The organism is Chitinimonas naiadis (assembly GCF_054780835.1).
In genome coordinates this window covers 57672-110227 of the sequence record NZ_BAAGVO010000004.1, presented here as the reverse complement: position 1 = coordinate 110227, position 52556 = coordinate 57672, and the positions used below count along the sequence as shown (strand labels likewise).

The 52556-nt window shown below is 60.2% G+C and carries 73 protein-coding genes (2 of these 73 cut by a window edge); 27 read left to right on the top strand and 46 right to left on the bottom strand.

The features are described from left to right. A protein-coding gene (locus ACYVHK_RS06485) for an aminodeoxychorismate/anthranilate synthase component II (protein WP_460528833.1) crosses the window boundary here: on the bottom strand, window positions 1-225 show its beginning. It extends 345 nt beyond the left edge of the window; 225 of the gene's 570 nt are visible here — the first part of the coding sequence; it begins with the start codon at window positions 223-225; the stop codon falls past the left edge of the window. Between the two features lie 292 nt (window positions 226-517). Here ACYVHK_RS06485 and ACYVHK_RS06480 point away from each other — a divergent pair, with 292 nt between their 5' ends. Genes ACYVHK_RS06480 through ACYVHK_RS06465 form a run of 4 tightly spaced genes read left to right on the top strand, consistent with a single transcriptional unit; the run spans window position 518 to window position 3496 of the window. Then, window positions 518-1330: a DUF2971 domain-containing protein gene (locus ACYVHK_RS06480; RefSeq protein WP_460528831.1), complete on the top strand. Its 813-nt coding sequence runs from the start codon at window positions 518-520 to the stop codon at window positions 1328-1330. Between the two features lie 41 nt (window positions 1331-1371). Then, window positions 1372-1884, top strand: a complete 513-nt coding sequence (locus tag ACYVHK_RS06475) for a LexA family protein (protein WP_460528829.1) — start codon at window positions 1372-1374, stop codon at window positions 1882-1884. Then, window positions 1839-3215, top strand: coding sequence for a Y-family DNA polymerase (locus tag ACYVHK_RS06470; RefSeq protein WP_460534022.1), 1377 nt, complete (start codon window positions 1839-1841; stop codon window positions 3213-3215). Before ACYVHK_RS06475 ends, ACYVHK_RS06470 begins: the two co-directional genes overlap by 46 nt. Window positions 3216-3265: 50 nt before the next feature. Continuing rightward, complete coding sequence (locus ACYVHK_RS06465; protein WP_460528827.1) at window positions 3266-3496, top strand: hypothetical protein; 231 nt, start codon at window positions 3266-3268, stop codon at window positions 3494-3496. Window positions 3497-3499: 3 nt separating this feature from the next. Here the strand turns inward: ACYVHK_RS06465 and ACYVHK_RS06460 are convergent, their stop codons facing one another. From ACYVHK_RS06460 to ACYVHK_RS06395, 14 genes are all read right to left on the bottom strand, one after another. Next, complete coding sequence (locus ACYVHK_RS06460; protein WP_460528825.1) at window positions 3500-4063, bottom strand: hypothetical protein; 564 nt, start codon at window positions 4061-4063, stop codon at window positions 3500-3502. Beyond that, window positions 4063-4530: a lysozyme gene (locus tag ACYVHK_RS06455; protein ID WP_460528823.1), complete on the bottom strand. Its 468-nt coding sequence runs from the start codon at window positions 4528-4530 to the stop codon at window positions 4063-4065. Before ACYVHK_RS06455 ends, ACYVHK_RS06460 begins: the two co-directional genes overlap by 1 nt. Beyond that, entirely contained in the window at window positions 4530-4772 is a 243-nt protein-coding gene (locus ACYVHK_RS06450; protein WP_460528821.1) for a hypothetical protein, read from the bottom strand. The genes ACYVHK_RS06455 and ACYVHK_RS06450 overlap by 1 nt, the downstream gene beginning before the upstream one ends. A 79-nt stretch (window positions 4773-4851) precedes the next feature. Beyond that, window positions 4852-5136: a hypothetical protein gene (locus tag ACYVHK_RS06445; RefSeq protein WP_460528819.1), complete on the bottom strand. Its 285-nt coding sequence runs from the start codon at window positions 5134-5136 to the stop codon at window positions 4852-4854. Between the two features lie 9 nt (window positions 5137-5145). Beyond that, on the bottom strand, window positions 5146-5745 hold the full coding sequence (locus tag ACYVHK_RS06440; RefSeq protein ID WP_460528817.1) for a DUF4376 domain-containing protein: 600 nt from the start codon (window positions 5743-5745) through the stop codon (window positions 5146-5148). Window positions 5746-5754: 9 nt separating this feature from the next. Beyond that, the gene (locus ACYVHK_RS06435) at window positions 5755-6690 is read right to left on the bottom strand and encodes a DUF7483 domain-containing protein (protein WP_460528815.1); all 936 of its coding nucleotides are present in this window, start codon (window positions 6688-6690) and stop codon (window positions 5755-5757) included. A 14-nt stretch (window positions 6691-6704) separates the two neighbouring features. Next, complete coding sequence (locus ACYVHK_RS06430; RefSeq protein ID WP_460528813.1) at window positions 6705-7844, bottom strand: hypothetical protein; 1140 nt, start codon at window positions 7842-7844, stop codon at window positions 6705-6707. Between the two features lie 20 nt (window positions 7845-7864). Further along, on the bottom strand, window positions 7865-8530 hold the full coding sequence (locus tag ACYVHK_RS06425) for a hypothetical protein (RefSeq protein ID WP_460528812.1): 666 nt from the start codon (window positions 8528-8530) through the stop codon (window positions 7865-7867). A gap of 9 nt (window positions 8531-8539) precedes the next feature. Next, on the bottom strand, window positions 8540-9664 hold the full coding sequence (locus tag ACYVHK_RS06420) for a baseplate J/gp47 family protein (protein WP_460528810.1): 1125 nt from the start codon (window positions 9662-9664) through the stop codon (window positions 8540-8542). A 2-nt stretch (window positions 9665-9666) separates the two neighbouring features. Next, window positions 9667-10041: a hypothetical protein gene (locus ACYVHK_RS06415; RefSeq protein ID WP_460528808.1), complete on the bottom strand. Its 375-nt coding sequence runs from the start codon at window positions 10039-10041 to the stop codon at window positions 9667-9669. 8 nt (window positions 10042-10049) lie between these two features. Further along, window positions 10050-10793, bottom strand: a complete 744-nt coding sequence (locus ACYVHK_RS06410) for a phage baseplate assembly protein V (RefSeq protein WP_460528806.1) — start codon at window positions 10791-10793, stop codon at window positions 10050-10052. After that, on the bottom strand, window positions 10790-11905 hold the full coding sequence (locus ACYVHK_RS06405) for a phage late control D family protein (RefSeq protein WP_460528804.1): 1116 nt from the start codon (window positions 11903-11905) through the stop codon (window positions 10790-10792). Before ACYVHK_RS06405 ends, ACYVHK_RS06410 begins: the two co-directional genes overlap by 4 nt. A 7-nt stretch (window positions 11906-11912) precedes the next feature. Beyond that, on the bottom strand, window positions 11913-12848 hold the full coding sequence (locus ACYVHK_RS06400; RefSeq protein WP_460528802.1) for a hypothetical protein: 936 nt from the start codon (window positions 12846-12848) through the stop codon (window positions 11913-11915). Between the two features lie 8 nt (window positions 12849-12856). Beyond that, complete coding sequence (locus tag ACYVHK_RS06395) at window positions 12857-14815, bottom strand: hypothetical protein (RefSeq protein ID WP_460528800.1); 1959 nt, start codon at window positions 14813-14815, stop codon at window positions 12857-12859. Between ACYVHK_RS06395 and ACYVHK_RS06390 the strand changes: the two genes are divergently transcribed. Continuing rightward, complete coding sequence (locus tag ACYVHK_RS06390) at window positions 14814-15071, top strand: hypothetical protein (RefSeq protein WP_460528798.1); 258 nt, start codon at window positions 14814-14816, stop codon at window positions 15069-15071. The genes ACYVHK_RS06395 and ACYVHK_RS06390 overlap by 2 nt on opposite strands. Here the strand turns inward: ACYVHK_RS06390 and ACYVHK_RS06385 are convergent. From ACYVHK_RS06385 to ACYVHK_RS06260, 26 genes are all read right to left on the bottom strand, one after another. After that, entirely contained in the window at window positions 15068-15556 is a 489-nt protein-coding gene (locus tag ACYVHK_RS06385) for a phage virion morphogenesis protein (RefSeq protein WP_460528796.1), read from the bottom strand. The two genes, ACYVHK_RS06390 and ACYVHK_RS06385, sit on opposite strands and share 4 nt — an antisense overlap. Before the next feature lie 169 nt (window positions 15557-15725). After that, complete coding sequence (locus ACYVHK_RS06380; protein ID WP_460528794.1) at window positions 15726-16112, bottom strand: hypothetical protein; 387 nt, start codon at window positions 16110-16112, stop codon at window positions 15726-15728. A 3-nt stretch (window positions 16113-16115) separates the two neighbouring features. After that, the gene (locus ACYVHK_RS06375) at window positions 16116-16544 is read right to left on the bottom strand and encodes a hypothetical protein (protein ID WP_460528792.1); all 429 of its coding nucleotides are present in this window, start codon (window positions 16542-16544) and stop codon (window positions 16116-16118) included. Window positions 16545-16608: 64 nt separating this feature from the next. Further along, window positions 16609-18141 (bottom strand): hypothetical protein, encoded by a 1533-nt coding sequence (locus tag ACYVHK_RS06370; RefSeq protein WP_460528790.1) that lies wholly within the window; start codon window positions 18139-18141, stop codon window positions 16609-16611. A 66-nt stretch (window positions 18142-18207) separates the two neighbouring features. Beyond that, entirely contained in the window at window positions 18208-18363 is a 156-nt protein-coding gene (locus tag ACYVHK_RS06365) for a hypothetical protein (RefSeq protein WP_460528788.1), read from the bottom strand. Between the two features lie 8 nt (window positions 18364-18371). Beyond that, entirely contained in the window at window positions 18372-19205 is an 834-nt protein-coding gene (locus ACYVHK_RS06360) for a hypothetical protein (RefSeq protein WP_460528786.1), read from the bottom strand. Next, on the bottom strand, window positions 19205-19867 hold the full coding sequence (locus tag ACYVHK_RS06355; protein ID WP_460528784.1) for a hypothetical protein: 663 nt from the start codon (window positions 19865-19867) through the stop codon (window positions 19205-19207). The genes ACYVHK_RS06360 and ACYVHK_RS06355 overlap by 1 nt, the downstream gene beginning before the upstream one ends. Window position 19868: 1 nt before the next feature. Next, window positions 19869-20252, bottom strand: coding sequence for a hypothetical protein (locus tag ACYVHK_RS06350; RefSeq protein ID WP_460528782.1), 384 nt, complete (start codon window positions 20250-20252; stop codon window positions 19869-19871). Continuing rightward, window positions 20253-20606, bottom strand: a complete 354-nt coding sequence (locus ACYVHK_RS06345; RefSeq protein WP_460528780.1) for a hypothetical protein — start codon at window positions 20604-20606, stop codon at window positions 20253-20255. Window positions 20607-20666: 60 nt separating this feature from the next. After that, window positions 20667-22025: a hypothetical protein gene (locus tag ACYVHK_RS06340; protein WP_460528778.1), complete on the bottom strand. Its 1359-nt coding sequence runs from the start codon at window positions 22023-22025 to the stop codon at window positions 20667-20669. A gap of 81 nt (window positions 22026-22106) precedes the next feature. Beyond that, window positions 22107-22676 (bottom strand): phage scaffolding protein, encoded by a 570-nt coding sequence (locus ACYVHK_RS06335; protein WP_460528776.1) that lies wholly within the window; start codon window positions 22674-22676, stop codon window positions 22107-22109. After that, on the bottom strand, window positions 22673-22972 hold the full coding sequence (locus ACYVHK_RS06330; RefSeq protein WP_460528774.1) for a hypothetical protein: 300 nt from the start codon (window positions 22970-22972) through the stop codon (window positions 22673-22675). Before ACYVHK_RS06330 ends, ACYVHK_RS06335 begins: the two co-directional genes overlap by 4 nt. 42 nt (window positions 22973-23014) lie before the next feature. Then, a complete protein-coding gene (locus tag ACYVHK_RS06325; RefSeq protein ID WP_460528772.1) occupies window positions 23015-24487 on the bottom strand; it encodes a phage portal protein in 1473 nt (490 codons plus the stop codon). Window positions 24488-24490: 3 nt separating this feature from the next. Beyond that, a complete protein-coding gene (locus tag ACYVHK_RS06320; protein ID WP_460528770.1) occupies window positions 24491-25774 on the bottom strand; it encodes a phage terminase large subunit family protein in 1284 nt (427 codons plus the stop codon). Continuing rightward, window positions 25764-26321 (bottom strand): HGGxSTG domain-containing protein, encoded by a 558-nt coding sequence (locus ACYVHK_RS06315; protein ID WP_460528768.1) that lies wholly within the window; start codon window positions 26319-26321, stop codon window positions 25764-25766. Before ACYVHK_RS06315 ends, ACYVHK_RS06320 begins: the two co-directional genes overlap by 11 nt. Window positions 26322-26605: 284 nt before the next feature. Next, entirely contained in the window at window positions 26606-27040 is a 435-nt protein-coding gene (locus ACYVHK_RS06310) for a hypothetical protein (RefSeq protein WP_460528766.1), read from the bottom strand. A gap of 173 nt (window positions 27041-27213) precedes the next feature. Then, window positions 27214-27801 (bottom strand): hypothetical protein, encoded by a 588-nt coding sequence (locus ACYVHK_RS06305; RefSeq protein ID WP_460528764.1) that lies wholly within the window; start codon window positions 27799-27801, stop codon window positions 27214-27216. 8 nt (window positions 27802-27809) lie between these two features. Then, a complete protein-coding gene (locus ACYVHK_RS06300) occupies window positions 27810-28178 on the bottom strand; it encodes a hypothetical protein (protein WP_460528762.1) in 369 nt (122 codons plus the stop codon). Next, complete coding sequence (locus tag ACYVHK_RS06295; protein ID WP_460528760.1) at window positions 28175-28639, bottom strand: RusA family crossover junction endodeoxyribonuclease; 465 nt, start codon at window positions 28637-28639, stop codon at window positions 28175-28177. Before ACYVHK_RS06295 ends, ACYVHK_RS06300 begins: the two co-directional genes overlap by 4 nt. Continuing rightward, window positions 28636-28860, bottom strand: coding sequence for a hypothetical protein (locus tag ACYVHK_RS06290; RefSeq protein ID WP_460528758.1), 225 nt, complete (start codon window positions 28858-28860; stop codon window positions 28636-28638). Before ACYVHK_RS06290 ends, ACYVHK_RS06295 begins: the two co-directional genes overlap by 4 nt. Further along, entirely contained in the window at window positions 28857-29519 is a 663-nt protein-coding gene (locus ACYVHK_RS06285; protein WP_460528756.1) for a DUF6475 domain-containing protein, read from the bottom strand. Before ACYVHK_RS06285 ends, ACYVHK_RS06290 begins: the two co-directional genes overlap by 4 nt. After that, window positions 29506-30510, bottom strand: coding sequence for a DUF1376 domain-containing protein (locus ACYVHK_RS06280; RefSeq protein ID WP_460528754.1), 1005 nt, complete (start codon window positions 30508-30510; stop codon window positions 29506-29508). The genes ACYVHK_RS06285 and ACYVHK_RS06280 overlap by 14 nt, the downstream gene beginning before the upstream one ends. Beyond that, window positions 30507-31832, bottom strand: coding sequence for a DNA cytosine methyltransferase (locus ACYVHK_RS06275; protein ID WP_460528752.1), 1326 nt, complete (start codon window positions 31830-31832; stop codon window positions 30507-30509). The genes ACYVHK_RS06280 and ACYVHK_RS06275 overlap by 4 nt, the downstream gene beginning before the upstream one ends. After that, a complete protein-coding gene (locus ACYVHK_RS06270) occupies window positions 31832-32041 on the bottom strand; it encodes a hypothetical protein (protein WP_460528750.1) in 210 nt (69 codons plus the stop codon). Before ACYVHK_RS06270 ends, ACYVHK_RS06275 begins: the two co-directional genes overlap by 1 nt. Then, entirely contained in the window at window positions 32038-32268 is a 231-nt protein-coding gene (locus ACYVHK_RS06265; protein ID WP_460528748.1) for a hypothetical protein, read from the bottom strand. The genes ACYVHK_RS06270 and ACYVHK_RS06265 overlap by 4 nt, the downstream gene beginning before the upstream one ends. 45 nt (window positions 32269-32313) lie before the next feature. Beyond that, window positions 32314-32589 (bottom strand): hypothetical protein, encoded by a 276-nt coding sequence (locus tag ACYVHK_RS06260; protein ID WP_460528746.1) that lies wholly within the window; start codon window positions 32587-32589, stop codon window positions 32314-32316. Here ACYVHK_RS06260 and ACYVHK_RS06255 point away from each other — a divergent pair. Beyond that, complete coding sequence (locus ACYVHK_RS06255; RefSeq protein WP_460528744.1) at window positions 32588-33319, top strand: hypothetical protein; 732 nt, start codon at window positions 32588-32590, stop codon at window positions 33317-33319. The genes ACYVHK_RS06260 and ACYVHK_RS06255 overlap by 2 nt on opposite strands. Here the strand turns inward: ACYVHK_RS06255 and ACYVHK_RS06250 are convergent. After that, complete coding sequence (locus tag ACYVHK_RS06250) at window positions 33300-33674, bottom strand: helix-turn-helix domain-containing protein (RefSeq protein ID WP_460528742.1); 375 nt, start codon at window positions 33672-33674, stop codon at window positions 33300-33302. The two genes, ACYVHK_RS06255 and ACYVHK_RS06250, sit on opposite strands and share 20 nt — an antisense overlap. 109 nt (window positions 33675-33783) lie before the next feature. Here ACYVHK_RS06250 and ACYVHK_RS06245 point away from each other — a divergent pair, with 109 nt between their 5' ends. Together ACYVHK_RS06245 and ACYVHK_RS06240 are read left to right on the top strand one after the other, a co-directional pair. Next, complete coding sequence (locus ACYVHK_RS06245; RefSeq protein WP_460528740.1) at window positions 33784-34620, top strand: hypothetical protein; 837 nt, start codon at window positions 33784-33786, stop codon at window positions 34618-34620. Beyond that, window positions 34607-35104 carry a hypothetical protein gene (locus tag ACYVHK_RS06240; protein ID WP_460528738.1) on the top strand — a complete coding sequence of 166 codons (498 nt, stop codon included), beginning with the start codon at window positions 34607-34609 and terminating at the stop codon, window positions 35102-35104. Before ACYVHK_RS06245 ends, ACYVHK_RS06240 begins: the two co-directional genes overlap by 14 nt. Window positions 35105-35148: 44 nt before the next feature. On the opposite strand, the gene ACYVHK_RS06235 is transcribed toward ACYVHK_RS06240, so the two are convergent. Next, window positions 35149-35505, bottom strand: a complete 357-nt coding sequence (locus ACYVHK_RS06235; protein WP_460528736.1) for a hypothetical protein — start codon at window positions 35503-35505, stop codon at window positions 35149-35151. Window positions 35506-35751: 246 nt separating this feature from the next. Next, window positions 35752-36249: a hypothetical protein gene (locus ACYVHK_RS06230; protein WP_460528734.1), complete on the bottom strand. Its 498-nt coding sequence runs from the start codon at window positions 36247-36249 to the stop codon at window positions 35752-35754. Between the two features lie 160 nt (window positions 36250-36409). Here ACYVHK_RS06230 and ACYVHK_RS06225 point away from each other — a divergent pair, with 160 nt between their 5' ends. From ACYVHK_RS06225 to ACYVHK_RS06165, 13 genes are all read left to right on the top strand, one after another. Further along, entirely contained in the window at window positions 36410-36772 is a 363-nt protein-coding gene (locus tag ACYVHK_RS06225; RefSeq protein ID WP_460528732.1) for a hypothetical protein, read from the top strand. 272 nt (window positions 36773-37044) lie between these two features. Then, window positions 37045-37467, top strand: a complete 423-nt coding sequence (locus ACYVHK_RS06220; protein WP_460528730.1) for a hypothetical protein — start codon at window positions 37045-37047, stop codon at window positions 37465-37467. Further along, complete coding sequence (locus ACYVHK_RS06215; RefSeq protein ID WP_460528728.1) at window positions 37467-37637, top strand: hypothetical protein; 171 nt, start codon at window positions 37467-37469, stop codon at window positions 37635-37637. Before ACYVHK_RS06220 ends, ACYVHK_RS06215 begins: the two co-directional genes overlap by 1 nt. After that, window positions 37634-38464, top strand: a complete 831-nt coding sequence (locus ACYVHK_RS06210) for a RecB family exonuclease (RefSeq protein WP_460528726.1) — start codon at window positions 37634-37636, stop codon at window positions 38462-38464. Before ACYVHK_RS06215 ends, ACYVHK_RS06210 begins: the two co-directional genes overlap by 4 nt. Window positions 38465-38471: 7 nt before the next feature. Then, complete coding sequence (locus tag ACYVHK_RS06205) at window positions 38472-39416, top strand: recombinase family protein (RefSeq protein WP_460528724.1); 945 nt, start codon at window positions 38472-38474, stop codon at window positions 39414-39416. A 3-nt stretch (window positions 39417-39419) separates the two neighbouring features. Continuing rightward, entirely contained in the window at window positions 39420-39629 is a 210-nt protein-coding gene (locus tag ACYVHK_RS06200) for a hypothetical protein (protein WP_460528722.1), read from the top strand. A 9-nt stretch (window positions 39630-39638) separates the two neighbouring features. Beyond that, window positions 39639-40430, top strand: coding sequence for a DNA translocase FtsK (locus tag ACYVHK_RS06195; protein WP_460528720.1), 792 nt, complete (start codon window positions 39639-39641; stop codon window positions 40428-40430). A 156-nt stretch (window positions 40431-40586) separates the two neighbouring features. Then, window positions 40587-42371, top strand: a complete 1785-nt coding sequence (locus tag ACYVHK_RS06190) for an AAA family ATPase (protein ID WP_460528718.1) — start codon at window positions 40587-40589, stop codon at window positions 42369-42371. Further along, the gene (locus ACYVHK_RS06185) at window positions 42368-42775 is read left to right on the top strand and encodes a hypothetical protein (RefSeq protein WP_460528716.1); all 408 of its coding nucleotides are present in this window, start codon (window positions 42368-42370) and stop codon (window positions 42773-42775) included. The genes ACYVHK_RS06190 and ACYVHK_RS06185 overlap by 4 nt, the downstream gene beginning before the upstream one ends. Then, the gene (locus ACYVHK_RS06180) at window positions 42772-43056 is read left to right on the top strand and encodes a hypothetical protein (protein WP_460528714.1); all 285 of its coding nucleotides are present in this window, start codon (window positions 42772-42774) and stop codon (window positions 43054-43056) included. The genes ACYVHK_RS06185 and ACYVHK_RS06180 overlap by 4 nt, the downstream gene beginning before the upstream one ends. After that, window positions 43053-43337 (top strand): hypothetical protein, encoded by a 285-nt coding sequence (locus ACYVHK_RS06175; RefSeq protein WP_460528712.1) that lies wholly within the window; start codon window positions 43053-43055, stop codon window positions 43335-43337. Before ACYVHK_RS06180 ends, ACYVHK_RS06175 begins: the two co-directional genes overlap by 4 nt. Continuing rightward, window positions 43334-43699: a hypothetical protein gene (locus tag ACYVHK_RS06170; protein WP_460528710.1), complete on the top strand. Its 366-nt coding sequence runs from the start codon at window positions 43334-43336 to the stop codon at window positions 43697-43699. The genes ACYVHK_RS06175 and ACYVHK_RS06170 overlap by 4 nt, the downstream gene beginning before the upstream one ends. Window positions 43700-43701: 2 nt before the next feature. Further along, on the top strand, window positions 43702-43929 hold the full coding sequence (locus tag ACYVHK_RS06165) for a helix-turn-helix transcriptional regulator (RefSeq protein ID WP_460528708.1): 228 nt from the start codon (window positions 43702-43704) through the stop codon (window positions 43927-43929). On the opposite strand, the gene ACYVHK_RS06160 is transcribed toward ACYVHK_RS06165, so the two are convergent. Next, complete coding sequence (locus tag ACYVHK_RS06160; RefSeq protein ID WP_460528706.1) at window positions 43880-45112, bottom strand: tyrosine-type recombinase/integrase; 1233 nt, start codon at window positions 45110-45112, stop codon at window positions 43880-43882. The two genes, ACYVHK_RS06165 and ACYVHK_RS06160, sit on opposite strands and share 50 nt — an antisense overlap. A gap of 280 nt (window positions 45113-45392) precedes the next feature. On the opposite strand from ACYVHK_RS06160, the gene ACYVHK_RS06155 reads away from it, so the two are divergent. Then, window positions 45393-45614 (top strand): hypothetical protein, encoded by a 222-nt coding sequence (locus ACYVHK_RS06155; protein ID WP_460528704.1) that lies wholly within the window; start codon window positions 45393-45395, stop codon window positions 45612-45614. Here ACYVHK_RS06155 and ACYVHK_RS06150 read toward each other — a convergent pair. Beyond that, window positions 45607-47334 (bottom strand): methyl-accepting chemotaxis protein, encoded by a 1728-nt coding sequence (locus tag ACYVHK_RS06150; RefSeq protein WP_460528702.1) that lies wholly within the window; start codon window positions 47332-47334, stop codon window positions 45607-45609. The two genes, ACYVHK_RS06155 and ACYVHK_RS06150, sit on opposite strands and share 8 nt — an antisense overlap. Window positions 47335-47603: 269 nt before the next feature. On the opposite strand from ACYVHK_RS06150, the gene ACYVHK_RS06145 reads away from it, so the two are divergent. From ACYVHK_RS06145 to ACYVHK_RS06125, 5 genes are all read left to right on the top strand, one after another. Beyond that, window positions 47604-48068: a chemotaxis protein CheW gene (locus ACYVHK_RS06145; RefSeq protein WP_460528700.1), complete on the top strand. Its 465-nt coding sequence runs from the start codon at window positions 47604-47606 to the stop codon at window positions 48066-48068. Further along, the gene (locus tag ACYVHK_RS06140) at window positions 48055-49452 is read left to right on the top strand and encodes a CheR family methyltransferase (RefSeq protein WP_460528698.1); all 1398 of its coding nucleotides are present in this window, start codon (window positions 48055-48057) and stop codon (window positions 49450-49452) included. The genes ACYVHK_RS06145 and ACYVHK_RS06140 overlap by 14 nt, the downstream gene beginning before the upstream one ends. After that, on the top strand, window positions 49449-50072 hold the full coding sequence (locus ACYVHK_RS06135; RefSeq protein WP_460528697.1) for a chemotaxis protein CheW: 624 nt from the start codon (window positions 49449-49451) through the stop codon (window positions 50070-50072). The genes ACYVHK_RS06140 and ACYVHK_RS06135 overlap by 4 nt, the downstream gene beginning before the upstream one ends. 8 nt (window positions 50073-50080) lie before the next feature. Continuing rightward, window positions 50081-51859, top strand: coding sequence for a methyl-accepting chemotaxis protein (locus ACYVHK_RS06130; RefSeq protein WP_460528696.1), 1779 nt, complete (start codon window positions 50081-50083; stop codon window positions 51857-51859). A 76-nt stretch (window positions 51860-51935) separates the two neighbouring features. Next, on the top strand, window positions 51936-52556 hold the 5' portion of the coding sequence (locus tag ACYVHK_RS06125; protein ID WP_460528694.1) for a hybrid sensor histidine kinase/response regulator. It continues 1722 nt past the right edge of the window; the window shows 621 of its 2343 coding nt (coding positions 1-621); its start codon is at window positions 51936-51938; its stop codon lies off the right edge, out of view.

The window sequence follows — 52556 nt, the reverse complement described above, 5'->3', positions numbered from 1 at the left end:
AATCGGAATTTCACCGGCAAAGCGCTTGATCGCCTCCACCGAGATACCTGCCTCGGAAGGAGAGCATGGTCCTGGGGAGACCACCAGATACTTCGGCTGCTTGGCGGCGATTTCGTCCAGGGTGATTTCGTCGTTGCGATACACCTCGACCTCTTGCCCAAGCTCCCCGAAATACTGGACGAGGTTGTAGGTAAAGGAGTCGTAATTATCGATCATCAGCAGCATACAAAGCCTAACTCATTGATTTAAAGCCATCCTCGGCGGTCAGGCTCTATTTGATACCCCCATTTGTACCCCCTTTTTTCATCGCTGGGCGATTAGAGGGGGGGGGGTGAGGGCTGGGATTGGGACCATTATGCATATCAGGGCGGAGTGAGTCGAGACTGGCCGCCAGCCTTGCACGTTGTTTGTTACCCTTCACTGACGACGGGAGCATGCCTTGTTCGTTTCAACCTGACTATCTGCAGACTGGAATATGGATCTGCCATTCACTAATCATTAGAAACCAGGGGGCGCAGTGCTTTACAAATATCGCAAGTTCGACTTGAACGGAATTGGAATTTTAATTAACAAGGAAATATTTTGCGCAAGGCCTTCCACACTCAACGATCCTGCCGATTCAACCCATAACATAAAACAGATAATTGATGACTATATCGATTCAATAACTGACCCACACCGATCGGAAGTGGCCGAATATTTAAGACTCCCTTTACCTGCCGGTAAACTCAATTCCGGCGAATTGAACATATATGAAATGTTCCACAATGTTCACGATGCAACTGGAATATTTTCAGCTTCGAGAGTCGTTGATAATGCTGTGATGTGGTCGCACTATGCTGACAACCACTCAGGATTCTGTATCGGCTTCGTAGAGGAGGAGCTACTTGCCATCTGTAATGATCATGATCATAGCGGAGTAATGGGATTCGACGACGTTAATTACAAAGAACAGCCTGACTTCGCCTCTGTTGTTGATAAATATATCGATTCTGTAGATAAGAATAAAAGTCCTGAAGGATTGAAATCCAGGGTCCTATTAGGAGACTTTATTCCTTTTGTAGAAAACCTAACTACAGAATTTTACTCAACAAAGGATACTAGCTGGTCCTATGAGCAAGAGTGGCGAATGGTAACCGGTGTATCAAAAGCTGTTAGCTTCGCTCCTAAAGCAATATCTGAAATTGTGATCGGTAGCAAAACTGCCCCGTTTAACATCAAACTTATAAAGAATCTCTTAAATCAACCTCAATGGAGTCATGTAACTCTTAAGCGAGCTAACTTTATGCCCGGGACCACCAAGATGGCGATCAAGGATCTTTCCGACTAGCGAGTGGTGAACGTTCGTTCTCTTTTGGCTAGAATCCGGCCATGGACACGAACACCACCACCCCTCAAGCCTGGATCGAAAAGGCGTGGCGTGACGCTGCAAACGCGCCACCGCCGCCTGATCTGGGCATCGTTTCGCGCTTCGATGCCTCCGCCCCGCGGGTACGCCTGCCGTTCTATGGCTGCTCGATACCCGCTGGCTTTCCCAGCCCTGCAGATGATCACCTCCGGCAAGTCCTGAGCCTGGATGAGCACTGCATCCGGCGGCCGGCGGCTACATTTCTGGCCGAGGTCACCGGCGATTCCATGCGCGATGCCAACATCCATGCTGGCGACGTGGTCGTCATCGATCGATCCATAACGCCCAGCCACGGCAAGATCGTGGTTGCCGTCCTCGATGGTGGTCACACCATCAAGCGGTTGTGGATGAAGAATGGGCGGGTGTTCCTCGTACCATCAAACCGAGCCTTCCAGCCCATCGAAATCACAGAAGGGCAGGAACTGCAGATATGGGGGGTGGTCGCGTGGATCTTGCACAACGGCCAAGCCGCATAGCCCTGATCGACGGGAACAGCTTCTATGTCAGCTGCGAACGGGTATTCCAGCCCAAGCTTGAGGGGCTGCCTGTGGTCGTGCTGTCGAACAACGACGGCTGCGTCGTCGCGCGCAGCGCAGAGGCAAAGGCGGCCGGCGTGCCCATGGGCGCCCCCTGGCACCAGCTGAAGGACCTGGCAAAAAAGCATGGCGTCATCGGTTTCAGCAGCAACTACGCGCTATATGGGGATATGTCGCGGCGGATGATGGAAGTCATTGGCCAATTCAGCCCAGACCAAGAGATCTACAGCATCGATGAATCGTTTCTTGACCTGACGGCGTTCCAGCACCTGGATCTGGTCGACTATGGCCACCAGATTCGCCGGCGCGTTCGGCAGTGGGTCGGCATCCCGGTTTGTGTCGGTATCGGTCCAAACAAGACCCTGGCCAAGCTGGCAAATGCCATTGCGAAGAAGCGGCCGGGGTTTGAGGGGGTATGCGACCTGTGTGCGGTACCACCTGCCGAGGTGGATCAGATATTCAGCGAGATGGAAACCGGCGACGTGTGGGGCGTGGGCCGGAAGATAGCCAAGCGGCTGGCCGCCATGAACATCAATACCGTGGCCGACCTGAGAGCAGCTGATCCAGCGTCGATACGAAAGGCCTTCTCGATGGTGACCGAGCGGACGGTGCGGGAGCTGCGCGGGGAGCAATGCCAGGACCTGGAAGATATCGCCCCGGACAAGCAGCAGATCATGTGCTCGCGGTCGTTCGGCACGCTGCTGTGCGAGAAATGGTTGATCGAGGAGGCCGTGAGCAACTACGTCGCCAGGGCGGCAGAGAAGCTGCGGCGCCAGAAGTCGCTGACGGGGTGCTTGTACATCTTCCTGCACACCAACCGTTTCAGGGAGCAGGACCGGCAGTATTACGGCAGCCTTACCATCCCGCTATCCGACCACACGGACGATACGGCTGTGCTAACGCAGGCCGCGCTGCTGGGCCTCAAGCGGATCTTTCGAGAGGGTTTCCTGTTCATGAAGGCAGGGGTGATGCTCATGGATCTGGTACCGCAGAGCCAGCGCCAGGCTAACCTGTTCGAAGATACCGCCCACTTGGCCAAGCGCTCGAAGCTGATGGCTACGATTGACGCCATCAACGGGGAGTACGGCAGGGGATCGATCCGGCTGGCGTGCGCCGGGGTGAACGCGGCCTGGGAAATGCGGCAAAGCCGGAAGTCACCGAACTACACCACGAGCTGGGCTGAGTTGCTGAAGGTCGGTACGGTCGAGAAGGCCGGCGGGGTAAAATGGCAACGTTCACGCCCTTCAACCCTCCCGCTATTACCGAAATGACGACTCAGAAAATCAAGTGCGTAATCGACGCTGCCAGTGCTCTGCGTAGCATGACCTCGCTGCTGCCGGTCACCAACCTCATCAATGAAATCAACCATTGGTCAGCTGCGCGCGGGGAGCCTCGACTGGTCGGAGAGCCAGTGGTTGGAACAGAAACCGAGTTCGAAGCAGTCTTCACACTTGATATCGATCACAGTATGGATATCGATGAATTGGCGTTGTGGCTGCGACAGTACTCGGTCAGCACCTACGACGTGACAGAAGAAGAGGCTATGGCCTGATGTTTACCAGGCGTAGCCGACACTGAGCCACACCTCGGCCCGCTTTCCTGTGGGCTTGAGCACCATTCCCCCCAGCCGCACCGGCCCTACGTCCCGGGCAACCACGGCGCCATACCCGCCGCCAGGCTGATACGCCACCCCAGCAGACCATCGTCGGGGCTCAGGTGGCAGCGTTGCCGCCTCGATGGGGATATCCACAGCGTCCAGCACCTGGCCGTTGCTCGAACTGAAGACCATCCGCCGACCGCCGTCCTGCTGCCGCACCAGGCTGTAGTCGATGACCAGGGGTTCGCCCGCTGGCGCTTCGGGCTTGGCCTTCACGGTGACGTGGCCGCGCCGCTCCTCCTTCGATCCCTTGGGCAGCAGATGCGGCGGCGGCTCTGACTTTTCCTTCGGCAGCTCAGTGGCCGCCACCAGGGAGTCGTCGGCCTGGCGCTCGGCCGGGCGGGACTGCAACACCTCTTGCACGACCCCTGGCGAGGGGTACGCCATCTTCCAGATGGACAAGCCAGCGAAGCCGATAATGAAGCCGATCAGCAGCCACCACAGCGAAGATCCGCGTTCCATCATGCTTTCCCCTCACAGATAGCGCGCTCCTTGGCGCGACGAGTTACCAAGCCGGGCAGTTCCTTCCCGCCGGCGTAGACCCAGCGCGACAGCTCGGCACACGCGCCCGGCATATCCCCGGCGCGCGCCTTCTTGGCCATCGTGGAGCTACAGAACTTCGAGCCGCCGACGTTGAATACAAAATCGGTGAACGCGGCCCGGGGCGCCATCGGCAGACCAGGCACGCAGCGATCTACTTCGGCCAGCGCCTTGGCCAGGTCTTCATACAAGAGCGCTTTGCACTCGTCATGGGTGGCGACCCGACCGGCTACAACGTCCGGCCCTGTGTGGCCGTAGCAAAGGGTAGGAATGCCGATAGGGTCGACGTAGGTCTTCAGCACCTCACCCTCGGATTGCATCGTGAGCGAGGCGATAGACGTGATAACGGCAGCCGCAGCTGCCGTCAGTATCTTGTGTTTGAGTTCCATTATTTGTGCCCTGTTTTGACCTGCAACCAGACGGTGTAGACGGCGCCGAACAGCATGACAAAGGGGGTTACCCACTTCGCAGCGACACCCAGCCAGCCCAGCACCTTGAAACCGCCCCGCATTGCATCGAGGATTTCTTTCACCTGGGTTGTCGTGCCGTCGATCGCGTTGATCGATCCCTTGATTGCCGCGATCTCGTCCTCAATGTGTTTCTGCCACGGGTCTTTCTCTCGACGGTCCATTTCGTCGTCCCCATTGATTTGCATTCAACGCCCTTATGCGTGGTGGTGAGATTGGCCGCGATACAGGCGGCCATGGAAGTCAGACGCCGGCTGATTTGGCGCAGTGGTCCTTCTCGATGCGATCGAGCAACCGGCAGAGCAGGCACCCCCAGCGCCGACCCTGAAGCCGGGCACGGTTGGCCCTGCTGCTTATGGTTTCGTCTTCGCTACCGCCCGTTGCCGCGTTGGCGGTCTGGTCGAAGGCGATCGCCAGCCGCCACGCCCTGGGCGAGCCGGCCAGGATGGCGAAGAACATCCACGCGGAAGCAAAAACGCCTGCAACAAGGCAGGCGCACCAGATCAGGTAGAGGCTGATAGTTCTCATGAGCGCCCCTTACTGGCTCGCCGGCCAGCCGCTGGCGACCGTAAAGGCGGCAGCGTCGGCAACGGTCTTGAATGCCGTGATGGCGTCGCACTTGGCTTTCTCTGCCGAAAAGCAGGCCTGGACAAAGGCGCCTACGCTTTTGGCAATGGCTGTTACCTGTGCCTGGGTCAGCGACACCCACACACCCCCGTCAGCCTTCCAGCTCACCGTGGCGGCAGGATCGATATCGGCGTAGACCTTGGCGCATGCCAGCGTGGCTTGGCTTTCACGGTCGGTCTTGATGGTGGCGCCGTTTACCAGGATGCCGCCCGTTTCGAGGTTGAAACGGTACTCCGCCACTTTCTGCCGCAGCTGGGCCTGTATGTCGGCAAGGGGCGGGGTGCCGACCGACCATGTACGCAGTACGCTGACAGCCGTGATCACATCCGCATGGCCCGAGTAATACTGAAACGGCCCGAGGGGCGGCTTGGTCTCGATGACTGGTACGAAACCGAACTTGGCCCGATCGGACTCGGACAGGCCGGGGAAGCCGCTCACATTGGCGAAGGCGTCCGGGATCTGGACGAACTCTTGCGCGATGGCGCCGGCCTGAATGACCGCATAGGACATAGACGCTCCTTATCTAATTGCGTGGTAGTAGTAGGTAACGCCCGTGGCGTTGAAGGCTGCGGATGCAGAGACGAGCTGAAAGCCGGTGGCGTTGAGTGTCACGTTGTCCGCGCTGGTCTCCGCCGTGGCGGTGTCCATGGCAATCACGGCGTCATTGCCTGGCGAGGCGATGCCACGAGTCGTATCGACGACTTGCCAGGGGTTTGTGCCGCCCTGCAGCAGGATGAATCGGGGTTGCCAGCCAATATTGATCGTGGGGCCCGAAGCGCTGCCGTTGCCGACATAGCTACCGCTGAAGCTCTGGCCGGTCGGGCTGGTGTCATGCGCGAACAGGTAGGCGACGCAAGTACCGCCGCTCTGGTTGAGGTTCAACTGGCTGCCGACCGTGAAGGTGGTCGCGCTCGCCGCAAACGAACCTGCCGAGCTGGTCCAGGCGTCGATCACAAAGCCGTTGTAGGAGTTATTCCCCGCGTCCTTGTGATAGATGATCCAGTTCGGCCCGTTGGGTGAGCCTGTGCCCTTCAGAATCACCAGGCCGGGCGCAACCCCAAGGCTATGGTTGAACTGCTGGGAGGCACCGTTATTGCCGGCAAACGTCACCACGTCGAAACAGTTCGCCTGGCGCATGAACTGCCAAGCTACATACGACCCGCCGGCAGAGTTCATTTCAGCGGCGCCGGCCATGGAAAAGCCTGTCGCGGTCAGCGTGGTGCCGCCGGAAACGAACACCTGAGCAGTGGGCGAACTGGTGAGCAAGGCATTGCCAGCGCCGCGGGCCGAGTCAACGGCATAGGTGCCCGCAGCTGCATCACGCCGACGCGTGAGCACCAGGCCACCGGCGGCAAGGTTCAGGTTGCTGGTGATGGCCAGCGTTGCACCATTGCCGGTGTAGGTATTCGACGCATAGAAGGCAGCGCCCGCCGACTTGCCGGCGGCAACTCTCATTCGATCAGCCAGCATTACGCCCCCTTGCGGACTTGGAAGCCGTCCCAATTCACGCCATCCAGAGTGGTGAAGGTGTAGATATCGCGGGCGTTGGCTGCCGTGGACGAGGCGGGCGCGCTGCCACCCCATGACACGGTTCCCGGCCAGGTGATCGCGCGGCTACCGGTGGCGTCTTGCTTCACATGCAGGGTGAACGAGGTAGCCCGCCCAGCAGGCGCGCCGGTAAAGCTGAATGTCGTGTTCTGCGGCAGGGTGTAGGTGAAGTTGTTCGCCGCTGCTGTGTTGATCGCCTGACTGGCCGTCGCGTTGCCGCCCACCACGACCGATTCGGTGTAGCCGGCCAGGATGTTCGACAGGGTGTCGGCAGCGGTCAGCCCGGCAGACTGCCAGAAGGCTGGCGAACTCTCCGGAGCGTTGCCGATGGTGGCGGCCTGAGCCACATACACCCGGCCATTGCGCACCGCCACAGCGCCGCCCGGGTAGATCGACGACGCATTCCAGAGCGTGGTCGGTGGCACGACGAAGGGAGCCAGGCCATAAGGTGCAATGTTCGCTGCTGTGATCGAGGCGGCGCCGTTGGCGACGGTCACCACCCAGGCACCAACATAGCCCCCATCCGGTGCCGGGGTGGTTTGGGCACCGGTCACCGCAGCAACGCCGGCCTTGATCTGCACCACGGCTAGGCACTGGCGCACGGTGGCTTGTGCCACGCCGGTATTGTTCGGGCCGTTCCAGGCACTGGTCGGGTTGCTGGCGTTGTAATACGGCAGGGTGACGGGTAGCCCATCCACTTCCTGGAATGCCACCTCAACCAGATAGTTGATGCTCTGGCCGGCGGTAGCCGGTGCCGGGCAAGCCAGCTGCACCGCATCGGACAGAATGCCTTGCTTCATGACGTTGTGCCCGGTGTCCGAGGCCAGCGACGAGAAGGCGGTGGGGTCTACCTGCTGCAGGCTGTAAATCTCGCCGATCCCTACCGAGACGTTCATGGTGGCCGGCGCGGTGGGGCCGCAGGCGAAACCGTTGATCACGGTATTGGTGCTTCCGAACTCGGCAGCAGCCAGGCGCCCAAGGGCGATCATTGCGAAGCGGGTCTGGTTCAGTTGGTCGGTTTCGAGGGGGATTTGACCCGGATAGACCATAAAACGATTCATGGGGCGGTGTTCCTTGGTGGCTAGTTGCTGATACGGGTCCAAACGATGGTTCCGGCGGGCTTCACCGCGTCGATAGCGGCGTAGATATCGGAATCAGGAATCTGGGTGATGCTTTGCGCGATCGAGGCATAGGCGGCACGCGAAGGGCTGCTGTAACCCCCGGATGGGATGCCGTAGCCGGCAATCAGCGGGATACCGCTGCCGTATGGGCGATAGGCCACGACCAGGGCCTGATACGGCATCTGCAGCGAGCCGTAAGCCCCTGCGACGCCATAGCCCGAGTTCGGCACGCTGTACGCGCCGGTATCTGCCGGGCAGCGTGGCTCGTAGATCAGCGGCGGCCGCCCGGTAAGGTCTGTCAGGGTGCGAACAATGGCCGTTCGCGTCGCCTTGTCCCTGAACAGGTTGGAAATGATGCGGTTTCGGTAGCTGCTATCGGTCTGGTCCGGCTTTCGTATCAGACCATTGCCGAAGAAGTCCGCGGCGATGATGTCTAGATTCTCTTCGTTCGCCGTCTTAAGCCGGGCCTGTTGCCGGATGTAGTCCAGCAGGGAGTAGCAGAACGCCAGAGCGCTGGCCAAGCCGGTAAGCAGGGCCGTGACAATGGGGTTGGTATCGCCGAACCAGTTGGTGGGCAGCACAGCACGAAGCCGCGCCAGCATGTCTTGCTGGTCGCCAGTTGCCATAGAACCGCCTTAGTTGATGGTGATCGCGCCAGCGCGCAGAGATTGGACCGGGTTGGCCGCGATATCGGCCGTAGCGCCGTTGAGCAGCAGCGCGGAGACGTTGGCAACGCCTGGGCTGGCGTCGTAGGCGATCTGCACCAGCCGGGTGTAGGTCAGGCCCGCATTGATGCCCAAGCCGTTGATGTAGGCCGCGATAGCCGCCTGGATGGCAGCGGCAACGGTTGGCTTGCTGTATCCGGACAGCACCGTCAGGGTCAGCGAAACCGGTAGCGGTACCGCAATGGTGGAGTACACGTTGTAACTGACCGTGAAAGGCCTTACCGCCTCAACTGCACCGGTAATGGCAGCAATCAGCGTGCCGGAAGGGCTGCCGGTTCCGTCATCGACGACCACATAGAAATAGCCGAGCTGGGCGGCCCCGCCATAGGTCTGGTTTTCCACCAGCGTGTAAGTGATGCCGGCCTGCACCTGGGTGACGGCGAACCCGATCGCGCTCTTGGTGGCACGCGCCAGGCTGGCTACCCACTGCACGAAGCGGGCGCGCACTGCGATATCGCTTTCGGGGTTGGTACCGGTCACGAATGCCGATTGGTTCGTCACTGTGTCGATGCCGGGTATCACGCTGCCCAGGGTGTTGATCTGGTTCGCTACCACGTTGTAAATCGACCCTATGGCTACAGCCTGCACCAGCACCCCCACAGAACCGGTACCCGCCGGCACCAGATAGGCGCCCTGAGCGATGCTGTAAGCTGGGTTCGTCGAATCGGCCAGAACCAGATACTGCAGGCTGCCGTCTCCGGTCTGTACCAGCACGCCGACCGGGATGGTGGCCTGCGCGGTGGCGGTGAAGCGGGAAAAGGTGACGACACCCGAAGCGGCAGCGCCTGGCAGGCGGGAGAATCCATAGTCAGCCAGCCAGCTATCGAGGTCGGTGCCCGAGCTGGTAGACGCCCGGGTGATCGCCAGTACGCGCAGCAGCAGGGATTCCAGCCAGACCACTTGCGCGGCCATAGCCTCGACGACCGCCCGCAGTATCGACCCCAGGGACAGGTCGACGAGTTGCGACGCCGCGCCCTGGATGGCGGCCACCGTATTGCTGACGATGGTCGCGAAAGGCTTCGTATTGAGCGCCATATTTACCTGTTCACGTTGAAATTGAGCATGGCGGGCTGGCCGCTGGGCTTATCGGTGTAGCGGATTGAGACCTGAAGGCCGTTCGGGATCGCCACTACGCCCACGTCGGGCGGCGGTGTGGCGGCCACGGTTTCTTCGGCCTGCATTTGTGTCCGGATCTGTTCCTGTATCGCCGGAATGTCGGCCAACTGGCCTATCCAGAGGCCCAGGCCGGCGCCGTAGTCAGGGTGAAACGGGTAGTCGCCGGGGTTGGTCAGTAGCCGGCGCAGGATCCGCTGCTTGCCTCGGGCAATGCCGGTACAGGGCTGCAGATCACCGGTCACGCTGGCGCTGATATCGCTGCCCAGGTAGTGGTCGATATCGGTCAGGTTGGGCATGTGGTCTCCTAGCCTGGGATGCTGGAATTGGTTTGTACGTCGAACACGTAGTGGACATGGCCCTTCAGGCTGATCGAATCGGCCTTCACGTCGCCGCCGTTGACCTGGATCGATCCCGCGAAAGTAGAGGCTTGGCCGCTCGGGAGCGTGCCGGTTACCTGCATACCCGCCTGGCCGGTGATGGTCTTGGTCACCAGCAACGTCCCGTCAATCTTCACCGGGCCGGTGTGGTTCCACTGCGCCGCCGAGCTGGTGAGGTTCCCGCTGACTGACAGGCTGGCATTGCCACCGACCGAAACGCTTGCGTTCTGAGCGATCGAGGCTGTCAGATTCCGGCCAACGGTCGCCTGCAGGTCGCGGCTGGTCACTACCTGTACATCCCCGTTGTTCAGGAACTTGAGCAGCGAGCCAGACTTGTGAACCAGCCAGAACTCACCGGATGGGCAGGGCAGCGGCCGGCAGCTGTCGTTGAACCAGCGGGATGGCGTGTAGCCTGATTCAACGTCGTCTTCGAGAAATTCCACCTCGACGATGTCGCCGATCGAGGGTGGCGCGAACATGCCCCAGCCGTTACCCACCCAGCCGGAGTTAACCGGCAGCCACCCCGTTTCAACTTCTTCAGGCAGTAGCAGCACCTTGACCGCGTAATTGCCCGGGTCGTAGCTGGTCACCCTGCCGGCGCGAGAGGGCGTTGCATTGCCCAGCGCCTGGGCGTGTCCCTTCATCGCATTTACAAGGTCTTGCGCGCTCATGTGGCCTCGTTGGCTGGGTTGTGGTTTTTGGCCCGCACTTCCATCCGATAGCCCTCATCCAGCGACAAACGCCGGGTGACACTCTCGGGGAAATAGACCTGATCGAATTGGGAGCCGGTACCGGTCACCTTGATGACCTGGCGCGGGGTCAGCAGGTCGTCCCCCGGCAGCGAAGCGGTAAGCTTTACTTCGTGCTGTGTGATATCCCGGTGCATCTTCTGGGCGAGCTGCAGCAGCTGTTCCGGGGTCTTGTTCGGAACTGACCGGACGTACTGCTGTGCGCTGGGAGCTGACTTGCCCGGCCTCGCGCTGGTATCCCCCGGCTTGGGCCAAGAGACGGTGATCGGCTTCCCGGTGGCGAGGTTGTGGCTATGCAGCGTTACCTGCACCCCCTTGGCCAGCGTGAGATTGCGGCTGAAGCGCATATCGATCGCGTTCAGGGTGGGCGAGGCCCTGCTGTCGGTCGGCGCCTCCCACTCAAGCACATAGGGCTCGGTGCTTTCGGGTGGTTCAGGCTCGAAATGCAGTTCTTTGCCCGCGACGTAGACGTCGAAAAACTCATGACGGGCCAGGGTACTGAGCAATTCCCACTCGCTCTTCCGGTCGTGCTGCCGGACCTGATCAATCTTGTAATACTTCCCCGCCTTGCCTTTGGTCGCGGTCACTACCGGGGTAAGGCCGTGCCGCTTGGCGATCGCCGTGGCGATCTGGCTCGCCGTCTGGTTTACCCATTTTTCGGTCGTCTGGCTGTCGATCAGTACCGCCGTGTAATCCCGGCCGCAAAGCTCGACCACGCCCGCGACCGGATCAAACACCAGGTCATCCACCCGCCCGAGAATCAGGCTCTTCAGTTCGGCCGGGTTGAAGTCATCCGGATCCGCAGGGAAGCCGGCCAGTAGCTCGACGTCGATCTGAACCTGTGAAGCGAACCAGTCCGCGCCACGTTCCTTGGGCAGATTGCTGATTACAAACAGCACCCGGAACGTATCGGCCTCGGCAAAGGCGTTGTTGTCGACCTCTAAGCTGATCCAGCCCTCAATCCGCTGCCCATTCAGCAGAACGGCGCCACGTGGGCGCCGTCCTATTCCTTCGGTAGGTATGGTGTTGAGCATGTGGCCTTTACGTTTGGATGACCCCGCCGTTGGTGTCTGGCTGGGGCGGTACCGTGATCACCTTCGCGCCCGTCAGCACCGGATCGGTCAGGTTGTTGGCGCGTGCAATGCCTGTCCAGGCCATCGGGTCGCCGTACTTGTCGGCCGCGATCTTCATCAGATTGCCGCCGGCAGTAGCGACAGGCTCCCCGGCCGACGAAGACGAGCCCACGTTGTTTGCCATGCGGCCTGTCACCGCCTGCAACTGCAGTAGGGCCGGCAACTTGCTGTAGACGTTGGTCTGGTTGATGATTTTCCCGACCGCTTGCGCCGCCGGGTTGTTGGGGAACAAGCCGCCCACGGTGGCGATGTTGTTGGCCGTATTCGCTACCGAGGCAATCAGGGTGGTGACCTGGCCCCGTACCTCGTTCAGCGGCTGCAATACGCTCTGTATCTGAGCGGTTGTCGCCTTGGCGAAGTCGCTGACGGACGATATGGCCGCCTTCAGCGTGCCCAGCTTTCCGGTTATGCCGGGGTCGGCTACTTCCTCCGCAAGCTCCTCGGCCTCGTCCATGTCCTCGTCAATGGCCTGATTCACACTGGCGGCTTTCGCCGATGCTGCCGGCGGGAGCGGTAGCACGGTGATGCTGTACGGGATCTTGTAGAAGGTCTGGAAGCGATACGTGAAGGTCTGGACGATGACCTTCGCGCCGATCCTGCCGGCATCCAGCGCCACGACCTGGCCGGCCTCGCACATTGCCGCCAGCTGCTTGGCCCGGTCAAATGCGTCCTTGCCCAACAGCCAGCCGGTCCACTCAATGGGTTTGAGCTGCGTTCCCATGGCATCCACCACGCGACCGCCGCCGACCAGGTCATGGACGACCAGCTTTTGCTCGCGGGCAATAGCCAGCTCTTCCGGTATTTCCAGATCCGTGAAGGTGAACGCCCCGAGCTTGAATTTCATGTCTGGCTTCAATGTCCACCTCCGTAGCCGGCAGCCAGCAGGCCGCGGCTGGTATCAAAGCCGGTACCGCCGACAGGGCGGGAAGCCTCGCGGGCTTGGTATCGGCTGACGATATCGCCAATCTTGCGGCCGTCCAGATTGACCGTGGTTTGCACATTCAGCGGCCGCTCGGCAGGCCTCGGCGCTACTGTCGAACCGGCCACCAGGGTGGGGGTAGCCGCTCCAAGCGGAGACTGCAGGCCTGCGGACTGCGCCCGGGCGATAAGGCTCGTCGAATTCACGCGCTTGGGCTTGAAGTCAGAGCCCAATGCATCCATTCGGGCCTTATCGACGGCAGATAGCGACGCGAGGCGTGCTGCCGTTGTGGCATTGGGCCTCACGCCTACACCACCATCCTTGTACGAGTCGATTTCCTTCTGAGTCATCGGCCGGAAGGCATAGGCAGCAGCGGCCAGCGTACCCAGAGCGAGGACGGCAATACCGATCGGGCTGGCGAGGGCGCCAATCGCAGTGCCCAAGCCAGGCAATGCAGCCTTGCCGAGATCCGCAACCAATCCCACGGCGGCGGTCGCTCTTGTTGCTCCAATCAGGTTGATGGCAAGGCCGAGACCCCGCAGCCCGGCTACCGCGATGTTGATTGCGCCACCGATGGCCATTGCTCCCGAAAGGGCGATGAACCCGCCCACAAGCCATTTCGTGGCGGTGCGGTTGCGGTCTATCCATTCGGTGGCCGATTTCACCATCGGGATGAGGTGTTCCAGGCCTTTGACAGCGAGTGGCAGCACGGTTTGACCCAATGCCAGCATCAGGTTGTTGTACTTGGCATGCAGGTCGATTTCCTTGCCCGCCAGCGTGCCCTTGGCCCGGTTATGCAGCTGGTCGATACCGTCCGCATACTTGTTGGCAGCAGCCTGCTTACTGATGGTCTCGCGCTGCTGGTAGATACGACCCATCAGGGACGAACCCGTCCGGTTGCTGAGGATCAGCCCCAGCTCACGGATGATGTTCTCTTCGCCGGCGATGCCTTTTTTCTTGAAGGCGGGCAACAGTACCTTTTCCAGCAGGGCCAGTTCACCTTCTCGCTCGAGGATGTCCGAACCCACGAACGCGCCAGCCTTGGCCTTCTTGATCTGGCCCAGCTTGTTGAACTGGACCATGTCCTTATTCAGCAGGCCCAGGCGATACAGTTCCTGCTGCGCGGTCAGCGTCCCGCGGGCTTGCACCAGGTTCTGGTAGATGGACATGGCGCCGGTACCGTAGCGCTGGCCGCCGAATTCCTGAATCAGGGGCTCGGAGCCCAGATAGAACTTTTCGTTCTCGCGCCGGCTGAGCGCAACGCCACCGGTTTTCAGGGCAGACAGCAGCTGGCCGGCATCAACGCGGTTCCGGCTGCCGGTGATGACCTGCTGCACGAAGTTGGCCTGGGTCTGGAATTCCTTCTCGTTGGCGAGACCGCCCCGGAACTCGATCACCTTGAGCATATCCATGAACTTGCGTTCATTGGCGCCGCCACTTTCTGCACCGAATACCGCCTCGTTTGCGAACTTCATCTTGGACAGCAGGGGCGCGGCCATCTCGGCGTGGTGCAGATCCTTGAACACCGCCATGGCATCGGAGACCAGCGCCATGTTCTCGGTCGTGCTGGTGCCAATGGTTTTCATGGCGCGAGCGTAGAGCTCGGCCTGGCCGTCGATATGCGCACCGAAGCCCAGCGAATTGAACCGGGTCACCTCGTTTTGCATCTTCTTGGCCTCGTCGAGCGGGCCTTTCACTGCAGCCAGCCCGGCAACGCCGATGCCCAACATGATGGTGCCTTTGGCCGCTTGTGCCTGGATCGCGTGGATGCGCTTCTGCAAGGCGCTGGCGCTGGCCTCGGTCTTCAGAAAATCCTTTGACAGTGCCAGAAGGCCCATACTAGCCTGATTAACCAGGCTGATTTTTACCGCGACCTTGTAGGCTTCGAACATGGCACTTCCTTTGAAAACGCGCATTCATGAGTGGCTGGCTGACCGGATAAGCTGGGTTCAGTACCCAGGCATTCAGGTCGTGCCCGCGCGCCAGCGGCAGCCATCTACAAGGGGGCTGCGGTTTGCTCACAGCATGTCGCCATGGGCACGTATTGAGCTGCTGACGATTTCGCTATTCGCGCTTGTTGTGGGGCTGGTGGTACTGACAGTGCTCGGGGCAATTGCCTATGCGGTGCTGAGCGCCGCGTTCAGCTAGCTGGTGATGTTGTAACCAAGCAGCGGGTGTATCGGGTCACCCCCGACCAGGCCGGAAACAATGGCCTTCCCCAGCTTCTCCTCGATCCTGTCCTTGTTCTTGAACGCTGCCGGCCCAATGAATGGCCGGGGCGGTATGCGATCGGTCCCGAACTCCTGGGCCGCAGCGACTTCCGATTTCGACCCCACTACCGCTTCCAGGCCGTGAACCTCGCTCTGGATGGATTCCCGCAAGTCACCCTCGCGCAGCAATGGCGCGTCGGACGGGTAGCCGAGACGGGCTTTCTCCGCCTCGGTTGAGTCCGCCAGTTCCGACCAGGCAGGAAAGGGGCCGGCCGATTGCTGGTACTCGCCTATGGCTGCCTTGGCATCCTTCGCGATTTCAGCTGCGGCCGACTTCAGGGCATGGTGCGCAGCAAGGCCCATACGAACCTCGGCGCGCACCAGCTCAAGCGCCATTTCGCCCAGGCTCGCCAGCTCTTTCACGTTTCATCCTTCACATAGTCCATCTTCTGCCAGTCAAACCGGCTGCCTTCCATCTCGCTGAAGATGATCGCCCACGCCGCCCGGGTGACGTCGTCAACGGAAAACGCGACGTCAAAGGGAACGCCATGCTTTACCAGCCACAGCGCCTCTCGGATCGGGGTGGACGTGGCTAGTTTTTTAGTGCGGCCTTGTCTGCTTCGATGTTTGTCTTGCGGAAGTGCTCCTGCACCCCCTCATGGACCGCAGCGACGCCCTCGTCGCCGAGTCGAGAAATCAAGGCCTCAAGCTGGGCTTTGGTGATCGGCGCCGGTTCGTCCTCGCCGTTGATGGCCGAGATATACAACAGCGGCACAACCAGGTTCATATAGACAAGGTTCGACGCGGTATCGCCGAGCATTTCAATCTGGCGGAACTGCGCCAAGATGCCTGGCTTGCGCAGGGTGATGCTTCGGCCGTTGGCGTCCGGTACTGTGACTGACGCCATCGCCTTGGCGACCACCTGCTGGCTCGGGGGCGTAGCCTCATCCAGCATTTCCAGCTTCACGTTTTCGCTCATGGCTTACACCTTCTCTCGGCGGGCGGCTACAAAGCCCAATTTCTGTTTCACCGTCTTGTCACCCTCCCACTTTCCCTTATCGGTCAGCTTCAGCAGCACCTGCTTGTAGCGGTACTGGTTTACTGAGCCGTCAGGGTCGGTGATGGTCTCGGTGATAGTGCAGGGCTGCTCGTTGATGCCGGCGTAGTAGCTGGCTTCGAGCTGCGCGAAATAGTTGTCGATGACCGAATCCATCCGCTCAACCTCGAAACTGCCTTCCCAGCCATCAGGGAAACGGGCATGGCGGGTGACGCCGTCCAGTCCCTTCACCTTGATATCGCCATAGTTCGGCTTCGAATCGAAACCGGTGATCAGGCTCAGCCGCAACGGGCCGGAAGGGGTCGAGATATCAAGCGCAAGGTCGCGCCCGACCGAAAAACCATTGACTGGCATGGGGTATCTCCGGAAATGAAAAAACCCGCCACATGGGCGGGTTCTGGGTTGCTCTCAGTGACTATCAGGTGTTGGGCGATGCGCCTTGACGCAGGATCTGGACCGACTGACCACCCTCGACGTTGACCAGCAGCTTCTCGACGATGGCGAAATACTTCACCTTGCAGTCAATCTGCATGTAGCCAAGCGCCACGCGGCTATCGGGGTTGTTGGCCTTGTTGCTGACCACCGAATAGGCGGGGCCGCCGTTCGGGTCGCCGATCATGCCTTGCTGTTCCATGTTCCCGAAGAAGCTGGAAACCGTGGCGGCGGCCTCGCGGCGAGTGTCCGCGCTGTGCAAGCGACCGACGTACTGGCCCATACCGGCGTTCAGTGTGTAGGCGATGTAGTTGGTCATCCGGGTGTAGTTGTCGCCCTGGATTACCGCGTTCGAGCTGGTGTTGTGGCCGAACCGTGCCGAGAAGAAGTTGCCACCAGGTGAAGGATTGGCGATCAGGTCGATACCGGCCTGGCCTAGCGCCTGCAGCTCGGCGCCGCTGTAGGTCTGGTTGGCGGACGTCTTCTGAGTGCCCACGATGCCGTAGAGCGGCTTATTCAGGCTCGATTGCTCGGGCGAGAGGTTGGCCAGGCGGCCGGCAATGAAGCCTTGGGGCGAAATCAGACGAATGACGCCGTTCACCGTGTCCTGGAAGTAGACCCAATCGCCAAACAGCAGCTTGGCCGAATAGCTGTCGATACCAGCGGTCGCCTTGACGGTAGCGGCGTTGCTGATGGTGTCGCCAGCTGGGCCGGTCATCACCATGTAGGTGCCTTCGGACAAGCCGTAGGCCACCTGGGTGGTCCAGCTGGTGGAGTCGTCGCAATCGGCCAGTACGGCGATGGATGCGGTCGTATTCCGCAGCGCATACATACCCTTGCGCGGGATGGTGTCCTGGCCCAGCAGGACCGAGCTGGTAATGGTGGCCGCTCCATCGGTGCCGCTTGTCAGGGTGTAGCTGCTGGCAATTGGCGCAGCAACACCGGCGCCTGCAGAGGCAACAACGTACTGCGAAGGCCCACGCAAACCGTTCTGACCGTTGTTGATGGCTGCCGCGATGGCAACCCACAGCGCGTTCGCGGTACCGGCGATGTTGTCGAACACTTCCGGCGTCTGGCCGGGGAATGTCACGATCGCCTTCCAGGTGTTGGCGGCAGAGCCGGCGGCGATCTGGATCGTAATGGCGTTGCCCAGCGTGCCGGTGTACTTCGCCGTGACGGTCAGACAGGTAGTCTGGATGGAAATCGACGCGGCAATGTCCGTACCGTCGGTCACGCGCACGGCGCGGAAGTTGTTGGCCCCTTGCAGGACGGCGGCCGAGATAGCGGTGCCCAGGTCGTATTTACGGTTCTGGATGGCGCCGAACAGGCGGGCATAGTCGGCCATATTGCCCACGATGGTCGGGCTGTTCACCGGGCCCCATTGGGCGGTACCGACCATGCCCAGGACATTGGTGGGCAAGCCGTTCAGGTAGGCAACCTGTGGCGGCACGATCTGGACGTAAACGTCCGGGACGACCAACGCAGTGGTGTTGATCGCGCCAAGTTGAGAGACGGGCATAGTGGGCGGCTCCTGAGAATGAAAAAAGCCGCCCGAATGGGGCGGCCTGGATAACGCGGGGCTGGCTTACGCCTTCTTCGGCTTCGGCTCGGGCGCGGCAACCTTCACCACGCTGTCAGCCTGTTCGCCGGCCAGGATGGCGTCGATAGCCTGCTGGTCGGTGATGGTGTCACCCTTGGCGTACTCCCCGAATGCGTTCACTACTACGAGCTGGAAAGCCATGGATTACCTCATTGGTAGGTGGTGACCGGGACAGAACCGCCGACGCTCGGCGCCGCGGTGAGCTGCACCTGGGTAATGCTGGTTTGCGTCTGGATCTGGGTGACGTTGAAATCGACCACGTAGAACAGATCGCGCTTGTAGATCCGCTGCTTCTGCAACGAATCGCCTTGAACGTCGGATTGGTAATGCAACGTACCGCTGGTGCCATCAGGCAATGCAACACGCTTGATATCTGCCAGCGCGACATCGATCAGCGCCGCCAGCTTGTCGCGCACGTCGTAGCAGTTCCCCCAGGCCGTGACTTGGAAGCGCTGCGCAGTCCGGCGCAGATTACGAATGGCGGTTCCTTGACCGCCCAGCCGGGCTACAAGGCCACGGACAGAGGCGGGCAGGGTGAGCACAGCCCCGGCAGCGTTCGTGCCCGGTATGTCGGCTGCGATCAGCGCAGCCAGACTGGCGGCGATGCCGGCCAAGGTGTTGCCCTGCTGGATGCTGTACGGGTAGGGCTTGCCATTGGCGAACACCGAAACGATGTTGCCGGCAGTGATGGTGCCGCCGATGGTGACCGTCTGGCCCACCACGGTGGCGGTAATGGTGATCACCGGCTCGGTCTGGGTCTTCCAGTCCGAATCCAGCAAAGGCAGTTGCCTTGACTCTCGCGGCCACACGGTGGCATGTGCAATGCCGGCCTTCATGTCTGCATCCAGGGCTTCCGGCGGTGGCCACCCCGCATAGATCCGCACCGGGAAGGAAAGGGCGCAGGCCTGGCCGGTACCGTTCGGATAGCAGGCAGCGGCGATGGCGGCCACCAGGGCGTTACTGACGTCGGATTGATCAGCCATCAGGCATGTACCTCCGTACAGGTCAACCGCCAGCCGAGGTCCGATTGCTCGGCGCCGTGCAGCAGGTAGCGCCGGCCGAGGTCGTCGGTGGCGATATCGCCGGCATTCAGCGGCACAGCTACGCTTGGCGGCAGCAGGATCTGCCAGCCGACCTGCGAGGACGCACCGGGCAGGGCGCTGAGCGACTTTTCCCGCTGACCTTTCAGCAAGATGGAGCAGGGCCAAGCAGTGCCGCCGGCAGTTGACCCAATCACGTCGATATCGCCAGCGGTACCACATGGGCCACCGTACCCAACAGCACCGACACCGGTCGGCGCGGGCTGGCGGCTGACACGCACCTGGCGGTTGCACTCAACCACGATCACCGGCAACAGGAACTGCTTGCCCGCGATGAAGTAGGTGCCGTTACCGTTCACCAGGTAGTCACCCGGCTGGGTGGTTGCATCGTTGATCAGTGCAAACCAGGTGGGATCACCGTATTCGTTCGGCGCCTTGAAGCTGTACGAGGCGCTGGAATCCATCGCGGCTTTCAGCGTGCCGACCTTGTTGGACAGCGGGGCAGCGATCGAGGCAGGGCGATACAGGTCGAAATCAAGGCCGATATGCTGGGCTGATCTCGCATAGCCCGCGTAAATCTTGGCCTGTAGGGTCTGGCCGTCCATATCACACCACCAAACTGATGCCGCCACCGTTGGCCAGCTCTGGGCCCGGTGGAATGCCGAGGAACCCGCACAGTTTGCGGCGTACTGAAGCAAACAGTCTTTCTCGGTCTGCGTGCTCATGCGGGTTGTGAACCCAGACAGCAGCCTGTGCCGTGTCCAGGTTGCCACGTACCGCGAAAATGTCGGTTTCGAGTTGGCCCAGATTGGTCAGGTAGGTCGTTCGCACAACCGCCTCTTCTGCCGGCAGCAGGTTGGTCAGCTTGTATTCCATCGTGCCGTAGGCCGTGAAGAAGCGGTACCCCGACGCCGGCAAGGCCTGCGAGCCGAACGCACCATAGCCACAGAAGCGCCGGATATCGGTCTTTTCAGCGTCGGAGAAGGCCATTTAGAACGGCTCCAAGGGGGCGTTCACTTCCACCAGGTAGCGGACTTGATCGGGGTCTACGACTTGCTGGCCGGTGTACCAGTGGTGTTCGGTACCGGTATCTTCGTCCAGCACCCCGTAAGGCGCGGCCAGAGTGACCGATTCTGGGTAGTGCCACGGCGGTGGCGCCTCTTCGAACAGGTCTGGCGGCGGGCTGGGTTGGGGACCGTCATTGTCCTGCAACAGACCCGGCTGATCGGCTGGAGCCGGTGGCAGTGTGGCATCAGGGCCGGGTGCGGGTGCCGTAGCGACAATTGCAGCAGTGACAGCGGCAGTCAGGGCCGACGCACCGGCCTTCGTGCTTTGTTTGGTCATTGGTGTACTCCAGGGAGAAGTCAGGGAACAGCTGGCCCAGCCGAAGCTGGGCCACCAGCCTTAGCCTGCGTGTTCGATCACAACGGCGCGCTTCAGGTACTGAGCGCCGGCGGTCGGGATGATCTGCTGGTTCGCCGTGGCGTCGGTCGGGGCGACAAAGCCACCGATCCAGAACCACGACTGGCCAATGATCTGTTGCAGGCGGTCCAGCGGGCCGCGTGTGACCTGCACGACGCCATCAACCACGCTGATATCGGCGTTGTTGCCGACTGCCTCGGTAGCCTTCTGCGTCATGCCGGCGAAATCGCCTTCCACCAGCGCGCCCGGGGCACACAGGATAGGGCGACGCACCTTGACGTTGCCGAGGGTCGGGTGGGCCTGAACAATGGCCTCGGTGGTCGGGATGAAGTTCGCGCCCATCAGCTGGAAAACCTGGCCCTTGCGGGCTTCCGGGCTGCCGTACTGACCCTGATACATCAGCTTGAAGTCCTGATCGGCGAAGAGCTGACGCATCGACACGTTGTCGAGGAAGAGATTGAAAATCTCGTTCTGCATGCCGGTGTTGTTGCGCAGGGCAGCAATGGCATCTTCGATCGTGCCCAGCGTCAGCACGTCGGTGGCCGCCAGGCCGTTTAGGGACGAGGTGTTGGCATAGTTGGAGCCGCCGTAATACTTGCCGCCTGGACGGACCAGTACAGGGGCATTCGCATGCACCACAGCGTTGTTCGCGGTCGCGTCGGCAATCGACACGTTGGCCGAGAACGTCAGGGTGCCCGAGATACCGCCATTCAGGATGGCTGTGGAGACGTTTGAGCCGTCCACCGCGACGCTGTTCAGCGTGTAGGTATTCGAGCCCACAACGACGGTAGCGGGGTTGCTGGGACTGACGGCAACCATCTGGCCGTTCACCAGTACGAACTGGAAGCCGCGAACGTCGTCCACGGCCACGGTCAGCGCTGGAGCGCCCAAGGTGGTGCGAACGCGGGTCTGGCCGCCGAGGTAGGCGCTGAAAAGGGCATTGCGGGCCAGACGATCGAGGGACTGCTTGGCCTGCACGCCGTTGGTCTTGGCATTGGCCAGGAACTGGTTCGCGATACCTACCTGGCTGGTGACGATGTTCAGATCGATGGTGTCGGCGTACTGGTTGATGGTCAGCGTGTATTGCTCGACGGTGAACGGGGTAGGGGTCAGACCGTTGTCGAGGTTGGTATTGCCTGCCGGGTTCATCGGCTGGGTCACCGGTGCCTTAAGGCCGCGGCGGGTCTTGGTCACCGTTTCACCGACGTTGATCGAAACGGCGACGCGGTCGGCAACTGCGCGGTAACCGAGTGCCGAAGACAAGCCGTCTTGGAACTCTCGTTCCAGGAAGCCTTGTTGGATGATGGGCTGCAGTGCAGCCGGCATATTCTGGATGGGCATGAGGCCAACTCCTAGATGAAGAATGAGGTTCGTTCTTCGCCTGGGCGTCTGGCCCCGATGCGAGCAGGTAATGCAGTGTTACTACGCGATGAGTTTCGCTCTTTCAGCGGCGTATTCAGCCGGCGTCATATCCTTGGCGAGCTTCCGCTCGGGCGGGGTCTGGGTCGGCGGTGTTTCGGTGCTGCTGGAAGTGTTCGAGGCTCCGAACAGATACGGCTTTGCCTCTTTCAGACCGGTGAACAGTGCATCAGCACCGTCCAGCGTGCCGTCAGCGTTCAGCTTGACCTTGGACAGGTCGGCCAACTTCAGGCCGTCGAGATCCACCAGGCCGGCTTCCTTGGCTTTCACCTTCAGTTCGGCCATCAGGATGCGATCATTGGCCGTTTTCCCGGCAGTCTCGGTCGCTTCCTTGATTTTGGCTTCTGCATCAGCCGTGGCCTGTGTGGCCTTATCTTCAGCGGCCTTGGCACGGTTTTCTGCCTCCTGCAGCTTCAGCCGGTAACCCTTGTTCTCGGCCCGCAGCTCGCGGACATAGTCCAGGGAGAAGGTCGTGGGTTCCTTGTTCTCGCCGGTACCGCCCCCTTCCTCGCCAACGCTGAAGCGCATGAGGGCAACAGCGAACATGTAGCGCCACAAATTGCTGATCTTCATTGCACACCGCCTTCCTTGTTCAACGCGTCAACGGCCTGTTGCTGCTCGCGCAGTTCCTGGCCACCCAGACCGTCGCGCAAGGCGCTGTAGTGCTGATCCAGGTTGCTGTAGATGCCGACTGACAGCATTTCATTGGCTACGGCATGGTTCACGCCGTTGGAAGCCATCGAAATGACGCCGTCAGCGTCCTGGGTGATCACCAGCGCGCGCGGCACCTGCAGGGCGTGAGCGACGAAGTGCGGGATATTGCCGATATGAAGGTCAAGCTTCTTCGGCGGGGCTTCTTGGTCAGACATCGGTCTTCTCCGGGTCAATGAAAAAACCCGCCATCTGGCGGGTCAGTCTTCTGCTTCAGGGTTTGCCGTGGGCTCCTTCGGGAGCTGGGCATTGGGTGGCGGGGGAGACTTGGCAATCTCGCGTATCTCATCCGCCGGATCTGCAATGTCGTAGCTGGGTGCGATGGCCTTGACCGCTGTTGGCTGGCTCAGCAGGCCAGCAAGGCGCAGGGTATCCAGCGTGACCGCCTGGGTCTGCTTGTCGGTGCAGGTGGGCGCGTACCAGTCCGGCCAGCGCAAGCTCAGGTCTTCGTCGCTGAGCTTACCAAGGGGCTTGCCCTTCTTGTTCACCAGCTCGTACTTGTTCGAGGCCTGCGCGACCATATTCAGCAGGGATAGCAAGGCCCCCTCGCCGTAAGCAATGCGCAGCTTGTCGGCCAGCCAGATGAGAGCCTGATTCATCAGCTCCATGGCACGGCCAGACTGCGCCGCACTGAGCTTGTCCGCATTCGCCCGGTTGCCGCCAGCACCTTCCAGCGCCAGTTCACGCAGGCCGCGAACCCATTCCATGACGGCCGCAGCAGCATCGCCGCTGATTTCCAGCAGCTTGGCGTCGCCTTCGGTGCTGGTCACCACGGCATTGGCAGCGCCTCGCACCATCTGCACTTGCTCACCGAAAGCAGGTTCCTTGATATGCAAGGTGGGGTCGGACTGGTACTTGAGACCGCGCCCGCCCTGCGAGAGCAGGTAATCAGCCTCGATCTGGGTATCGATCGCCTCGCAAGGGAAGGTGCAAGCACCATCGGTATCGTCACCGCCAGGCAGGTTGCGCACCCAGACCATCGGGACAAAGCCAAACTTGTGGCTGGTGGTCCGTTTCGCGTCGATCTGTGGCGCTTTACCATCCTTGGCATCTTCCAGCGTCTGTGGCAGGTACCAGTTTTCGGCGGTTGCGTTCCAGGTGCGTTGAAACCAGAACTGCGCGGCCAGCTGGTCTTCCGGGATGCTGTACCCAGCCTGGCGCAGTACGTCGCCCTTGACCTTGTATCGCTCGGTGACCGAATCCAGCATATCCGGTGCGTCCGCCTGCCATTTCGGGGTCAGGAAGGCAGTAGGAATCACCGTGAAGAAGACACGGCCCTTCAGCACCCGCAGCAGTACCGCGATCGAGCCGACCGAGCCACGGGTGGCGGCATCGATCATCAGCGCATTCAGCTGCGTTTCCTTCACCAGATCGGTGAGGGTGTCGCGGGTCGTCTCGTCGGCGCATTCGACCGCCGGGAAATGGCCCTCGCTGAACAGCAGGGACACGGAATCATTGACCACCGTCGGGCAGAGCCGCGTCTTGGCCGAGGGCCGGCGTTTGGCAAGGGGTATGTATTCCCCGGCGCCGTTCTTCTCTTCCGAGAAGGGATGCTCCAGGCAGTCGTACTGCTTGCCTTCCAGCACCCGGGTCAGCGCCAGCAGGCGGAACGTGCGCGCCGGATAGTCGTTGTCCTTGGGGTAGGTTTCGCAAAGGGTACGGAAATCGGACATGGGTTATCGGCTCGAATGCGGCACATGCGCGCCGTGGGTTGCTACAGGTTTGACGACCGGCCAGCGGTTGGTGATGAAGTAGCCGCCGGCGTCGGTCGCGTGATCATGGCCAGTGTCCTTGTCCGGCTCGCCATTCTTGTCGTACGGCTGTTGCTCCAGACTCTCCGTGTACTCCGGGCATCGATCGGTATTCACCAGATAGCGCCGCTCGCCCTTGTCGTTCAGGATCATGGCGTTTACGGAGTTGACCCGGTCTTTCACACGCGGGTTGGTACTTCCCGCCCGGATCGTGAAGCCGGCTTGTTGCAGGATGGTCAGATCAGACGTGGACGCTGACTTGCTGCTGGTGTTTTGCCCGCTGGCATCGGGGTACACCGTCACAGAATGACCCTTCAGCAGATAGCGTTCCCTGATCAGGCGCGCCATCTCTGGCGTATCCCGGACCTTGGTAAGCTCACCCACTGCGCGCGGCAGGCCATCCCGCACCACGTGGGCAATCGCCGCCATCTTGTTGACGTTGAAGTCCATGCCGATGTGCAACGGCTCGCACGGAGCTTCTACGAGGTCCGTATGGTTCAACTGGCGCGAGAATTCGGGATACACACAACCGCTGGCCAGGTTGACGAACCTGCCTTCGAGATAGGCATTGATCAGTTGCGGCGGGTAGCTGGAACGGAGCGCTTCCACGTAGTCAGGCGGCAGAAACGGGTTGGTGTAGGTCGGTGCCTGCACCATCACGTAACCCGGCTTGGGATTCCTGCCCCAGGTCTTGTAAACGAACCGGAAGCCTTCAGGCGTGGTGTAAGCGGACACCCGGTTGAAAGGGTTTTCCAAGCCCCGCGGCCGCTGCCGGTTTCGCGCGATGATCTTTTGCCATGCGAGCATGGCGTGCTCTTCTTTGAGCGTGTCGATCTCATCCACATGGGCCCGGTACGACTCGTAACCGATGATGCGCGCCGGGTTATCCAGCGTCCGCATCACAAAGTCACCACAGCCGCCCGAGCTGGCGTAGATGATGTTTTCCTGCTTGTTGTACTTGTACCGGATGCCTAGATCCGAAAGCTTCTGCTCCATCCGTGGCGCCAAGATCAGGCGCACCAGGTCATACGTGGGCTCGTACAGGGCTATCAGGCCTGTAGTGGCCTCCAAAGCGTCGCGCAGGGCACAGTTCGCCAGCGTCTCGGTCTTGCCAGTACCGAACCCGCCCACAAAGGCCGGATATTTGTCGGTCAGCGACCAGAACCGAAACTGCGGTTCTGTCATGGTCATTTCGATTTCACGACCCATTGCCGACCACCCGGATAGCGATACTGGTTACAGGGCCACCGCCACCGTTCTTGCCGTTGATTTCCTGCAGTTCAGCCTGTTTCAGGCGAGCAGCAAGGCCAGCGTTTTCCAGCTCGGCCCGCGCCAGCTCGAGCTTACGAATCAGGTCTATCTGTTTGAGGATCAGATCCGAGTAGTTCGGGGCGGCGGCCTTTATCTCGGTCTCGTCGAACTCGCCGAACTTCGGATGCGCGCCGCGCTTTTTGACCACAGATACAGCACCGTCAATCAGCTCTTCAAGGTCCGTATTGCCGGACAGGCGCACGAACCGATGCAGCTTGACCTTAGCCAGGCGGATTTCGTCGTCCAGGCTGCCGACCGTGGCGCGCTGGTACAGCGGCAGCTCTTCGGGCAGCAGGGCGTCGGAGTAGAAACCGTGCTTCAGGTTGTTCAAGTTCCCCGCATGGGTCTTGGTGGCAGTGCCGCCGTGCATACGGCAGCGGCCGTTCTTCATGGCCTGCGCGGCGCATGGGTCCCCATTGCGGGTTTTGGCTCCGCAGTGGGCCATGTCGCACCTCTCTAGGTCACATGGGGGAGTGGTCAGGGCAGCGAATCGTAGCTACCGGTATGGATCGCCCCCCTTTCGTTGTCAAAAGGGCGGCGTGAATGGGTGAGCCGCTTACGCCGGCCAGTCGACAATCCCCTGGGTACTGCTTGAAGGAGTCCGGTTTTACCCGGCACTTCCCATGGATTGCAGCCTCGTTTCCCCACGGTAGGCGTCGGGTGATGATTGCAGCGCAAAAGCAAAAGGCCGGGTTTCCCCGGCCTTTGATGTAGTTGAGCGGAATTCAGCTATTCGATTTCAGTTTGCGAGAGACCCTCAAGGATCTCGTTTGCAAGAATGAGTGACAGATTTCGCTTGATAGTTGGACGATGGGAAGGGTCTGGATAACGGAGCCACTCTGTTCCGACTTTGATATCCCCGTTCCCTGTTACAAATACTTGATGTAACAAGGATGGGTTTTCCTCTTGCCCAGTGAGGAAGGCAATCCTGCCCAACAGTTCTATGTCACCGTTTTCCCGGACGTTATGGACATGGGAAAGTGATGTCCGTACCGGCACATGGTGAATAAGCGCAGTTAGCCCTGTATCCCCGTCAACTAGTTTGTATTCCACAACAGCGGATGGTGCGATATCACTTGAAGCCAGAAGCCGCATAGTTGCAGTCAGCATTTCGTCAATTGCAGCGCCTCGTTTCGCATACTCTGCAATGTCCCATTTAGCCATGGTTTCCTCCTCGGTTTGTGGAGGCTCAATGTCACCACAGCCTGGAGTTAGTTCGCAACAAAAAGCCCCGCGTCCGAAGAGGCAGGGCTGTCTGTGCGTTTGAGCTTGAGTCTGTGGGCTAGGGCGCACGAAACCGCAAGTTAACGAAATCGTAGGGACAGTTTGCCCTTGCGTCAAGCGGCCTGAATCTCGAAAGCCTCAATCAGACCCCGATCCTCCCACTCCGGCCCCAGCGCCCGCTCAAGGTCGGCGTAGAGCTGCATCAACACCCCCTCGGCCTTCTCCTCCCACCAGCGCACCGTTTTGGGCGAGGCCTGATGATGCTGGGCAATCTTGGACCGGCTGGTCTGGCCCAGGCCGCGCAGCTTGTCCGAGGCACGCCCGACGATATCGGCCATCAGCCCGGCCGACAGGTCACTGCCACAGCGCGAGCCGACGTACTTGGCGACGCCGTACATGCTGACGGCCCGGACCTGGCCCCAGCCGTATTGCACCGTTACGAAGTCCCGCAGGGGCGACGGCAGGCCGCTGCGCTTCTCGCTTCCCATGTAGCCGCCATACAGGCGGGTCCAGATCAGGCCGGCTTGCGCGTGCCAGTCGTGCGGGTCCATGTCGCTGTAACCGCCCGGCAGCATCTCGGCGACCAGCTCGCCGTTCCTGCCCAGGCCGATAGACAGGCTGGCCAGGTTGCAGAATTTGCCCACCGGTATCTCCCGCATGGCGTAGGCAAAGCGTATGGCGTGGTCAACGTTGCGGAACATGGCGCGGTTCAAAACGGCCCCCTTTGCGTCAAAGCATTGAAAACGCCGCGAGCGAACGCCGTGGCCTTACGTTCCTGTACCGCTCCATACTGGCCAGGAAGGAAAGCCGCCTGCAGAAGCAAAGCGCTTTCATCGTCACCCGTGACCAGCAGCAGAGTTCGAGCGTTGCCATGCATGGCGGGCAAGGCACGCAAGGTAACTACTCGGGCATAGGCGTCTCGATCTGGCGATCCAGTTGGTGGGCCGATGACAAAGGGCGGGGCTGGTACGGCAAGCCTCGCAAAACCACGCTCTTCGAGCATCCTCCAGATGAATTCGGACAGCTCGACAACGGTGATGGGTTCAAGGTCGTTGGTGTACAGCACGGCGCGCATCATGCTTCACCTCCCAGCTCGGTCACGGTCACGCGCACGCCTGGCGTCTCGGCGTAGCGCTTGCAGATGTATGCATCCACTACCTGCGCATCGTCATGGAAAACAACCTCGTTTAGGCCGTCAGAAATGGCTTTTGCCACATTGTCAAAATCGGGCTTCTTGGTCGGATACAGGATGCCGATCAATGCCTCGTGCTGCTTTTTCTTCGACCAGCTCTGCGGGATTGGGAGCAGGGCCTCAAGCCGGATGGCCACAGGACCGGTGATCAGCTCGCGGCCAACCATTGCCGCTTCCGCCACCTGCTTGATCAGCTCCTCATAGGCTTCAGTTTTCGCCGGCGTGATGGTCGCCATGTAGGTGCCCATCTTGCCGGTGGACTTGTCCCGGCGCTTACGGGTGACATGCCGGGGCCGCCCCTTGCCCTGTGGTTCGCCGGGAACGGTGAAGGTGATCGCTGCGGTCATGGGTTCCCTTCCTGGGCGATTGCATGGGGTGAATTCGGGTTCAGGCGGTCAAACTCGGCTTTCGCCTGGTCGGCTGTGTCGAAGGTCCCCCGCAGATCCGGCAAGTTGTCCTTACCGCGAGGGGCGAACAGCCAGAACGCTGCGGTGGTTGCAGGCGAGACCCTGCAGATCGTCCAGCCATCCCGCGTAATGCTGTGATCCGATGCACGCTTCCAGCTCACGCGGCCACCTCTTCACGCTGGTTCGGCAACAAGGCGACGTTTGCAGCGGCCATATGGTCGGTCAGGCGGGTGACCTGCAGCCCTGCCTTGTCGCTGCCGCTCAGCATCACGTAACGGGCCTTCTCCGGCTCTCCCAGCAGCATCGGCGATTCGCTCTTGCGCCCCTCCATGCCGTTCTCGGCCTCACAGAACCCGATCAGCACCGGCGGGAAGGGTGGCAGCTGCGGACGCTGGCGGTAGCCCTGGTAGAGCGTCTGGAACTTGTTGGCCAGGAAGGGGTACTCGTCGAGCGTCACCGTCGCGAAGGCGGTCCAGCCGCCCATGTCGGCGATGCATGCATGAATGATCGCGTCATCGAACACAACAGACCGGTGCGGGCCGACACAGCGTACAGCGCGGTCTACCTTGGCCCATGCAACTGCGGCGCCGTCTTTGCTGCCACCTTGAAGGAGGCGCACGACGTCGGCGGGCTTCGGTGCCCACTGACCACGGTCAGCGTCGATGCAATGGCGGTTGAAGGCATCCGCTACCGCCTGGAACTCGAACGGCTTCATAGCCTGCCACCAGACATTCGCGGTGAACTGGCTCACGTCCTGGCGATAGAACCCCATGACGTCGGCCAGAAGCTGGCGGAATTGGGCGGCATCACTCTGTTGCATAGCGGTCTCCTGTCGATTCGGGTGGGGTCCAGTCCTTGAGCGCATCTCGGTTGCGTTGCTCTTGGGCTTCTTGCCGGTTCACATTGCCAGCGCTGCCGTGAGGTGTCCGTGTGAAGGGCTTCACAATTTGCCCGCCGGCAATCTCGGCGATGATCGGGGTCAGGTAGCCCGAGCTGATCGGCTGGGTGCTGCCGGTCTTGGCTCGGTTGTCCTGGGCAATTTCCAGAGCCCGCAGGGCATCGGCGTCAGTGATGCCGTCAGCAGCCCAGCGGCGCACGTTGGGGTCAGCGTGCTGCAGGCTGGCACCGCGAGGACGAAGCAGGGTGGTCAGCTCGATGGCACGGGTGGTGATGGGGTCAACAGGGCGAGACGACGGCGAGCTTTCGCCCTTAACCAGTACGTCGTCGTTATCACTACTGTTTGTCTTTAATACTCTCCCTGTCCCTATCCCTGTCCCTTGGATGGTGTTTCCCGAGGGACTTTGCGGGGACATGGGGGGCGTGTCTTCGGGGACAATGTCGCCATGTCCCTGGGGACAATTCGGGGACTCGGAACCGGAAAGATAGGTGTCAAGCTCGGGGTAGGGGTGTTCTGTCCCGTGCCGCTGGTTGTACTTCTTGATGCGAGCGCATTCGGTCGTCCAGCGCTGTTTCAGCTTCGCGCGCCAGGACTCGTTCGCCTTCTCGGCTACAACAGGGTGATACAGCCGGCCATCGCTGCACTTGATCCAACCGCGCAGGGCGCCGTCGCGTACCGTCTTCCATTCCTTCACCACGCGACCATAGCCAGCGAGCTGGGAAAGCACCTTGTCGTCGTCCGGAAGGCTCGCGGCGGGGGTCTGGTGCCAGGAGGCACACCAGAGCAGCACAGCGGCCCGGAATTCGTCTCCGGACGACAGCGCGGACAGATCGCTATCGCGCAGCCGGACGACGTCCAGGGGCATGAAGGCGAAATCGCGAAGGTCGCAGTTTGAGGGGGTAAGGGGCGTCATGCCTTCAACCCTTCGCCGTACGCTTCGATGAACGCGACCGCCGCTTCAGCATTGATGGCGTTTCCGTGGGCGCGCAGTCGTCCCACTCGCGAGGTAGCCCCATGAGCCAACGGGAATGTGCCGGGTTCAACTGGCCGCCACTTTCCATCCCGGCAGAAGAGCCAGTCAGCATCTCGCCAGAGGCCGTTAACCGGGCCGGCAATGTGCTCTTGGACATAGCCCCCAAGCTTTGAAGCGTGTACCGGGCCCTGCTGCCGTCCCCGCGATTCGTGCTCATGTTGGGTGCATCCGGTGAGCAATTGGGAGTCGGCCAGCCCGCTAATTTCGTCAGACCGCCAAGCGTCTCCAACCCCCGGTTTGTTTCCGGCTGATTGTTCGCATTGCAAGTCGGAGTTGGCCATCCCGAGAGCACGGCTGCATGATTCAGCGTCACATTGCCTGTCTGGAATTCCTGCGAAGGGTGCCTGTTGCTGTCCGAGGCCGTAGTGGTCGGCCAGCCCGCTAGGCAAACCCTGTCCTGTAGATTGCTGCGATCCAATTCGAACGCGCGCGATTCGGTCCCCGGGCGATGATTCCCCGCTAGTGGTGTCGGCCAGCCTGCAAGATCCGATGCAATCGGCAGATCCATCCCGTAGCCTGGACGTGGCCGGGCTTTCCCCGCCGTATGGTCCGAGTCGTGCGGGGCTGGGCAATTCGGCGTCGGCCAACCCGACAAGCAGGCTACCGCCGCTAAGTCCGGCCCGTGGTTTCGCATCGCTTCCAGCAAGCCTCCCTCGAATGTCCGTACGCCCTTGTCGGCGAGTGCGGCTGTGGGCGTGGGCCACCCAATAGAGTCGGTCGCGGATGTGCGGGGCACCGATGCCCGCAGACGGAAACGCAACCGCCCCGAGGGCGTACGCCATTGCTTCCAGGTCATCTTGTACAAGGTCGATCCAAGGGCCTGCGTCTTTACTCGCAACCTGCTCTCCAAAGACGACTGAAGGGCGGAGCTCTCGGATGAGGTGGTGGAACGCTGGCCAAAGGTGCCGCTCGTCAGCAAATCCAAGTCCTTCGCCTGCCGAGCTGAAAGGTTGGCAAGGACAGGAACCGGTCCAAACAGGTCGATCGTCGGCCCAGCCGGCACGCCGCAAGGCGTAGGACCAGATGCCCACGCCGGCGAAGAAGTGGCACTGGGTGTATCCGCGAATGTCGTCTGGGTGAACATCCTCGATGCTCCGTTCATCTACGTCGCCGGGCGCGATATGGCCCGCGGCGATCAGGTTGCGCAGCCATTGGGCGGCGTACGGGTCGATCTCGTTGTAATAGGCGCCAGCGCGTCCCATTACGTCCCTCGCTTTCCCGACTTCGCCCGGCGCTCGTAGGCAACCACTTCAGGGTGCTGAACACCGTAGGCGCTGCGTAAAACATGGATTCCCAGCAGTTCAGGCGTAGAGATTCCTTCCTGGGCAGCTTTCACAGCCAGGTCAGCCGCTTCAGGCGCGGGAAGGTCTACAGGTAGCTGGGTTCGGACTTTCTGAGCTTCCTTGGTCATGCGGCCCGCTCCGTCCCAACTTTGGCCGGACGGGCACTGACATCAACCAGGGCTCTGGGCAGACTGCCTACAGCACCGAACAGATACCGCTCCAGGGCGTGCGCCATGGCAGCGCTATCCGATTGAAGGCCGTGCAGGGCTTTGTAGTTCTGCAGGGCGTCATAGGTGGTGTCGTTGAGACGTGTTTTGGCCTCGTTGCGGTACTCGGCCTTGCAAGCGCGAGACATGGCATTCCCCTCAATGTGAAACAGGATGGTTTTGTTTGAAGTGCCTCACGCCGCGGCCCGGTGCTCGGGGTGGTCGGATGGCAAAAGGTGGGTGTACAGCGGGATGAGCTCGGGCCAGATCAGCCACCAGTCACATGGGCGCAGATCCGGCCGGGTGACCTGGTACTGGCTTTCACGCTCGATCGCGACGGCGAGGATTTCCGCGCAGGGCTTGTAGCCGTAACCGATGTTTTTGATGTGACCAGCACTCGAGCCACATTGCTCGGCGAACGCTTCGCGCTGGTCGCGGGACAGCTTGTCAAGGAAGGATTTGAGAGTCATGAAGCCAGATTATCACCAATCGGTGTTAGCAATCAACACCATTCAGGGATTTCACCATATGGTGTATAACTGCTCAAATTCCGGCATGACCCCAGCAGACAACAGAAGGAAGCGCCTACGCGCGCTAGTCGAACAAATGGATGGCGGAAACGTCACCCGTTTTGCTACTCGGGTATCGCGTTCTCAGTCACAGATTGCAGATATGCTCGACAGCCGAAAGTCGTTCGGGGAGAAAGTTGCGCGTAGTTTTGAGCAGCAACTTGGCTTAGAGGCTGGCTGGCTTGATCGAACTGATGTTGATACTGAAGGGCGTGTTGAAAACCAAGCTCATGCCACTGAGAGTCCAGCGCGAAAACCAAGGGCCATCACCGAAGCTTCCACGCCTGGGCTGCTGTTGGCGCATTGGATACTGAAGCTCGATCAGCAGAAGCTGCTCGATAAAGAGATATGTACAGTGGTCGAGAAGATGGTCGACGCGCTTATTGAGGCGAAGACCGGCAAACGCCCAACCCCTCTTACACGCGAAGAGACACTGAATCTTTTGTTGGGTGGAGAACCTTCGCTGGTCAGCAGCCGAGATATCTACCCGAATGCCCCTGAGCCTACGAAGGCAAGCGACGAGAATGTCGCCGCCGCCAACAAAGCGCTGCAGGAGCTGGCCAAGGTGCCGTCTGGTGAATCAGACGACGACAACCCAGACCCAGGCGTATTCAAAAGGCGGACGAAGTAGGCGGGCAGGCCAGATCTGCGACCGCGAGAAGAGCCCGGACGAGTTCCGGGCTTAGTTTTTGGTCTTCGTCCAGCTGCTGAAGCTTGGCTATCAGGGGCATGAGGCGGACGGGCAGGGCAGGTGTAACGGTTTCACCGACCCACATAGCGCCATCACCAGTGCGCGCCCACTGCAAATAGATGCCCAGCAAGTCACATATCTGCGGCAATTTGGTCGTTGTACGTACTTTCCCGATTTCAAGCAGGGAAAGGTTCTGCTGGGTCATAATGCCGCGCTGTTCCAGCTCGGTGGCCAGCTGCTTTTGAGACCACCCGATAGCTGTACGTGCTGTGATTATTCGTTGTCCGATACTCATAGGCGGATTGCAACCGCCTACCGTTCATCGGTCAAACAAGTCTACTTGTTGATTCTCACAAGTATGTCAGTAGATTGCTCACCCTTTCGCTTGTCTCCCCGCCGTATTAATGACTTTCTCCCCCTATCGACCTATCGGCATCATCAAGAGCCGGAAGGTAAATCGCATTTTTCAGGCCCAAACAGGATTTAGCGGATGGTCAGCCAAAGCTGAAATCACCGACAAAGCCGGGACCATACGAACCGTCTTCATCAAAGCCTATCCTCCAGAGTCGTCCAGCCTGGCCGGCGAGGTGTGTCGTTGGATACTTGCGGCATCCCTGCGGATCGATCAGCCCTCAGATGCTTGGCTGGTACAGGCACCAGTGGAATGCTGGGAGGCAATATTCCCAGAGGTTGACTGGCGCGAGACCTGGGGCAATCTGGTACCTTGCTTCGCGACATCTGAAGTGCCGGGAGAGTCAGTGGCCATTGTTGGCGCCAAGACGCTTGGCGTCCGGCCCAACATGACGCGGTGGGCGAATCTCTATCCGACCATTGCGCTGGATGAATGGGGCGCAAACGACGACAGTAACTTGAGTAATCTGATAGAGGTATTCAAGTATGATGGAGGCATATCGTATGCCACAATAGATGGCGGCCGTTGGCTCGGGGGAGACAATTGGACCTTAGAATCTTTGGGCAAACTGATGCCCGGCAAGCGTAGCGCCAAGATATATAACAAGCTCATGAGGGCAGCCCTGGGTCCGTTGCTGAATAAGGCTGATGCAGACAAATTGCTGAACATCGCTTTGGGTCACACAGAGGCACTTGAAAGCGTTGAACAAGGGTTGATGGCCTACATGGTAGAAATATTGGACGATTTCAGACTTGCGACAACAGCGCTTGAAACCATGCGAGCCCGTGCGGGTATCGAGTGGATCGGGGAAAGACATGCCCGTTCGTAAAAACCTTGCTGAACGCCTGGAACTGATGGCCGGCGATGATGAAGACGATGTTGACGCAGCTGACTGGAGCTATGGCGTCTGTTGGGGTGTATTCGTTCGCCCGCAAGGCAATAGTGCTGAGCAGATCCCGTGCGGCGTGGTTGTCCGGGTCGATGGCCCTGGCCACAAAGATTATCTCTACGACTTTGCCAGCCTGGCGCCACTCACTACCATCTTAGGTAAGGGCAAGGTCGCGCATCTGGAAGACCTGATGAAGCGCACCAGGCACGCACTGGACCAAGGTGACGAAGTAAGCCCGGTACCGTCAGCGGTGGTTTACGGTGAGAGTACGCCGTGGCGCTATGAGACGGCAGAACTGGCGGTGCATAGACTGTGGCAATCCCATGTCAGCAAGATGCTGATCCCCAAGCCTTCCGCTCCGGCGAAGAAAACTCAGGCCGAGGTGATCGAAGCGCCGTCCGGGACGAAAAAGAAGCAGGCCTGACCATTGAAAAACCCGCCGATTGGCGGGTTCTTCAATTCTAGGGCTCAGTTCAATATCAGGTCGCCATAACCCCATATCAATGTACCAACTACAATGAAGGTATGTGAAAAACGGCCAATCCACTGCTGTCCAGTAGTCAATGAAACCGGCGTTGGATATCCCAGAGCAGCAACAATTGAAGCTCTGCTGATTTCCGCTTTCATAAGTGATCCCAGTCTGTAGTCCACAATGGCGGGTAGAAGAACAAGTAATGCCCCCGACCTGGCAAAGAGCATCTTTTCCGGCCAATAAGTAGCAGCAATCGCCGATAACAGTACGGAAGTGGCGGCTAAGGCGAGAAGTAAGACCTCTATCCAGTTTGCTTTAACTGCTGCCCAGAATGACTTAAATTTGACCTTCAATAAGCCCCCACTCGCAGCAAGGCCCCTCATTTTTTATGGCTGGTGTAGTGGTTATTCGTCCGGGCATTCTTGTACGCCCCGCCCTTGTGCGAGCTGCCCTTGCCGCCAGCATAGTGCCCGCCCTGGTTGCTGTAGTGGGCGTGGGAGCCGCTGGAACGGCCTCGGGCCTCGGCGGGGAGGGTGAAGGCGAGAAGGGCCGCAGCGGCGGCTATAGCAAAAAATCGAGTCACAGCGTTGTCTCCCGAATTATTGGAAATGCTCGCAAAAGCCTGGCGCGAATTTGGCCATGTTCTCTTCCTTGCAAGCCTCTCTACCCACGCCAAATCCCGAAGGGGGTAGGACGGTTACCTGGGCAAGATCGAGAACCTGCCAGCCTACGAGATTCTTAAACTCCATCTTGTTCAGCTCGGCGCGCGGGTAAGTGAGCACCAAGATTGGCTGGTTAAATTCCTTCCCATATTTATCCACCAGTTGCCCGACAAGTGTCACCTTTACTTCTTCGAATGCCAGATTCAGGAAGTGAGCCTTCAAGCCTGACAGCACGTCCTTTGTGGCATTTCCGCCAGCAAATACTGACTCGTTAGTAATTGACACAGCCAGAGTCTTACCACCGTCCAGCTCTTGAACATTGGTGATGTATTGGCTGATTTCTTTGATTGTCTTCGGCGGTTGCTTCGGCTCATCACTGCAACCGGCAAGTAGCAGCGTCGCGAGCGCGATCGCTGCAATTCGTACTTCCTTCATTCCTACTCCCTGATCGTTCTTATCTGTCCAGGCTCAAGCACTGGCGTGGCCTGAACGCTAGCACAGCGGCCTATGGCGTAAAAATCACCAAACGGTGTTGACTTGTGAATCACCAAATGGTGTAATCGCTTCAAGACAACACCAAACGGGGATGAAAACCATGAACGCCAAACTGAACTGCACAGTGATCGCCGATGTAGCCCGCCAGGCCGCTGCCATCAGCCACGACCAGATGCTGGAATCGGCTGTCGAGCGTCGGCTCGAAGACATGCGCGGCGATGGTGCGGCTCTGTTCGACGCCATGGGCAACATGAACGACGTCACCCTGAAAGCCCTGTGCAATCTGGTTGCTCTGTCCGTCAGCACTGCTCCCCAAGATGACCGCCTCGCAGCCCTAGACGACCTGACCAAGCTGCTGAACACCGAATACCGCCCCAGCGCCGTCCGCGCAGTGCTGCAAGAGGAGGCCGACGAGGCCGACCAGCAAGCCGACTACCGCGCCTACGAGCGCGCTGTTCACTGACCCCGACTTCCTCCCTCGCTCCGTGAAAAGAGCACTTAACCCGCTGCGCAAGCGGCGGCTTTTTCGGGTCGGTTCAGGTGAGCCGGCCAGCAAAAGCACCAACCAACTGAAGGGGAGTAGGGAAATGGTCTCAATCCGAGTGAATCCGACAGACTCGCGCACGGTCGCTGCCGCACTTGCTGCTGCTGGCATCCCTGCGCCCGGTTACTGCGTCGGCCGCATGATCAACGGTGTTGCCTTGATCGAACGTCGCCGCCCAGGGAGCCGCCGCCATGGCTAACCCGGCTCAGCAGATCCTGTTCGCCGCCGCACAGGGCATGGCTGTCCATCTGCAGCAGGCCTGGCCCTTCCTGTCCGACATGTACCTCTACAACAGCACCGACGTGGTTGAGGAAATCGTTCTGGCCCGTATGGCTGCGAAGCTGGAACGAACCCGCACGCTGAAGGCGCTGGACCCGGCCATGCCGCTGGTTGCTGAGCTTCGCGCGGCTGCCCTGGAGTTGTCCGGCGCCGTGTCCGCCCTCGATGCAGCGGCAGAAAGCGGCACGCTTGATGTTTGGCTGCTGGGCCGCGTCCGCGCCGCCCGTATGGCCCTGTCCACGGCTCAGAACAAGGTAGAGCTTGCCCTCGATGCCCATGGCCTGCTTACGGCGGCTGTGGACGCGGCGCGGCCTGCTGACGAGGTGGCAGCGTGATGCTGACCGAACTCGATCGCTTCGATCTGTGGCCGCAGGTACCTACCTGCGAGGACTACGGCCATTTCCACCAGGTGCGCGCTATTGCGCCCGGTCCTGATTCCCAAGAGGAGGGCACCGCAGAACAGCCGGCTGCTGACCTCGAAACCCTAGGAGGTATGCAGCAATGAACGCTCGCGCTGATTTCCCCATGCCCGTTGTCACTATCCGCGCCAGCTCGCTGGCTGAATTGTTCGATTGCCCAGCCCGCTGGGAAGCGAAGCACCTGCGGGGCCTTCGACTGCCATCGAGCGGTGCGGCCCGCCTGGGTACCGCAGTACACGCAAGTACGGCTCTGTTCGACGATGCCCGCCTGAAGGGCTCGCCGATAACCGCCGACGATGCGGCCGGCACGCTGGTTGACACCCTGTATGGCGAGGACGAGCAAAACGGCGCCGTGGATTGGGAAGACAGCAGCCCAAAGGATGCCGAAAAGGTCGGGCTGGCTCTTCATTCGCGCTACTGCGCCGAAATTGCCCCGCGCCAGAACTACGTTGCCGTAGAAGCCCGCTGCGAAAGCTTGGTCATCCGTGACTTAGGGCTGGAACTGACGGGTACCACTGACCGTATCCGCCGCCTTGAGGATGGCCGCCTGGGCATTGCCGATATCAAAACCGGCGGGCGTGCGGTGGGCTCGGATGGCTCTGTAGCGACGGCAGGCCACGGCCCCCAGATGGGCGTTTACGAGCTGCTGGCCGAGTACGTGATCGGCGAGAAGCTGACCGCCCCGGCCCAGATCATCGGCCTGCAGACGGGCAAAACGGCGACCTCCCAGCGAGTCGGTACCGGCGAGATAGAGAACGCCCGCGATTCACTTGTCGGCGACCTGGACAGCCCCGGCCTGCTTGAGCACGCCAGCCGATTGATTCACGCCGGCTCGTTCTACGGGAATCCCAAGTCGGTCCTGTGTTCGCCGAAGTATTGCCCCAATCACCCAACCTGCAAATTCAAGGGATAAGCCCGCCATGAGCAACCAAACCGACCTCCAGACCTTGAAGCAAGGCGGCGCCGCCAACATGCCGGCCGTTGCTGCGGGCTTCTTCGACCTGCAGGGCTTCGAGCTGCTGCAACGCATCAGCAAGGCGTTCACCTCGTCCGAGCTGGTCCCGAAGCAGTACCAGAACAATTTGCCCAACTGCATGATCGCCATGGACATGGCCCAGCGTATCGGCGCTAACCCGCTGATGGTCATGCAGAACCTGTACGTAGTGCATGGAACACCGGGCTGGTCTTCCAAGTTCCTGATCGCGACGATCAACGTGTGCGGCCGCTATTCCTCGCTGCGCTATGAGTGGAAGGGTGAACCCAACTCACCCGACTACGGCTGCCGCGCCTGGGCCGTAGAGCGCGCCACCAATGAACGCCTAGACGGTATCTGGGTGACCTGGGCAATGGTCCGCGCCGAGGGCTGGAGCAGCAAGAACGGCTCGAAGTGGAACACGATGCCCGATCAGATGTTCGTCTATCGCGCCGCGGCCTTCTGGCAGCGCGCTTACGCCCCTGAGCTTGGCATGGGCTTGCAGACTGCCGAAGAGCTTGGCGACGTGTTCGACGCAGCCCCAGACGGGCAGGGCGGCTACTCAGTCACGGCCGACAGCCTGCGCGACGTGTCCGGCGCTGTAGAGCGTGAAGCCAATCGTCCCGCTCGACCGACAGCTAAGCCAGAGCCTAAGCCGGAACCCGAAATCAACCCGCTCACCGGCGAGCTTGAGGGTGGCGAACCAACCGGCACCCAGAATCCCACCGTCGATGAAGCGCTCGGCTTCGTTCAGTCCGGCGAGTTTGACATGGCCCGCGATATCGCTCGCAGCCTGGGCGAGGAAGAGCGCCAGGGCGTTGAGGCAGCAATTGCTGCCAAACAGGCGCAGGCCCGTCCTCGTCGCACCGCATCGACCGGCAGCCTGGAGTAAGCCATGGGCGACCGCTTCAACAGCCAGAGCGTGCAGGACTTGTATACCGCCGAGCAGTTCGAGGCGGTCCTCAAGGATGCGGAGATGAACGCCTCGACCGATTGGGAAGAGGAGTTCGTCGCTGACCTGATTACACGCTTCAAAGAATTCGGCCGTCGCATGTACCTCAGCGACTCACAAAACAATCGCCTTCAACAGATCAACGACCAATAGGAATCGACAATGACCGAGCTTGCTGCAACCGAACAAAACACCGAAACCGCCGCCACTGGCGTTGATCTGCCCAAGGCCGAGGACCGCACCGGCATCGCGACGGCTGTCTACCCCGAAGCCGGTGCGGAACTCTCCGACGAGGAGGAAACGCTGGTTCTGTCCGAGGAGTTCCTGCTGGGCGAACTGATCAAGACAGTCTCGCGCCCCTTCAAAACCCTGTTGGAGCCCTGGAACAAGCTTTCAGAGCATGAGCAGGCGAACTTCATGCGCCAAGTCGCGGACAACACCCGCAACGCAGTAAGGGCGGCCGTTGAGTGCATAGCTAGCGGTGACCGGGTGAACTTTCGCGCCCACGTTGAGCAGGTCCAGTTCAAGCAAGACGGCGTCAAATGCCAGCTGACCCTCCCGAACTCACCAGAGGCGCACCGCCTCGCTGACGTGACCGGGCAAAGCATCATGGTGGTGATCGAGGATAGCGCGCGATACCTGAACGTGGGTGATGCGTGCAAGGGTGATCCCGACCAGCCGTCGCTATTCGACGCCAGCGCAGGTGGTACCGAGCCAGACGCCAATGTTGCCCCACTGCCGACCGATCAAGAAGACGACGATCTGTACGAGGAGGCCAAGCGGAAGATCCTCGCAAAGCAGGATGCAAGTATCAACTTCCTGCAACGCACCTTGAAGATTGGATACAACCGCGCTGCTCGCATGATGGAGAGGATGGAAGCGGAGAAGGTCGTTTCGCCGATAGCGACCGATGGTACCCGCAAGGTCTGGGCAAAGACCGGCGAGCCTGAGTAACGATCATGGGGGAAAGCGGCGGAAGCCGGAAGGCGATGGGCAGGCGCAAGCCGCAGCGAAGTTCCGGCACTGCTGACAATCAGCCCAGGATGGGCCGAAGTCCCGAGAAGCGGGCAGTGCGCACCGTGAGTACCCCACCTACACGACGAGATGACCATGAAAATCAGCCGCATCCAGATCCAAAACTTTGAGGGCATCCGCAGGGCTGATGCTTTCATCCGCACGCCGGTTGCCATCTTCGCCGGTCGCAATGGCGCGGGCAAAAGCAGCATCCGCGACGCAATCGCCATGGCGCTGACCGGCGAGCCCACTCGCATCAAGCTGAAGAAGGACTACCAGCAGCTGGTCACCGAAGGCCAGAAGAGCGGTGTGATTGCGCTGTATAGCGGCAATACAGAGGTAGCGACGGCGTTGCTGCCATCCGGCAACACCATGACCAGCCTGAAGAATGAACCGGGCTTCGCGTATCTCCCTTACGCCCTGGACGCCGCCAAATTCGCCAGCATTGACGCGGACACTCGCCGCACGCTGCTGTTCGATATCACTGGCTGCAAGGTCAGCGCCGACGACGTCCGCCAGCGCCTGGCCGACAAGGGCGCTACGGTTGACCAGGTCGAGGCCGTCTTGCCCATGCTGCGCTCGGGTTTTCCGGCTGCCTGCGAGCTGGCCACCACCAAGGCCAAAGACGCCAAGACCGCCTGGCGTGTCGTTACTGGTGAGACCTGGGGCGACAAGAAGGCCGAGACCTGGGCCGCCCCGAAGCCTTCCTATGACGCGGCACTGCTGGAAGAGAAGCGCAACGCCATAGCCATGTTCGACGTGCAGCTGGGCAAGGATCGGGAAGAGCTGGGGGCGACCAAGCAGAAGCTGCAGAGCCTGAAGGATGGCGACGTGCGCCGTCAGCACTTGCACACCGCTGCAAAGGGGCTGCCAAAGGCCGAGGAACTGCTGGTCATCGCACAAGCTGAACTGGCCGCCTACCTGCCCAAGGTTGAAGAACTGCGCAAGGGCGCCGCAGGCATCAAGCAGCCCTGTCCGCCGCTGATGCACAAGCTGGCCCATCTGGTTGAGCATGCCTATTGGAATGACGACAGTCTGACCAAGGAAGCCAGAACCGCGTTGATGGCCTACGACACCGCGTACCGGCCAGCGAACGGCGACCCTGACGCAGCCGCCAAGTTGCCCGAGTACGAAAAGGGCCTGGCCGTGCTGGAAAACATGGCCGAGAACCGGGCTCTGGCTGTGAAGCAGGCAAAGGCCGCTGCTGAAGAGCTGGCCGGCATGGAAGCTCCGGACGGGAACATTGACGCCCTTGAGCGTGAGCTGACCCAGATCCAGGCATGTATCGCCGAGGTCGAGCGCTGCAAGGCCCTGGCCATCACCGAGAAGGGCGAGGCAGAAGCCAGCAAGCGTGTAGCCGATGCCGCCGACGAGAAGACCAAGCAAGCGGCCTCGCACCATGCTGATGTTCTGTCGTGGGGGCTGGTAGCTGATGCGCTGTCTCCGGACGGCATCCCGGGTGAGCTGGTCGCGGTCTCGCTGAAGCCGGTCAATGACCTGCTGATGGGCCGCAGTGCCATGGCTGGCTGGGAGCTGGTCAAGATCGAGGCGAGCATGGGCATGACTTACGGCGGCCGGGACTATCGCCTGCTGTCGGTATCGGAAAAATGGCGCTGTGACGCACTGATTGCGATGGTGATAGCCGAGCTGTCGGGGCTGAAGCTGCTGGTACTGGATGCGATCGACACGCTGGATCTACCGGCCCGCGGCGAACTGATCCAACTGCTGGACGGCGTGGCCTACGAAGGCTGGCTCGACACGATTATCGCCCTGGGCACGCTCAAGGCCATGCCGCAGGATCTGCCGGACACCATGACCGCGTTCTGGATCGATGGCGGGGTAGTGCAGGGCGGGGCGGTTGAGGAAAGGAAAGCGGCATGAATATGCATTGGGAACAGGCCGCCCGCGAGGCCCTGGCACTGGTGCCGCTGGAAGGTGCCAGCGAAGAGATACGGGCCAAAGTTGAGGCAGTGCTGGCGACCCCGCTAAAGACGGCCCCACGGAGTCAGACTGATGTGTGGATTGGTCGATACAAGCAACTTAGATCTGGCAATCTCGCTGCCGCCACAAAGCCTGAGCGCGCACCAGCAGAAGCGCCGAGGGATGAGCGGGCGGAGTTTGAGGATGCCGCAACCGATATTTGCAAATTCCCACGCGGGTCGGTGGCCGACACCAGAAATGGCGATTCTTACTTTGACCGTCGCTTGGCTCTCGGATGGGAGCTGTGGAAGCGCCGCGCCGCCATCGCCCAGCAAACCGGAGAGCGGAAAGGTGGTGCAGCATGAAGCGCCGTCTGACGCTGCCACTCAAGGCCGAGTACTTCGACCAGATCGTCGCCGGCACAAAGCCCGAGGAATTCCGGCTGCAAACTCCTTACTGGCGGAAGCGCCTGGAAGGTCGACATTACGACGAGGTCGAGGTGACCAAGGGTTACCCGAAGCGCGGTGATACCAGCCGCCGGCACGTAATGCCGTGGCGCGGGTACCGGGAAATAACCATAACCCATCCGCTCTTCGGCCCAGGCCCGGTAGAGGTGTTCGCGATCAGGATGGGGGATTCGGCGTGATCACCTATGTGCATGCTCTGTGCCTGCCAGCGGACGTCCTGGAAGACAACGAACACGTCGTGCCGATCAGTGTCCGGATACAGGCGGTGCTGCCTTCGGTCCCCTTCATCGGGATGAAGATCCAGGCGACTTTGGGGGCCGAATACTGGCCTATCGACGACGTAATGTATTCAGCACCGCTTGATACGCTGGATGTGTTCATCAAAGACGAGATTGAATTGCTGCCCCTCGATCGCATGCTGGCCGAGGGTTGGGAAATTGAAGAGGAGGGCGCAGCGTGAGCGCTGGCAAAACAACCCGCGCCGTGGTGGCGCAAGTGCTGGAAAAGCTGGGCCGCTCAACGGCTACCCAGATCCGGGACAACTGCGAGCTTGGTCTGTCGCTGGTCTATCACGCCCTTGGCGGCATGGCGAATGATGGCCAGGTGAAAAAGCTGCCAATACCCGGTACTGCAAGGGGCGCATATTGGGAGCTGGCAACAGCGGAAGAGTGCGAAAGCATCAAGGCGCTACTCGCCCAGGGCGACGACTACGCCGGCGCAACAGTACCGGGTGCCAGGGTGGTTTCCTTGACCGATAGTCGACACAACGCGCGGGGTATCAACCCGGCTAGCGCGTACAGTTCAAAATGCATGGGGATCTGATCATGACCGCGTCACAACGTATTATCCGCTTGCCCGAGGTCATGAACCTGCTGGGGGTATCGCGAGCTTCGGTCTACAACTTCATGGCCCGCGAAGGCTTCCCGAAACAGATCAAGCTCGGTCGGATTGTTGGCTGGGTAGAGTCCGAGGTTCAGGACTGGATCAAGGGCAAAATCGACGCTAGCCGGCAGGGTTCGTCGAATGACCCACAACATCAACAGGCGGCGTGATCTTCTGGGCAGGCAGAGAGTCGATGTAATCGGCCCATGCCTGCATCAGCTCAACGCGCTGCGGCAGAAACACTGCATGGTTGTAGGCCCGCTTTGTCATGTCTTTTTCAAGGTGGGCCAGCTGTACCTCGATGTGATCCCCATCGAATCCCATTTCCCTCAATCGGGTTGACCCCGTCGCCCTGAAATCGTGACCTGTCCAGGTCGATGGCGCGTACCCCATATATTCAATTGCACGATTGATCGTCGTTGCGCTCATCACCGTCTTGGGGTCTTTGTTGTTGGGGAACAGGTGAACGTTCGAGCCGGTGATCTGCTTCAGCTCCCGCAGTAGCGCCACCACTTGGCTGGCCAGCGGCACAATATGAATCCGGCGCTTCTTCATCATCGCCGCCGGAATCGTCCACAACCCATTCTCAAGGTCGAAATCGACCCATCTCGCCTTGCGCAGCTCAATCGTTCGCGTGAAGGCATACAGGATCATCCATAGCGCAATAACCGTTGTTCGGTTGCCGCCGTAGCTGAGAATCCGCGCCTTGAAATCGCTGATATCTGTTGGGGTCATTGGCTTGGCGTGGTTGACCTCCGGGCGCTTCACTGCCCCCTTCAGGGCCGACGCTGGATCTGTATCCGCCCGTTGCGTGACGACTGCATAGCGGAAGATTGCCGAGCACCACTGCCGTACCTGCAGTGAGAACGTCTTGGCGCCCCGATCCTCCATCTTCTTCATGACCGCCAAAAGGTGAGACGCGGTCACGCTCCGCACCGGCAACTTCCCCACCTTCGGATAAACATTGGCTTCAAGCGCGGCCTTCACTTGGTCGTGATAGTGCGGGGTCCAGTGATCCTTGTTCTTGATCATCCATTCGTCTGCAACGGCCTGGAAGGTGTTGGCGTTCTTGACCAACTGGTCAACGAGTGTCGCTTGCCGATGGTGCGCAGGGTTCGTGCCAGCCTTCACCAGTTCGCGAGCGTCGTCCCTGGCCTTACGTGCGTCCAGTAGCGATAGGGTAGGGTAGTCGCCCAGGGCGTAGACATTCTCCTTCCCGTCGATACGGTACTTGTATCGCCACAGCTTCGCGCCGTTCGGTTTGACGAGGAGATAGAGCCCGTTTGCGTCGGCAAGCTTGAACTGCTTTTCGAGGGGCTTGGCCTGGCGGATTTTGACGTCAGTGAGTGGCACTTTTTGGGGGTATCAGCGATTTAGTACCCCCGAAAGTACCCCCTTTTTTTGTTGCTGTCACTGGATGCTCGTAGACAGAACTAGACGCCTCAGTAAGGACAGGCAAGGAATTGAAGCGGGAAGTTAGATAGGCCTAGACACTTGTAGATTTGCATGCTGATTATCGATCATCAACAGCATGGTTAGCCTCAAAACACTTGAATGCAGCCGAGCAGGTACGGCGCTGGATTGCTGGTCATGCTCAGGCGCCAAGCCCGAACCTGTAGGCGAGCAGGCGCCCTTGACCACATTGTTGCCCGGCGTCGCGGCCCGGTCAAACCCTGAAGCCGAGGCGGCTCTGCAAAGGTCTGCCATGGAAACCCGGCTTGCTGGCCCGCTTTTCTACACCCAGGGCCCGAGCAGCACGAAGCTGGCAGCTGACAGCGGTTTGCACCGCTTGGGCGCCAACAGACCGCAATACCTATCGGATATCAATGCGGCCTGGATGACGACTTTCAAGTGATAAAGCTATCCAACGTGCCGCTCAGGCGCAGACCGACCTGACGCAGGTCATGTGCGGCCTGCTCGATCGCCCGCATGCTCGCCAGGTTCTCAAGGTTGCCTTGACGAATATGCCGCATGGCAGCCGATATTTGTTGCACGCCAACGGCCTGCTGGCTGGCCGTCACCGCAATCTGCTGTGCAGCCAGGGCATTGCTGGATACGGCATCAGCCATCTGTGCGATGGCACTCCCTGCCTGGGAAGACTGCTGCACACCACTCTCTACAGCGTTGCTGCTGTGTTCGGTCGCTGTTACCAACCCCGACACCAGATGTTGGATATCCTGCAGGATGACCCGAATCTGATTGACAGCCTGCTTGGACTGCTCCGCCAGGCTTTTCATTTCCTGCGCTACCACCGCGAAACCCTTGCCCTGTTCACTGGCATGCGCGGCCTCGATGCTGGCATTGACAGCCAGAATGGTGGATTGCTCCGACAGGTCATTCACCACGTTGATGATGTTACCGATCGCCACGCTTTTCTCCGTCAACTGCGAGATCCGCTCGGCCACCACCAGCATCTTTTCCTGGATCAGAGTCATTCCCTGTGCCGTCTCACTCACGGCACGCTGGCCATGACCAGCAATCGCTGCCGCGGATTGGGCGTTGAGTGACACCTCCCCCATGCGTTGGGTCGTCAGTTCGGTAGTCTGTTGCAACTCTTCGACGGTGACTGCCAACTGGTTGGTCGCGGTAGCGGTCTCGTCCGCCGCAGCGGAAACCTGGGTCGCGCCGGTGAGTACCGTCCCCACCACGCTGGTCATGACATTGTTGCTCTCCTGCAAGGTGGCCACGACTTCCTGCAAGCGGCTGACCATGGTCTGGAAGGCAATGCCCAACTCATCCTTGCTCGAATTGACGGCGAGCTCGACGCGCAAATTCCCTTTGGAAATCAACGTCGCCGCATCGGCCTTGGTCTGCAGTGATCGACGCATATGCACGAATGCATCGGTGAGCACACCCAGTTCATCACTGCGCGGGGCAGTTATCAGATCCTGCGTCAGGTCGCCCAGAGATATCGCCTCTGCGGCCTGGGCAAGACGTTGCACCGGGGTAGCGATATTGCGCGCGATCAACGTACCGATTACCAGCACGAGCAAAATCGCAATGGGAATGCCGTAGGTGACCACGGCCACCGCCAGCGCGGCGCTTTGCTGCAATTGAATCTCGCGCGTCTTGAAAACAGCGTTTTCGGCACGCTCCATCGCCTTAATATGCGTGCGTATTCTATCCATCTCCTGCTTGCCCTGGTCCGTCAGCACCACGGCCAACGCGGCTTGCAATCCCTGCTCGCGACGCAAATCAATCGTGCTTTTCAATTCGGCCAATTTAATGGCCATTGATTTTTGCAACAACTCCAGTCGCTGTTGTTGCGCCGGATTGTCCACCGTCAATCGGCGCAGTATTGCCTGGGTCTCCGCAAGCTTCCTGAGGCTTGCCATATAAGGCTCGAGATAACTCTCCCGGCCGGTCAGCAGATATCCTCGCTGACCCGTCTCCGCATCTTTCAGCAAAGACTCGATCTCGCCAAGATTTTCCAGCACCGTAAAAGTATGTGCTCGCCAACTGGTTGCTTCTAGTAAGGAAGAAAGGCTTCGATAAGCCGTTATACCAATTGCCATGATTGCAATTAAAGCAACCAAATAGCCCAGGGTAATTTTACGACCTACAGTCCATTTCATACGCATCCTCCTGTATTGCAGGAACCCATTTTTTCGATCAATCCACCATTACGCGTGGCGGCCGAAGATGAGTATTTATTACTGCCCTGTTCCGCTTGCAAATGTCTTCTACCCAGCGGAGGGGGAGAATATATTTGCATGGCACAGCACGGCACACGGGCATGTACTAATCTAGGATGAATTCTGGAAGTTGGCTGCAAATGTGCGCCGTAGCGCTAAATGATTGCCAACCCGTATCGTATCTGCCGCTTCGGCGCAGGAGGAATGCAATGGCATCTGTCCATACGGTGCTGCCATTTGATCTGGGCGGTCAGCGCTTCGCGCTACCTCATCAGCAGGTCGTGCGCGTGCTGCCTGCGTTGCAACCTACGCCATTGCCCGTAGCTCTTCCCGCCATCGCCGGTATCTGTAATGTGCACGGCCAGTTGCTCCCGGTACTGGATATTTGCGCTCACCTGGGTTGGCCTGCCGCGCCCCTGCAACGTTGGTCCCACTGGATCTGGGTTCGCACTTCCCAAAGGGAGCTGATGCTGCCGGTCGACCGCAGCCATCCCGTTTGCGATATCAGCAGCGAGTTATTTTCCACAATGTCATTGCATATGGCCCCCAATGTGATCAAAGGTGTGCTGCGTGGCAGCGACGGACTCTTTCTCCTCCAGGACATGGAGGTTTTTCTGTCCCGGTCCGACGAAGCCGTGCTGACTCAGGCTCTGGCTGATTATGCGTCACACTGAAGCCATGACCCGGTCTGCAAGTTCTGGCGTTCCCCTGGGTGGGCTGGCAAAACAGCTGGCGGCGGATACCGGGCTGGATTTCAGTGGGGAAAAGGAAGAGAAACTACGCGCCGCCTTACGCCTTGCTGCCAGCCAATCAGATGATCCCGTCAGCACCCAGCGCGACTGGACAACCGAACAACTCGCCGAGTTGCTTCCCCATCTCGTCGTCGGGGAAACCTATTTCCAGCGTGATCAGGAAACACTCGCCACCCTGCAGGCAGACTTTTTACGGCCTTTGCTGGCGCGACGGCGCAGCGAAGGCCGCTATCAGCTCCGGCTATGGAGCGCCGCCTGCTGTACCGGCGAGGAAGCCTATACCCTGCTGTTCTCCCTGCACGAGCTGCTGGGAGACGAGCTGGATGCCTGGCATATCGACTTGCTGGCTACCGACCTCAACCCTGCCTTTATTGCCCATGCAGAGCGGGGGCTCTTCGGGGAGTACGCCTTCCGGCAAAGCAGCCCGGCATGGCGGCAGCGCTACTTCACCCCGCGTGGCAAGGGTTGGCAGTTGGCCCCGTACTGGCGGGATCGCGTGCAATTCAAGGTCCATAACCTGGCCGATGCCGGGCCACCCGATGAGTGGGGCAGCTTTGATCTAATCCTCTGCCGCAATGTACTGATGTACTTCACCCCTACCGCCATTGCCCAGGTATTAGCCAAGCTGGTCGCCCTGAAGACCCGGGAAGGACGGCTGATTCTTACTGCGGCAGAAGCGGGTCTGGTCAGCGCGGCGGGCTGGGATGGCGAAATGTTGGGCTTGGGCTACGCGGTAACCGACAGGCGAGTCCAAGCGCCCACCGCCATCCTCCCACCAGAACGACGTCGCCCCCTCCCACCGCGGCCCGTAGCGCCCCCGCCGGTACGCGCACGCAAGACACCGCCATCGCCTCACCGGCCGGCCAAGGTCACGCCAGGCCGGGAAGCGCTCGCTGAAGACTCACCTGAGTTGCGCCAGCAGATCGAGGCGATCCGAGCTTTGGCAAACAGCGGCCAGATGAAGGAGGCCGAGACGCTGTGCAAAAGCATGGTCAAAGCGTCCCCGCTCTACACCACACCTTACTGGCTGCTCGCTTTGTATCAGTTTGAATCAGGCCAACTGGAAGCGGCATTGTCCAACCTGCAGCGACTTGCCTACCTGAACCCCGATTTTGTATTGGCCACCTACCTGGAAGCCCAGATACAGGTGACGTTGGGAAGACAGGCACAGGCCGGCAAGGCCAAGCGGCTATGCCTGCAAATGCTGGCAAGGCAGCAGGACGATGCCCCGATCGACGAAGGGGATGGGCTCAGTGCCGGCCAATTGAGGCAACTCTGTCTTGCATTGAGGGTGGAGCAGGGATGAGTACATCTGAGAGCGGGTCACCGGACGTCTCGGCAAGCATCTCCTGGCAGGGCTTGCGTAACCAGCTGGACGAGCTGGCGACGCAGCTTGCACATGGTTTTGACGTAAGCCCAGAAGAACATGCGCAGCTATTGAACGCACGCTCGAAGAGCTGGGAAGCGATACCCAGCATCGCGGCGCAGGCTCAGCTGAGCGTACTTGCCTTCACGCTGGGTGATGAAACCTATGGCATCGAGATGCACCACGTCGATGAAGTCATGCCGCTGCGGCACGTGACTTCCTTGCCCGGCACACCGGCCTTCCTGCGTGGCATCGTCAATGTACGGGGTCGTATCGTCTCGGTGGTCGATCTGCGCGTTCTTTTCGACATGCCCAAACGTGGACTGGCGGATCGGAATCACCTGCTCATCCTGCGAAACGACGAGATGGAATTCGGCCTGCTTGCGGATCGTGTCATCGGTGTACAGCCGATCAGCGCCGCCGGCCTGCAAACCGAAATGACCGGATTGTCCGGATTGAGGCGCGCCTTGCTCAAGGGTATTAGCGACCAGCATTGGACCATTCTGGATGGCACCAGACTGCTGATGGACCCGGCACTTCGCATTGACGAAATCAGTTAGGAACGCTCATGTGGTTAATGAACCTGCGTACTGCCACGAAGCTCTTCAGTGCCTTTGCCCTGATTTCACTGGGCTTTATGGGCCTGCTTTATCTGGCACAGGACAGCGTCCAGACTTTGCGAAGTAATACCGTCGCCATCAGCAAACTCAACCGTGATCTCGGTGATTTCAAGGAAATACGTTTCAACATGCACGATGTACGCTCCGAGGTCCTGGGCGCCTTGCTGGCCCAGGATGCGGGCCGCGCAGCCGCCATCACATCCCGTTTCAAGGCGCTGACCGATGCTGATGTGGAGGCGTTGCGGCGCTTGGAAAGCGACGCGGCCACCGACCCGGAGCTCAGCAAGCTGGTCCTTGAGGTCAAGCAGCTATGGCTGGCTTTTGTCGATGTCCGCGACCACCAGATCATCCCGCATCTGGCTGAGGGAAAATTCGATGAGGCCCGTTTGCTGGCTACCGGTGCGCAAGGAACGCGTGTCACCCAACTACGGCAACTGGCGGTTGAGCTGGATCAACTGGTCGGGAAGCGCATCAGCCAGCTTGAGGCGCGCAATGCTGACCTGATCGAACAGCAACTGCTCCGGATGTACGGCTTGGGCGGCGCCTTGCTGCTACTGGCTGCACTGCTGGCTTGGTCATTGAGCAATAGCATCGCAAAGCCGCTCGGCTTGTTGACCCGCTATGCCCGACAGATCAGCGTGGGCGACATTCCCCGGCAGGCTGCACTGACTGATCGTCGGGACGAACTCGGTGAGCTCAGCCAGGCGTTTGCCCGCATGGGAGATTATCTCGAACAGTTGGCAGTACAGGCGGGAAAGCTGGCCGAGGGTGACCTGAGCGAGCGCCCAGCCCCGCGATCAGACAAGGATGTACTAGGTATCTCGTTCGGTCGCATGGTGGATAGCCTCAGCGTGCTTGCACAAGAAATACAGGAAGGCGTTGTAGTCATTGCAAGCGCAAGCGAGGAGATTCTTGCTACCTCGGGTCAGGTGGCGGGCGGTGCGCAGAACAGCGCCACCGCCATCACTGAGATCGCTACGACCATCGAGGAGGTGAAACAGACCGCCACGATGGCCCATCACCGTGCCGCAGAGGTCAGCGAGGCCGCGAGCCGCAATCGCCAGATCGTGGAGGAAGGCCGCAGTTCCATTGCTCAAACGCTCAGCAGCATGACGCTGGTACGCGAGCAGATGCATTTCATGGCGGAGAACGTGATGAGACTGAGCGAGCAAAGCCAGGCGATCGGCGACATCGTCGCCACCGTCAACGATCTCGCGGAGCAGACCAATCTCCTTGGGGTCAATGCCTCGATCGAAGCCGGTAAGGCAGGCGATGCCGGACGCGGGTTTTCAGTGGTTGCGCTCGAAGTGAAAGCCCTGGCGGAGCAATCCAAGCAGGCAACCGCCCAGGTAAGGACCATACTCGGGGAAGTGCAGCGCGCCATGACACGCGCCGCCATGGCTGCAGAACAAGGTAGCAAGGCGGTAGATACCAGTTTCGAACACACCCGGTTGAGTGACGAAGCCATTCGCGAATTGTCCGAGAGTGTTGAGCAATCCGGCGATGTCGCCTTGCAAATCGCCGCGACCAGCCAGCAGCAGCTTGCGGGTATCGAGCAGGTGGTCTCCGCCATGGACGCCATCCGGCGTACCAGCAAAGACAACGCCGCCGGCGCCCAGCAGGTGGACCAATCTGCGCGTGACCTGCATGGCCTGGGGAGTCGGCTGAAAATGGCCGTAGGTCAGTTCAGGATCGCCCAGGTCAGCGCTGGCGATCGCCGCCCCTAGCGTGCAGGTTCAACAGGATGCTGACTGACTTGACCCACCCAGTACCAACCCGCGATCAGACCTGAACGGAATCGGTATGCCGATAGATCGGGAAGCGCTGCTTAGAAGTTTGCTTGCCTCATTCCATGAAGAGGCGGCTGAACGCATCAGCGCGCTGGATGCCAGCCTGTCGGCATGGCAGGTCGCTACACCGGATCGGGAATCCATAGAACGGGTATTTCGCGAGGTGCATAGCCTCAAAGGCGCTGCCGGCGCTGTCGGACGTAGCGATATAGAGAGGGTGTGCCACGCCTGGGAGGCACTGCTGGTGAGTCTGCGCACCGGCAAACAGGCATTCCGGCCCGAAATGGCGGGACTCTCCCTGACAACATTGCTGCTACTCAAGCGAGGTTTGGCGAGTGAGGAACTGGCGGCGGGCGATGTCAAACGGACATGCAACGCACTTGCCCAGATGCAGCAGGACGGAACATCAACGCCTGGCGACACGCTGGTTCCGCTAACGGAGCCATCTGTCGCTACGGCGCAGCCTGATCCCACGCCTGGTCCGACAAATCCCACACCCTTGCCGACAATGCCTACGGCAGCGCCATCCGCACCAACACCGCCATCGGTCATGGACCGCCCGCCCGAACCGGCAGGGGATCGTACCGCGGCCTGGCGCAGCCAGACAATCCGGGTCAGGGCAGAGCTTTGTGAT

Bases quoted from the DNA above. Each gene is read 5' to 3' on its own strand.
- ACYVHK_RS06475 (WP_460528829.1), top strand. From the start codon at position 1,372: ATGGACACGAACACCACCACCCCTCAAGCCTGGATCGAAAAGGCGTGG.
- ACYVHK_RS06470 (WP_460534022.1), top strand. From the start codon at position 1,839: ATGGGGGGTGGTCGCGTGGATCTTGCACAACGGCCAAGCCGCATAGCC.
- ACYVHK_RS06465 (WP_460528827.1), top strand. From the start codon at position 3,266: ATGACCTCGCTGCTGCCGGTCACCAACCTCATCAATGAAATCAACCAT.
- ACYVHK_RS06460 (WP_460528825.1), bottom strand. From the start codon at position 4,063: ATGGAACGCGGATCTTCGCTGTGGTGGCTGCTGATCGGCTTCATTATC.
- ACYVHK_RS06455 (WP_460528823.1), bottom strand. From the start codon at position 4,530: ATGGAACTCAAACACAAGATACTGACGGCAGCTGCGGCTGCCGTTATC.
- ACYVHK_RS06450 (WP_460528821.1), bottom strand. From the start codon at position 4,772: ATGGACCGTCGAGAGAAAGACCCGTGGCAGAAACACATTGAGGACGAG.
- ACYVHK_RS06445 (WP_460528819.1), bottom strand. From the start codon at position 5,136: ATGAGAACTATCAGCCTCTACCTGATCTGGTGCGCCTGCCTTGTTGCA.
- ACYVHK_RS06440 (WP_460528817.1), bottom strand. From the start codon at position 5,745: ATGTCCTATGCGGTCATTCAGGCCGGCGCCATCGCGCAAGAGTTCGTC.
- ACYVHK_RS06435 (WP_460528815.1), bottom strand. From the start codon at position 6,690: ATGAGAGTTGCCGCCGGCAAGTCGGCGGGCGCTGCCTTCTATGCGTCG.
- ACYVHK_RS06430 (WP_460528813.1), bottom strand. From the start codon at position 7,844: ATGAATCGTTTTATGGTCTATCCGGGTCAAATCCCCCTCGAAACCGAC.
- ACYVHK_RS06425 (WP_460528812.1), bottom strand. From the start codon at position 8,530: ATGGCAACTGGCGACCAGCAAGACATGCTGGCGCGGCTTCGTGCTGTG.
- ACYVHK_RS06420 (WP_460528810.1), bottom strand. From the start codon at position 9,664: ATGGCGCTCAATACGAAGCCTTTCGCGACCATCGTCAGCAATACGGTG.
- ACYVHK_RS06415 (WP_460528808.1), bottom strand. From the start codon at position 10,041: ATGCCCAACCTGACCGATATCGACCACTACCTGGGCAGCGATATCAGC.
- ACYVHK_RS06410 (WP_460528806.1), bottom strand. From the start codon at position 10,793: ATGAGCGCGCAAGACCTTGTAAATGCGATGAAGGGACACGCCCAGGCG.
- ACYVHK_RS06405 (WP_460528804.1), bottom strand. From the start codon at position 11,905: ATGCTCAACACCATACCTACCGAAGGAATAGGACGGCGCCCACGTGGC.
- ACYVHK_RS06400 (WP_460528802.1), bottom strand. From the start codon at position 12,848: ATGAAATTCAAGCTCGGGGCGTTCACCTTCACGGATCTGGAAATACCG.
- ACYVHK_RS06390 (WP_460528798.1), top strand. From the start codon at position 14,814: ATGGCACTTCCTTTGAAAACGCGCATTCATGAGTGGCTGGCTGACCGG.
- ACYVHK_RS06395 (WP_460528800.1), bottom strand. From the start codon at position 14,815: ATGTTCGAAGCCTACAAGGTCGCGGTAAAAATCAGCCTGGTTAATCAG.
- ACYVHK_RS06380 (WP_460528794.1), bottom strand. From the start codon at position 16,112: ATGAGCGAAAACGTGAAGCTGGAAATGCTGGATGAGGCTACGCCCCCG.
- ACYVHK_RS06375 (WP_460528792.1), bottom strand. From the start codon at position 16,544: ATGCCAGTCAATGGTTTTTCGGTCGGGCGCGACCTTGCGCTTGATATC.
- ACYVHK_RS06370 (WP_460528790.1), bottom strand. From the start codon at position 18,141: ATGCCCGTCTCTCAACTTGGCGCGATCAACACCACTGCGTTGGTCGTC.
- ACYVHK_RS06365 (WP_460528788.1), bottom strand. From the start codon at position 18,363: ATGGCTTTCCAGCTCGTAGTAGTGAACGCATTCGGGGAGTACGCCAAG.
- ACYVHK_RS06360 (WP_460528786.1), bottom strand. From the start codon at position 19,205: ATGGCTGATCAATCCGACGTCAGTAACGCCCTGGTGGCCGCCATCGCC.
- ACYVHK_RS06355 (WP_460528784.1), bottom strand. From the start codon at position 19,867: ATGGACGGCCAGACCCTACAGGCCAAGATTTACGCGGGCTATGCGAGA.
- ACYVHK_RS06350 (WP_460528782.1), bottom strand. From the start codon at position 20,252: ATGGCCTTCTCCGACGCTGAAAAGACCGATATCCGGCGCTTCTGTGGC.
- ACYVHK_RS06345 (WP_460528780.1), bottom strand. From the start codon at position 20,606: ATGACCAAACAAAGCACGAAGGCCGGTGCGTCGGCCCTGACTGCCGCT.
- ACYVHK_RS06340 (WP_460528778.1), bottom strand. From the start codon at position 22,025: ATGCCCATCCAGAATATGCCGGCTGCACTGCAGCCCATCATCCAACAA.
- ACYVHK_RS06335 (WP_460528776.1), bottom strand. From the start codon at position 22,676: ATGAAGATCAGCAATTTGTGGCGCTACATGTTCGCTGTTGCCCTCATG.
- ACYVHK_RS06330 (WP_460528774.1), bottom strand. From the start codon at position 22,972: ATGTCTGACCAAGAAGCCCCGCCGAAGAAGCTTGACCTTCATATCGGC.
- ACYVHK_RS06325 (WP_460528772.1), bottom strand. From the start codon at position 24,487: ATGTCCGATTTCCGTACCCTTTGCGAAACCTACCCCAAGGACAACGAC.
- ACYVHK_RS06320 (WP_460528770.1), bottom strand. From the start codon at position 25,774: ATGGGTCGTGAAATCGAAATGACCATGACAGAACCGCAGTTTCGGTTC.
- ACYVHK_RS06315 (WP_460528768.1), bottom strand. From the start codon at position 26,321: ATGGCCCACTGCGGAGCCAAAACCCGCAATGGGGACCCATGCGCCGCG.
- ACYVHK_RS06310 (WP_460528766.1), bottom strand. From the start codon at position 27,040: ATGGCTAAATGGGACATTGCAGAGTATGCGAAACGAGGCGCTGCAATT.
- ACYVHK_RS06305 (WP_460528764.1), bottom strand. From the start codon at position 27,801: ATGTTCCGCAACGTTGACCACGCCATACGCTTTGCCTACGCCATGCGG.
- ACYVHK_RS06300 (WP_460528762.1), bottom strand. From the start codon at position 28,178: ATGATGCGCGCCGTGCTGTACACCAACGACCTTGAACCCATCACCGTT.
- ACYVHK_RS06295 (WP_460528760.1), bottom strand. From the start codon at position 28,639: ATGACCGCAGCGATCACCTTCACCGTTCCCGGCGAACCACAGGGCAAG.
- ACYVHK_RS06285 (WP_460528756.1), bottom strand. From the start codon at position 29,519: ATGCAACAGAGTGATGCCGCCCAATTCCGCCAGCTTCTGGCCGACGTC.
- ACYVHK_RS06280 (WP_460528754.1), bottom strand. From the start codon at position 30,510: ATGACGCCCCTTACCCCCTCAAACTGCGACCTTCGCGATTTCGCCTTC.
- ACYVHK_RS06275 (WP_460528752.1), bottom strand. From the start codon at position 31,832: ATGGGACGCGCTGGCGCCTATTACAACGAGATCGACCCGTACGCCGCC.
- ACYVHK_RS06270 (WP_460528750.1), bottom strand. From the start codon at position 32,041: ATGACCAAGGAAGCTCAGAAAGTCCGAACCCAGCTACCTGTAGACCTT.
- ACYVHK_RS06265 (WP_460528748.1), bottom strand. From the start codon at position 32,268: ATGTCTCGCGCTTGCAAGGCCGAGTACCGCAACGAGGCCAAAACACGT.
- ACYVHK_RS06255 (WP_460528744.1), top strand. From the start codon at position 32,588: ATGAAGCCAGATTATCACCAATCGGTGTTAGCAATCAACACCATTCAG.
- ACYVHK_RS06260 (WP_460528746.1), bottom strand. From the start codon at position 32,589: ATGACTCTCAAATCCTTCCTTGACAAGCTGTCCCGCGACCAGCGCGAA.
- ACYVHK_RS06250 (WP_460528742.1), bottom strand. From the start codon at position 33,674: ATGAGTATCGGACAACGAATAATCACAGCACGTACAGCTATCGGGTGG.
- ACYVHK_RS06245 (WP_460528740.1), top strand. From the start codon at position 33,784: ATGACTTTCTCCCCCTATCGACCTATCGGCATCATCAAGAGCCGGAAG.
- ACYVHK_RS06240 (WP_460528738.1), top strand. From the start codon at position 34,607: ATGCCCGTTCGTAAAAACCTTGCTGAACGCCTGGAACTGATGGCCGGC.
- ACYVHK_RS06230 (WP_460528734.1), bottom strand. From the start codon at position 36,249: ATGAAGGAAGTACGAATTGCAGCGATCGCGCTCGCGACGCTGCTACTT.
- ACYVHK_RS06225 (WP_460528732.1), top strand. From the start codon at position 36,410: ATGAACGCCAAACTGAACTGCACAGTGATCGCCGATGTAGCCCGCCAG.
- ACYVHK_RS06220 (WP_460528730.1), top strand. From the start codon at position 37,045: ATGGCTAACCCGGCTCAGCAGATCCTGTTCGCCGCCGCACAGGGCATG.
- ACYVHK_RS06215 (WP_460528728.1), top strand. From the start codon at position 37,467: ATGCTGACCGAACTCGATCGCTTCGATCTGTGGCCGCAGGTACCTACC.
- ACYVHK_RS06210 (WP_460528726.1), top strand. From the start codon at position 37,634: ATGAACGCTCGCGCTGATTTCCCCATGCCCGTTGTCACTATCCGCGCC.
- ACYVHK_RS06205 (WP_460528724.1), top strand. From the start codon at position 38,472: ATGAGCAACCAAACCGACCTCCAGACCTTGAAGCAAGGCGGCGCCGCC.
- ACYVHK_RS06200 (WP_460528722.1), top strand. From the start codon at position 39,420: ATGGGCGACCGCTTCAACAGCCAGAGCGTGCAGGACTTGTATACCGCC.
- ACYVHK_RS06195 (WP_460528720.1), top strand. From the start codon at position 39,639: ATGACCGAGCTTGCTGCAACCGAACAAAACACCGAAACCGCCGCCACT.
- ACYVHK_RS06190 (WP_460528718.1), top strand. From the start codon at position 40,587: ATGAAAATCAGCCGCATCCAGATCCAAAACTTTGAGGGCATCCGCAGG.
- ACYVHK_RS06185 (WP_460528716.1), top strand. From the start codon at position 42,368: ATGAATATGCATTGGGAACAGGCCGCCCGCGAGGCCCTGGCACTGGTG.
- ACYVHK_RS06180 (WP_460528714.1), top strand. From the start codon at position 42,772: ATGAAGCGCCGTCTGACGCTGCCACTCAAGGCCGAGTACTTCGACCAG.
- ACYVHK_RS06165 (WP_460528708.1), top strand. From the start codon at position 43,702: ATGACCGCGTCACAACGTATTATCCGCTTGCCCGAGGTCATGAACCTG.
- ACYVHK_RS06150 (WP_460528702.1), bottom strand. From the start codon at position 47,334: ATGAAATGGACTGTAGGTCGTAAAATTACCCTGGGCTATTTGGTTGCT.
- ACYVHK_RS06145 (WP_460528700.1), top strand. From the start codon at position 47,604: ATGGCATCTGTCCATACGGTGCTGCCATTTGATCTGGGCGGTCAGCGC.
- ACYVHK_RS06140 (WP_460528698.1), top strand. From the start codon at position 48,055: ATGCGTCACACTGAAGCCATGACCCGGTCTGCAAGTTCTGGCGTTCCC.
- ACYVHK_RS06135 (WP_460528697.1), top strand. From the start codon at position 49,449: ATGAGTACATCTGAGAGCGGGTCACCGGACGTCTCGGCAAGCATCTCC.
- ACYVHK_RS06130 (WP_460528696.1), top strand. From the start codon at position 50,081: ATGTGGTTAATGAACCTGCGTACTGCCACGAAGCTCTTCAGTGCCTTT.